The 57671-nt window shown below is 66.2% G+C and carries 51 protein-coding genes and 1 pseudogene; 27 read left to right on the plus strand and 25 right to left on the minus strand.

Going from position 1 to position 57671, the window contains the following annotated elements; all coding sequences use genetic code 11:
- Positions 1 to 75: 75 nt before the first annotated feature.
- From D472_RS0115940 to D472_RS28440, 6 genes are all read left to right on the plus strand, one after another.
- The gene (locus tag D472_RS0115940) at positions 76 to 1527 is read left to right on the plus strand and encodes a DUF2398 family protein (protein ID WP_017605474.1); all 1452 of its coding nucleotides are present in this window, start codon (positions 76 to 78) and stop codon (positions 1525 to 1527) included.
- Positions 1524 to 5723 (plus strand): TIGR02680 family protein, encoded by a 4200-nt coding sequence (locus D472_RS0115945; protein WP_017605475.1) that lies wholly within the window; start codon positions 1524 to 1526, stop codon positions 5721 to 5723. The genes D472_RS0115940 and D472_RS0115945 overlap by 4 nt, the downstream gene beginning before the upstream one ends.
- The gene (locus D472_RS0115950) at positions 5720 to 7003 is read left to right on the plus strand and encodes a TIGR02679 family protein (RefSeq protein ID WP_017605476.1); all 1284 of its coding nucleotides are present in this window, start codon (positions 5720 to 5722) and stop codon (positions 7001 to 7003) included. The genes D472_RS0115945 and D472_RS0115950 overlap by 4 nt, the downstream gene beginning before the upstream one ends.
- Positions 7004 to 7030: 27 nt before the next feature.
- A complete protein-coding gene (locus D472_RS0115955; protein ID WP_017605477.1) occupies positions 7031 to 7996 on the plus strand; it encodes a bile acid:sodium symporter family protein in 966 nt (321 codons plus the stop codon).
- A 27-nt stretch (positions 7997 to 8023) separates the two neighbouring features.
- Positions 8024 to 8239, plus strand: coding sequence for a hypothetical protein (locus D472_RS27170; RefSeq protein ID WP_051046008.1), 216 nt, complete (start codon positions 8024 to 8026; stop codon positions 8237 to 8239).
- 118 nt (positions 8240 to 8357) lie between these two features.
- Positions 8358 to 8510 (plus strand): hypothetical protein, encoded by a 153-nt coding sequence (locus D472_RS28440; protein WP_161625112.1) that lies wholly within the window; start codon positions 8358 to 8360, stop codon positions 8508 to 8510.
- Positions 8511 to 8916: 406 nt separating this feature from the next.
- Here the strand turns inward: D472_RS28440 and D472_RS0115970 are convergent, their stop codons facing one another.
- Complete coding sequence (locus tag D472_RS0115970; protein ID WP_017605480.1) at positions 8917 to 9549, minus strand: restriction endonuclease; 633 nt, start codon at positions 9547 to 9549, stop codon at positions 8917 to 8919.
- Positions 9550 to 9692: 143 nt separating this feature from the next.
- On the opposite strand from D472_RS0115970, the gene D472_RS0115975 reads away from it, so the two are divergent.
- Positions 9693 to 10322 (plus strand): class I SAM-dependent DNA methyltransferase, encoded by a 630-nt coding sequence (locus D472_RS0115975; RefSeq protein ID WP_017605481.1) that lies wholly within the window; start codon positions 9693 to 9695, stop codon positions 10320 to 10322.
- 485 nt (positions 10323 to 10807) lie between these two features.
- Positions 10808 to 11584: a DUF4253 domain-containing protein gene (locus tag D472_RS0115980; protein WP_026117747.1), complete on the plus strand. Its 777-nt coding sequence runs from the start codon at positions 10808 to 10810 to the stop codon at positions 11582 to 11584.
- A gap of 253 nt (positions 11585 to 11837) precedes the next feature.
- On the opposite strand, the gene D472_RS0115985 is transcribed toward D472_RS0115980, so the two are convergent.
- From D472_RS0115985 to D472_RS0116010, 6 genes are all read right to left on the minus strand, one after another.
- A complete protein-coding gene (locus D472_RS0115985; RefSeq protein ID WP_017605483.1) occupies positions 11838 to 14117 on the minus strand; it encodes a DUF262 domain-containing protein in 2280 nt (759 codons plus the stop codon).
- 36 nt (positions 14118 to 14153) lie between these two features.
- Entirely contained in the window at positions 14154 to 16259 is a 2106-nt protein-coding gene (locus D472_RS0115990; protein WP_017605484.1) for a UvrD-helicase domain-containing protein, read from the minus strand.
- 141 nt (positions 16260 to 16400) lie between these two features.
- The gene (locus D472_RS0115995; protein WP_017605485.1) at positions 16401 to 17372 is read right to left on the minus strand and encodes a serine/threonine-protein kinase; all 972 of its coding nucleotides are present in this window, start codon (positions 17370 to 17372) and stop codon (positions 16401 to 16403) included.
- Between the two features lie 533 nt (positions 17373 to 17905).
- The gene (locus tag D472_RS0116000; RefSeq protein ID WP_017605486.1) at positions 17906 to 18592 is read right to left on the minus strand and encodes a hypothetical protein; all 687 of its coding nucleotides are present in this window, start codon (positions 18590 to 18592) and stop codon (positions 17906 to 17908) included.
- Positions 18593 to 18647: 55 nt separating this feature from the next.
- Entirely contained in the window at positions 18648 to 19556 is a 909-nt protein-coding gene (locus D472_RS0116005; RefSeq protein ID WP_017605487.1) for a 5'-methylthioadenosine/S-adenosylhomocysteine nucleosidase family protein, read from the minus strand.
- The gene (locus D472_RS0116010) at positions 19553 to 21289 is read right to left on the minus strand and encodes a hypothetical protein (RefSeq protein ID WP_033303993.1); all 1737 of its coding nucleotides are present in this window, start codon (positions 21287 to 21289) and stop codon (positions 19553 to 19555) included. The genes D472_RS0116005 and D472_RS0116010 overlap by 4 nt, the downstream gene beginning before the upstream one ends.
- A gap of 85 nt (positions 21290 to 21374) precedes the next feature.
- On the opposite strand from D472_RS0116010, the gene D472_RS0116015 reads away from it, so the two are divergent.
- Positions 21375 to 22088, plus strand: coding sequence for an NUDIX hydrolase (locus tag D472_RS0116015; protein ID WP_026117748.1), 714 nt, complete (start codon positions 21375 to 21377; stop codon positions 22086 to 22088).
- 141 nt (positions 22089 to 22229) lie between these two features.
- On the opposite strand, the gene D472_RS0116020 is transcribed toward D472_RS0116015, so the two are convergent.
- Complete coding sequence (locus D472_RS0116020; protein WP_033304003.1) at positions 22230 to 23879, minus strand: HsdM family class I SAM-dependent methyltransferase; 1650 nt, start codon at positions 23877 to 23879, stop codon at positions 22230 to 22232.
- 522 nt (positions 23880 to 24401) lie between these two features.
- Between D472_RS0116020 and D472_RS25705 the strand changes: the two genes are divergently transcribed.
- Together D472_RS25705 and D472_RS0116030 are read left to right on the plus strand one after the other, a co-directional pair.
- Complete coding sequence (locus tag D472_RS25705; RefSeq protein WP_017605491.1) at positions 24402 to 28034, plus strand: protein kinase domain-containing protein; 3633 nt, start codon at positions 24402 to 24404, stop codon at positions 28032 to 28034.
- Positions 27919 to 30906: an Eco57I restriction-modification methylase domain-containing protein gene (locus D472_RS0116030; protein WP_152447969.1), complete on the plus strand. Its 2988-nt coding sequence runs from the start codon at positions 27919 to 27921 to the stop codon at positions 30904 to 30906. Before D472_RS25705 ends, D472_RS0116030 begins: the two co-directional genes overlap by 116 nt.
- 64 nt (positions 30907 to 30970) lie before the next feature.
- On the opposite strand, the gene D472_RS27680 is transcribed toward D472_RS0116030, so the two are convergent.
- Positions 30971 to 31177: a DUF397 domain-containing protein gene (locus D472_RS27680; RefSeq protein ID WP_083903495.1), complete on the minus strand. Its 207-nt coding sequence runs from the start codon at positions 31175 to 31177 to the stop codon at positions 30971 to 30973.
- Positions 31178 to 31180: 3 nt separating this feature from the next.
- Positions 31181 to 32038 (minus strand): Scr1 family TA system antitoxin-like transcriptional regulator, encoded by an 858-nt coding sequence (locus D472_RS0116035; RefSeq protein WP_017605493.1) that lies wholly within the window; start codon positions 32036 to 32038, stop codon positions 31181 to 31183.
- A 120-nt stretch (positions 32039 to 32158) separates the two neighbouring features.
- Between D472_RS0116035 and D472_RS0116040 the strand changes: the two genes are divergently transcribed.
- The 3 genes from D472_RS0116040 (at position 32159) to D472_RS28445 (ending at position 34309) form a co-directional block, all read left to right on the plus strand.
- A complete protein-coding gene (locus D472_RS0116040) occupies positions 32159 to 33031 on the plus strand; it encodes a DUF5753 domain-containing protein (RefSeq protein ID WP_239642986.1) in 873 nt (290 codons plus the stop codon).
- A 124-nt stretch (positions 33032 to 33155) separates the two neighbouring features.
- A complete protein-coding gene (locus D472_RS0116045) occupies positions 33156 to 33752 on the plus strand; it encodes an ATP-binding protein (RefSeq protein ID WP_083903496.1) in 597 nt (198 codons plus the stop codon).
- Positions 33749 to 34309, plus strand: coding sequence for a hypothetical protein (locus D472_RS28445; RefSeq protein ID WP_026117749.1), 561 nt, complete (start codon positions 33749 to 33751; stop codon positions 34307 to 34309). The genes D472_RS0116045 and D472_RS28445 overlap by 4 nt, the downstream gene beginning before the upstream one ends.
- A gap of 77 nt (positions 34310 to 34386) precedes the next feature.
- On the opposite strand, the gene D472_RS0116055 is transcribed toward D472_RS28445, so the two are convergent.
- The 7 genes from D472_RS0116055 to D472_RS0116085 form a co-directional block, all read right to left on the minus strand.
- Entirely contained in the window at positions 34387 to 34950 is a 564-nt protein-coding gene (locus D472_RS0116055) for a GNAT family N-acetyltransferase (protein ID WP_017605496.1), read from the minus strand.
- Positions 34943 to 35569, minus strand: a complete 627-nt coding sequence (locus tag D472_RS25710) for a lasso peptide biosynthesis B2 protein (RefSeq protein ID WP_017605497.1) — start codon at positions 35567 to 35569, stop codon at positions 34943 to 34945. Before D472_RS25710 ends, D472_RS0116055 begins: the two co-directional genes overlap by 8 nt.
- A complete protein-coding gene (locus D472_RS0116065) occupies positions 35566 to 37281 on the minus strand; it encodes an albusnodin/ikarugamycin family macrolactam cyclase (RefSeq protein ID WP_204366514.1) in 1716 nt (571 codons plus the stop codon). The genes D472_RS25710 and D472_RS0116065 overlap by 4 nt, the downstream gene beginning before the upstream one ends.
- Positions 37274 to 37387, minus strand: a complete 114-nt coding sequence (locus tag D472_RS28210) for an albusnodin family lasso peptide (protein WP_017605499.1) — start codon at positions 37385 to 37387, stop codon at positions 37274 to 37276. The genes D472_RS0116065 and D472_RS28210 overlap by 8 nt, the downstream gene beginning before the upstream one ends.
- A gap of 161 nt (positions 37388 to 37548) precedes the next feature.
- On the minus strand, positions 37549 to 38388 hold the full coding sequence (locus tag D472_RS0116075; RefSeq protein ID WP_017605500.1) for a helix-turn-helix domain-containing protein: 840 nt from the start codon (positions 38386 to 38388) through the stop codon (positions 37549 to 37551).
- On the minus strand, positions 38389 to 38943 hold the full coding sequence (locus tag D472_RS0116080; RefSeq protein ID WP_017605501.1) for a DUF6879 family protein: 555 nt from the start codon (positions 38941 to 38943) through the stop codon (positions 38389 to 38391).
- Positions 38943 to 39143, minus strand: coding sequence for a hypothetical protein (locus D472_RS0116085; protein ID WP_017605502.1), 201 nt, complete (start codon positions 39141 to 39143; stop codon positions 38943 to 38945). Before D472_RS0116085 ends, D472_RS0116080 begins: the two co-directional genes overlap by 1 nt.
- Before the next feature lie 120 nt (positions 39144 to 39263).
- On the opposite strand from D472_RS0116085, the gene D472_RS28695 reads away from it, so the two are divergent.
- Positions 39264 to 39437, plus strand: coding sequence for a hypothetical protein (locus D472_RS28695; protein ID WP_017605503.1), 174 nt, complete (start codon positions 39264 to 39266; stop codon positions 39435 to 39437).
- A 70-nt stretch (positions 39438 to 39507) separates the two neighbouring features.
- Here D472_RS28695 and D472_RS0116095 read toward each other — a convergent pair whose 3' ends face one another.
- Complete coding sequence (locus D472_RS0116095) at positions 39508 to 39864, minus strand: GNAT family N-acetyltransferase (RefSeq protein WP_051046010.1); 357 nt, start codon at positions 39862 to 39864, stop codon at positions 39508 to 39510.
- Positions 39865 to 40135: 271 nt separating this feature from the next.
- On the opposite strand from D472_RS0116095, the gene D472_RS27685 reads away from it, so the two are divergent.
- The 9 genes and pseudogenes from D472_RS27685 to D472_RS29410 form a co-directional block, all read left to right on the plus strand.
- Positions 40136 to 40522 (plus strand): ectoine synthase, encoded by a 387-nt coding sequence (locus tag D472_RS27685; protein ID WP_083903498.1) that lies wholly within the window; start codon positions 40136 to 40138, stop codon positions 40520 to 40522.
- On the plus strand, positions 40522 to 42093 hold the full coding sequence (locus tag D472_RS28860) for a class I adenylate-forming enzyme family protein (RefSeq protein ID WP_204366515.1): 1572 nt from the start codon (positions 40522 to 40524) through the stop codon (positions 42091 to 42093). Before D472_RS27685 ends, D472_RS28860 begins: the two co-directional genes overlap by 1 nt.
- An 11-nt stretch (positions 42094 to 42104) precedes the next feature.
- Positions 42105 to 43106, plus strand: coding sequence for a hypothetical protein (locus D472_RS28865; RefSeq protein ID WP_033304012.1), 1002 nt, complete (start codon positions 42105 to 42107; stop codon positions 43104 to 43106).
- Between the two features lie 11 nt (positions 43107 to 43117).
- Positions 43118 to 44263, plus strand: a complete 1146-nt coding sequence (locus tag D472_RS0116105; RefSeq protein ID WP_017605507.1) for an acyl-CoA dehydrogenase family protein — start codon at positions 43118 to 43120, stop codon at positions 44261 to 44263.
- A gap of 1 nt (position 44264) precedes the next feature.
- Positions 44265 to 45497: an MFS transporter gene (locus D472_RS0116110; protein ID WP_017605508.1), complete on the plus strand. Its 1233-nt coding sequence runs from the start codon at positions 44265 to 44267 to the stop codon at positions 45495 to 45497.
- Between the two features lie 703 nt (positions 45498 to 46200).
- Positions 46201 to 46881, plus strand: a complete 681-nt coding sequence (locus tag D472_RS0116120; protein WP_017605509.1) for a type II toxin-antitoxin system antitoxin SocA domain-containing protein — start codon at positions 46201 to 46203, stop codon at positions 46879 to 46881.
- A complete protein-coding gene (locus tag D472_RS28450) occupies positions 46878 to 47054 on the plus strand; it encodes a hypothetical protein (protein WP_017605510.1) in 177 nt (58 codons plus the stop codon). The genes D472_RS0116120 and D472_RS28450 overlap by 4 nt, the downstream gene beginning before the upstream one ends.
- Positions 47055 to 47096: 42 nt before the next feature.
- The gene (locus D472_RS28455; protein ID WP_161625113.1) at positions 47097 to 47246 is read left to right on the plus strand and encodes a hypothetical protein; all 150 of its coding nucleotides are present in this window, start codon (positions 47097 to 47099) and stop codon (positions 47244 to 47246) included.
- 125 nt (positions 47247 to 47371) lie between these two features.
- Positions 47372 to 47461: pseudogene (locus D472_RS29410) on the plus strand (DUF6879 family protein); the annotation flags it as partial.
- Between the two features lie 380 nt (positions 47462 to 47841).
- Here D472_RS29410 and D472_RS26825 read toward each other — a convergent pair.
- The 3 genes from D472_RS26825 to D472_RS0116145 form a co-directional block, all read right to left on the minus strand.
- Positions 47842 to 48306, minus strand: coding sequence for a hypothetical protein (locus D472_RS26825; protein WP_017605512.1), 465 nt, complete (start codon positions 48304 to 48306; stop codon positions 47842 to 47844).
- A gap of 339 nt (positions 48307 to 48645) precedes the next feature.
- Positions 48646 to 49485, minus strand: a complete 840-nt coding sequence (locus tag D472_RS0116140) for an NmrA family NAD(P)-binding protein (RefSeq protein WP_017605513.1) — start codon at positions 49483 to 49485, stop codon at positions 48646 to 48648.
- A complete protein-coding gene (locus D472_RS0116145; RefSeq protein WP_449406500.1) occupies positions 49482 to 50111 on the minus strand; it encodes a nuclear transport factor 2 family protein in 630 nt (209 codons plus the stop codon). The genes D472_RS0116140 and D472_RS0116145 overlap by 4 nt, the downstream gene beginning before the upstream one ends.
- Here D472_RS0116145 and D472_RS0116150 point away from each other — a divergent pair.
- The 3 genes from D472_RS0116150 to D472_RS28215 all read left to right on the plus strand — a co-directional run bounded on the left by D472_RS0116150 (position 49996) and on the right by D472_RS28215 (position 52558).
- Complete coding sequence (locus D472_RS0116150) at positions 49996 to 50604, plus strand: TetR/AcrR family transcriptional regulator (protein WP_017605515.1); 609 nt, start codon at positions 49996 to 49998, stop codon at positions 50602 to 50604. The genes D472_RS0116145 and D472_RS0116150 overlap by 116 nt on opposite strands.
- Positions 50605 to 50865: 261 nt before the next feature.
- Positions 50866 to 52188, plus strand: coding sequence for an IS701 family transposase (locus tag D472_RS0116155; RefSeq protein WP_033303996.1), 1323 nt, complete (start codon positions 50866 to 50868; stop codon positions 52186 to 52188).
- Positions 52189 to 52351: 163 nt separating this feature from the next.
- Positions 52352 to 52558 carry a hypothetical protein gene (locus D472_RS28215; RefSeq protein ID WP_152447970.1) on the plus strand — a complete coding sequence of 69 codons (207 nt, stop codon included), beginning with the start codon at positions 52352 to 52354 and terminating at the stop codon, positions 52556 to 52558.
- A gap of 3 nt (positions 52559 to 52561) precedes the next feature.
- Here the strand turns inward: D472_RS28215 and D472_RS27175 are convergent, their stop codons facing one another.
- The 4 genes from D472_RS27175 to D472_RS28460 all read right to left on the minus strand — a co-directional run bounded on the left by D472_RS27175 (position 52562) and on the right by D472_RS28460 (position 57626).
- Positions 52562 to 53278: a hypothetical protein gene (locus D472_RS27175; protein ID WP_017605517.1), complete on the minus strand. Its 717-nt coding sequence runs from the start codon at positions 53276 to 53278 to the stop codon at positions 52562 to 52564.
- Positions 53279 to 53806: 528 nt separating this feature from the next.
- On the minus strand, positions 53807 to 55018 hold the full coding sequence (locus D472_RS0116165; protein WP_017605518.1) for an outer membrane protein assembly factor BamB family protein: 1212 nt from the start codon (positions 55016 to 55018) through the stop codon (positions 53807 to 53809).
- Positions 55019 to 55109: 91 nt separating this feature from the next.
- Positions 55110 to 57377 (minus strand): TPR repeat region-containing protein, encoded by a 2268-nt coding sequence (locus D472_RS0116170; RefSeq protein ID WP_017605519.1) that lies wholly within the window; start codon positions 57375 to 57377, stop codon positions 55110 to 55112.
- Between the two features lie 75 nt (positions 57378 to 57452).
- Positions 57453 to 57626, minus strand: coding sequence for a hypothetical protein (locus tag D472_RS28460; protein ID WP_017605520.1), 174 nt, complete (start codon positions 57624 to 57626; stop codon positions 57453 to 57455).
- Positions 57627 to 57671 lie beyond the last annotated feature (45 nt).

Raw genomic sequence — 57671 nt, forward strand, 5'->3', positions numbered from 1 at the left:
GGGCGACCTCCACCTGCCCGGGTTCCGCGTCGAGATCGCCGCTCGCGGCACCCACCGGACCGGAAAGAAGAAGTGATGGCCAAAGCCACTCGCCCACGGGTCCCCGACGTGGACCTGGGCACCTACCAACAGGCCGTACGCCGGGTGTTGACCTGCGACGTCATCACCGCCTCCCGGCCCCGCCCCGGCGTGCTCGACCAGGTCCTGTTCTGGGCCGACCAGATGGCCCAGGACCTGCGCGCCCTGTTCGGCTACCGGCTCATCGCCACCACCGATCACGTGCGCCTGGTGCGCGAACTCGACCTGCTCGACCCCACCCAGCGTCAGGTGTTCGCGCGTAAGGGCCGCTCCTTCGACCGGCGACGCCTGGCCTACCTGTGCCTGGTCCTGGCGTCCTTCCAACGCTCCCGGGTCGAGATCAGCCTCGGCGACCTGGTACGCCGCTTCACCCCCTTGGCCAACCGGATCCAAGGGCTGGGCTACGAGCCCACCGACTCCTCCCACAAGGCCGCCCTGGTGGACGTGGCGCACTGGCTGCTGGAGCGGGGCGCCCTGCACCTGTCCGACGGGTCGGTGGAGGCCTGGGCGCGCGGGGGCGAACACGCCGACGCCCTGTTCGACATCGATCACGAGATCTGCGAGATCCTCTTTCGGCCCAGCCGCCCGGTCCAGCACCTGCACAGCTCCGCCGGGCTCCTCAACGATCCGCCCGGACCGGACACCGCACCCGAACGGGTGGCCCAGCGCGCCCGCCGCCTGCTGGTGGAGTACCCGGTGGTCTACTACGCCGACGTCGAACCCGAGGTCGCGGCCCTGCTGCGCACCAAGGGCCTGGTCCAGGAGGTGGCCCGCCTGACCGGCCTCGAAGTGGAACGCCGGGCCGAAGGGGTGCTGCTGGCCGACCCGGCCGGGAACTTCACCGACCGCGCCTTCCCCGGTAGGGGAGGAGCGGTGACCCGCACCGCCGGACTGCTCCTGGCCCAGATCGCCAACCACTTCGAGGAGTCCTGGGCGGCCCTGACCCACCTGCCCGCCCCGGGCCCGCTGCACGAGCAGGCCGACCTGGTGGCACGAGTGGACGCCGCGCTGCCCCGGGAAGGGGTCGTGGCGGAACTGGCCTGGCAACGCCCTGAACACGCACCGCACCCGGCCGAACCGGCCACGGTGCCCCTGGTGGAGCGCGAGCGGCTGGAGGGGATGGTCGCCGACCTGTTCGAAGAATTCGGCTCCGCGTCCTTCACCGCCGCCTGGCAGAACGACCCGCACGGCCTGCTCGACGCCGCGTTGGACCTGCTCGGTGACCTGTCGCTGGTCCGCCCCGTCCCCGGCGGGGTCCTGGTCACCCCCGCCGCACTGCGCTACCGCAACATCCAAGGAGCGCTACCCGAACGCCCCGACACCGGTCTGCTGCCCTTCGGCCCGCTCACATCGAATCCCGCCCCGAACTTCGAACAGCCCCCTGATCCGGCACCGGAAACCGACGCCCAGAGCACCTTCGACCCAGGAACCGAGGACGTAGCGCCATGACCCGCAGGAGCGACCGTTTCCGACCCAACCGGGCGGGGATCGTCAACATCTGGGACTACCGGGACGAAGAGTTCGTCTTCGCCGACGGACGTCTGGTGCTGCGCGGACACAACGGCTCGGGCAAGACCAAGGCGCTGGAGGTGCTGTTCCCCTTCGTCCTGGACGGTTACACCGACGCCCGCAGGCTGGACCCGTTCAGCGGCCAGAACCGCACCATGAAGTCCAACCTGCTCTACCGGGGCGAGGAGTCCGCCTACGGTTTCGTGTGGATGGAGTTCGCCCGCCAACGCGACCAGGACGAACCCGAGGGCACCGAGACCGTCACGCTCGTCATCGGTCTGCGCGCCCACCGTCACCGCGACGGCGTCACCCCCTCCTTCTTCGTCACCGATCAGCGCCTGGGCGTGGACTTCGGGCTGCTGTCCGAAGACAACCGGCCCCTCACCGAACGCCAACTCAAGGCCGTCCTCGGTGAGGACGCCCACCACAACAGCGCCACCGACTACCGCAAGGCCGTGGACGCCCGCCTGTTCGGTCTGGGTGATCGCTACGTCCAACTCCTGGACCTGCTGCTGGCCCTGCGCCGTCCCCTCCTGGCCAAGGACCTGGACCCGGAGAAGGTCTCGCACACCCTCACCGGCGGCCTGAGTCCCCTGGACGAGACCCTCGTGGACCAGGCCGCCCGCGACTTCGCCAACCTCGCCGCCGTCCAGAGCAGCTTCGCCGCCGCCACCGCCTCCCACGAGGCCGCCCGCACCTTCGGCACCGTCTACTCCGACTACCTCACCGTCAACGCCCGCCACCGCGTGTCCCGGGTCCACGCCTCCATCGAAGGGGCCACCACCCACGCGCGCGAGATCACCACCGCCGTCAAGGACCTCGAACAGGCCCTCACCGATCGCGACCAGGCACGTGCCCGAGCAAAGGAGGCGGCCCAGACCAAGGACCGGCTCACCGCCGAACACGACGCCCTCCAACGGCACGAGACCTTCCGCGACCAACAGACCCTCCGACTCAGGCGAAGCGCCAACGAAGAACGCGCCCGCGGCATCCTCACCCGGACAGAACGGGTGGACCGACAACGGGAGGAGATCGGCCGGCTCAACGGTGAAGCCACCCGCGTCGCCGACCGGGTCGAGCGTGGACTCACCCACGCCGAGGAGCTGCGCACCGGACTCATCGAGGCGGCCGAACGTTCCGGCATCGGCCACGACGCCGAAGGCGACGTCGACACCGGCACCGAGTTGATCGAAACCGCCAAGGCCCGGGCCGGTGCCCGCCTCGACGACGTCCGCGCCGTCCGCGAACGTCTGCGCGACCAAGGCGAGGCCGAAGCGGAGCGCACCCGCGCCGAACTCACCGTGACCCGGGCCGAAAAGACCCTCGACGAGCACGAACGCGCCTGCCTCACCGCGCAGGAGGAGCTGTCCGAGCTTCGCCACGCCACGGCCCAGGCCCTGCGGAACTGGTCCGAGCGCTGGGAGGTCATCGGACCCGAAGGTGCCCAAAGCCTGCACGAGGCACTGAAGACCTACGGTGAACCCGGCACCCCCACCCTCGCCCAGGTCTTCGACGAACACGTGCACCAACGACGCCTGGAAGCGGCCGGCCACGTCCAGGGCCTGGGAACCGAACGCGAGGACCTCGGTCGAAGGCTGTTCGAGGCCCGCCGCGAACGCGACCACGTGGCCGCCGAACGCGACGACGACCCACCGGCCGACCCGCTGCGCCCGGCACCCCGCGCCGATCGCCCCGGTGCGCCCCTGTGGCGGCTGGTCCGCTTCCGCGATGACCTCCCCACCGAGCGGGCCGCCGCTCTCGAAGGCGCCCTGCACGGTGCCGGGCTGCTCACCGCCTGGATCCACCCCGACCCCGACCTCACCCGCGAGGCCCTCGCCCAGAGCGAGGCCGACGCCTACCTGCTGCCCGAGGCGGTGCCGTCCAACGGACCCACCCTGGCCGACGTCCTGGTCCCCGAAACCCAGGAACACGTGCCCACCGACACCATCTCCACCCTGCTGTCCAGCATCCCCCTCAGCACGGAAGCCGGCACCCAGGCCCCCTGGGGGGTGGACGAGCGGGCCCGCTTCCGGTTGGGCCCCCTGGTCGGTGCCCACCCCAAACCCGTCGCCGAGTTCATCGGTGCCACCAACCGCGCCCAACGCCGCCGCGAACGCCTGCGGACCTGGGACGAGCGCATCGGTGAGCTCTCCACCCGGTGCTCCGAGCTCGACGAACGACTCACCCGGGCCCAAGAACGACTCAAGGACTTCGACCGGGCCCGTCAGGACCTGCCTCGGGCCACCGACGTGGCCAAGGCCGTGCGCACCCTCGAACACCACTCCACCCTGCTGGCCGCGGCGCGCGGTGCCCGAGCCGAGGCCAAGCGAGAGCTCGACGCCGCCATCGCCCAGGTCGACGCGCAGCGCCGACGGGTCCGCGCGGTGGCGGCCGAACGCACCATGCCCACCCGGGCCGAGGACGTCGACGCCATCGCCACGGCCGTCGAAGCCTTCCTCCGAACGGCGCACACCCTGCACACCACCCGCGCCGACATCGCCGAGTACACCCGTGACCTCGACGAACGTCGGGATACCATCGAGCGGTTGACCCAAGCCCTGGAACGGGACCGCGCCGAACTCGAACACGAGCACTCACAGCACACCCGTGAGGCCGCGGAACTGGCCACCCTGGAAGAGGCCATCGACGCACCCGCCCGTGAACTTCTCGAGCGCATGGAAAGGGTCGAAAGCGAACTCCGAACGGTGCGGCGACGCGTCGACGAAGCCGAGCAGGAGGCGGAACGGGCCCAGATCCTGGCCGTGCGCTCCGAGACCCTGCGCGACAGTGGCGGCCGCGCACTCACCCAGGCCCTGAACACCCTCCTGGAACACGCCTGGGCCTTGGCCGAACTCGCCCGGCCCGACGTACGCATGATCTTGGGGGTGGACTCCACCGCCACCTGGCCGGCGCCCGCCCAGTGGCCCGATGCCGAAGAAGCCTCCCAAGGACTCCTCACCGGGCGGATCGACACGGTCGGCGACGCCCTGCCCACGAGCGCGGTGGAACTCATGGAGGCCATGGCCGCCGAGGTCGGTTCCACCGAGGTTTCCGAGGGCGAGCTCAAAAGCGCGAGCACCCGCCTCTCCCAGGCCCTGCGCACCTTCCAAGAAGCGCTCGGCGGTGACGCCGAGGGCTACCGCGTCGACCACGAGGTCGGTGCCGGCGGCCTGGTCACCGTGCACGTCAACGACGAGAACGGCCGCACCCCCGTGGCCGTCTTCACCCGTGCCGTGGCCGAACGCGTCCAGGAACAGGGCGCGCTTCTACGTGAAGAGGAACGCGGGGTCCTGGAGGACGAACTGCTCGGCGGCATCGCCCAACAGATCCACGAACGCATCCGTACCGCCAAACAGCTCGTGCGGGCCATGGACCGCGACACCCGCGCCCGCCCCATGTCCTCCGGAACCCGGGTGGGCATCCGCTGGTCCCGCTCGGAAGCGCTCACCGAGCACCAGGCCAGGGCCACCGAGCTGACACGCCACGACAGCGCCGGACTGGGCCCCCGCGGCCTGGGGGAGTTGCGCACCCTCCTGCGGCAGATGATCCGCGACCACCACGCCGCCCACCCCCGCGCCGGCCACAAACAGGTGCTGTCCGCCGTGCTGGACTACCGCACCTGGTACCGGTTCGAACTACGCCTGGCCGTGCCGGGCAAGGACGAGGTCACCCTCACCAAGAACAAGCACGAACAGATGTCCGGCGGTGAGAAGTCCGCCGCCATCCACCTGCCGCTGTTCGCCGCCGCCAACGCCCTGTACACCTCGGCCCTTGCCACCTGCCCGCGCGTGGTCGCCCTCGACGAGGCGTTCGCCGGCATCGACGACCGCTACAAGCCCGAACTCATGGGCCTGACCGTCACCTTCGACCTCGACATGTTCATGACCGGCCACGACCTGTGGGTGCACTACGACAGCGTCCCCATGGCCGCGCACTACGACATGCACCACGACAAGGCGAAAAGCATCGTCTCGGCCATGCTCATGCTCTGGGACGGCGAACAGACCCTGGACGCCGACGCCGGGTTCGCCGGCAACGAGGAGCTGGCCGCCGAACTGCTCGGGATCACCCCCACCCGGCGGGTCCCCCGTTCCACCGCCGGAACCCTCCTGGCCGAAGTGGAGGGCACCGGTTGAACCTGGACCGCTTCCGTGGCCCCCACTACGCCGCGCTACTGAGCAAGGCCCGCACCGAGCTGGAAAACCGCGACGGTCAGCCCCAGGGCACCTTCACCCTCAAAGGCCTGACCGAACAAGAGGTCGCGCACGTCCAAGGTCTTTTGGGCAGTGTTCCAACGAGCAGGCCCGATCGAGTGAAGGTCGACTTGGCCAGGCTCGACACCGTCCTGCGCAACGGCTACGGGATCGGCCTGTTCGAACTCTTGGAGACCCTGGGGCCCGCACTACGGCTCAAGAGCCGGGTCCAAGAAGAGGAACGACGACTACGGGCCCAGGTCCTCGCCCCGGCCCTGGCCAGTCCGCTGTACCGAACCGACTGGTTCCGTGCCTGGCTCGACGATCGCCGAACTCGAAGCGCCATCACCCAACGGGTCAACAGAGCCGACACCGACGGCCTCGGGCACGCCGTTCGAGTCCTGGAGGCCATCGAAGCCCACGACACCGACAGCGCGCCCCTGCTCTTGCCGCACCTGGCCGTCCAGGTCACCGGGGACACCAAGGCCCTCGACCACGGGCGTCCCCTGGCCACGCTCGTCCAGTCGGCCCTGGCCGAGCGATCGGGCCGCGAACGCCCCGAGGGGGCCGAGGAACGCCGTGCCCTGTGGGAGGAACACGACGTGGTCCAGGACGACCTGGCCAGCCGTGTGCTGGTCCTCAACCTGCCCGCGCACGGCGACGTGCTCGGGGCGTGGATGAGGGAGGCGGCCGAACATGGTGTCCCACTCCAGGTGACCCTCCACCAGCTGGTGCGCTTCCCACCCAGGCCCATCGCGCGCGTGATCCACGTGTGCGAGAACCCGGCGGTACTCCGCCAAGCGGCCGAAGACCTGGGACCACGGGCGGCTCCGCTGCTGTGCACCGAGGGTTGGCCCTCGGCCGCCTTCCACCGGCTCGCCACGGCCGCCCGTACCGCCGGGGCCCATCTGCGCTACCACGGTGACTTCGACTGGCCCGGCATGGCGATGACCCTGCGGATGACGGAGCGCTACGGGGCCCGGCCATGGCGCATGAGCGCCGCCGACTACCTGGCGCACCCTTGCGCGGAACGGCATCGGCTCGAAGGGAACGCGCGCCCCACCCCCTGGGATCCGGACCTGGCCACGGCCATGCGAGAACGCGGCCACGCCGTCTTCGAGGAGTCGCTCATGCGGACGCTGCTGGAGGACCTTCGCGTCCAGCCACCTCATCGAGCACCGACCACCGGCCACGGGAACAACGTCGTGGTTCGTCCGGAGTAAGCCCCCCGACCCGGGAAGGGAAACACGTTGAAGGTCATCGAACGGATCGCCGGATTCGTCGGCAGGTGGTTCGCGCCGCTGGTGCTGGCGGGGGCAGCGGTGGGCCTGGCCATGCCGGCCCAGGCATCCCTGATCACCCCGTACGTGTCCCTGCTGCTCGGCGTCATCATGTTCGGCATGGGGCTGACCCTGCGCCCGGTGGACTTCGCGATCGTCGCCAAGCACCCCGGGGCCGTCCTGCTCGGGGTGGCCGCCCAGTACACGATCATGCCGCTGCTGGGCTGGGGCATCGCCCACCTGCTGAACCTGCCGCCGCTGCTGGTGGTGGGCATGGTCCTGGTGGGCGCCGCACCAGGAGGCACCGCCTCCAACGTCATCGTCTACCTGGCTCGCGGCGACGTCGCCCTGTCCGTGGCGATGACGTCGATCTCCACCATGCTCGCGCCGCTGGCCACCCCGCTCCTGGTCCTGGCACTGGCCGGGTCGACACTGAACGTCTCGGTGGCCGACATGTTCGTGTCCATCCTCCAGGTCGTCCTGCTCCCGGTGTTGGCCGGACTGTCGCTGCGCACCTTCGCCGACCGCGCCGTCGGCAAGGTCCTGCCGGTGCTGCCCCTGGTGTCGGTCACCGGCATCGTGCTGGTCGTGGCCGGGATCGTGGGCGCCAACGCCCAGGCCGTGCTCGGTGTCGGTCTCGTGCTGGGAGTGGCCGTCATCGTGCACAACGCCCTCGGCCTGGCCCTGGGCTACCTCATCGGTGTGCTCGGCCGCCTGCCCGACACCTCCCGTCGCACCCTGAGCGTGGAGGTCGGGATGCAGAACTCCGGGTTGGCCGCGAGTCTGGGCGCCACCCACTTCGAGCCGCTCGCCGCCCTGCCCGGTGCCCTGTTCTCCGTCTGGCACAACATGTCCGGTGCGCTCGTGGCCACCTACTGGGCCCGCCAGGCCCCCAGGAACGTAGCGGACACCGAGGGCGAACCCGAACACACCTGAACAGGACTTGCCCCCTGGGCACCGACCATGGCAGGCTCTGGCCCCGACATCCCCCGAGAAGGACGGAAGAACACACCCGTGGCCGCCAAGAAGAAGAAAAAGCGCAAGCCCGGAAAGAGCACCGAGATCCACCGTGGTCCCACCCGTGACCCCGGAGCCACCGGCAACGTGGGCTGCTACTTCATCTTCGCGGCGATGCTCGTCATCGCCCTGATCATCGTGCTGCTGGAGGTCTTGGGCTGAAAGTCCCGGCGGCCACCCTGCTCGTCCGGAGGCACACCCGCTTCCCCTGGCCTCAAGCCGGCAACGCCCCTTCCTGGAAGCGGCCGTGCGAACACACGTGGCCCGTCACCGCGGGCGCATGACCGAGCGACATCGCCTGGCCGCCCCATGTTCGGAGTTCCTCCTGATCGCCCTGTCGTCCCTCTCGGGGTGCCTTCGTCGAACGATGCGTCATCTGCGCCATCGGCCCGCCGCCACCGAAGGTCACCGTCTCCTCGCCCTGCCCGGGTAGGCGCCCCGGCCCGCTCCACCCCCGTATCGGGTGGCCTTCGCGCTGCCGGTACCGCTGAGAGGCGACCTGCTTGGACCCCGAGCGACCGCTGACCCCCGTCAACGAGTGACGGGGGTGCCAACACGGGAATCTGCCGGAGACACTCGGGGCTCCATGGACCGGACCGGCCCCGTGGGGTTCGGGGCCCATGAGGCCCCCATCCAACAGGGGCCCCATGCGTCCCCTCTCCCGGGTCGCAAGCAAGACCGGGAGGATCGGGAACTGTCTCAGAATCGCAAGCAGCGCCCGAATCTGGTATCCCAAGGGTTTGGGGCGGGAAGCTTCCACGATCCCAGAACACGCCCCGACCTGCGTGAACTTCGTGGAATCCGCCGGAAACGACTCTTCGTCGAAAGCGGGCTCCCACTCACCTTCGAGGCGGTTGCGGCACCCGCACACCGCTCATCCATCGCGCCAGACCCTCCCGGTCCACCAGGACCATGTGGCCCTCGCCCTGGTCCACGGCGGCCTCGGTGAAGCCGGAGGAGGAGACGAAGATCCCCTCATAACCCTCGTATCCGCTGTGCAGCACTCCGATGAAGGCGCGCACGTCGTTGGGTGGTACCGGGTTGTTCCACCTCTTGCACTGCACCACGACCTCTCGACCATCGGGAGCACGTCCCAGGACGTCGGCCCCGCCGTCGTCGGCCCCGCCCACCACGGTCACCGCCGTGTAGCCGTGCACCCGCATCAGCATGGCGACGTGCTCCTCGAACTCCACGCCCGTCATCGCGTCGACCTCGGACAGGTCCACCCGCTCCAGCGCTTCGCGCTCTCGGGCCACCCGCCATCGATAACGGCCCCACCACACCAGGGCCGCCACCGTCAGCGCACCCAGAAGCCACAACATCGGGCGCGCCGCGCTCTGGGCCACCCACGCGCCGAGCATCAGCGCCACGACCAGTCCCAGGACCAGCCCGTAGCGGTGGCGCCACACGATCCGCCACTCTCGGGGGGTGCGCTCGGCCTTGGTCTCGTCGTCCGGGGAGATGTCGGTCATGGCAGGGATCTTCCCCGTGTGGGGCGAACGTCACCACCCATGGAAGGTCGTCCCTGTGGCCCTCGCCACCCACCCTGGCGACCCGGGCCTATATGGTCCCAACGAGGGTCGATGTCCGTTTTCAAGGTGAGGGAGGCCGATCCATGAGCGAGCACCGCAGGATCTTGGACCGTGTGTACGCCCTACGAAGCCCCGAAGAGGTCGAGGGCACCTACGACGAGTGGGCCGCGACCTACGAGCACGACACCACCGAGGGGATGGGCTACGCCGCCCCCGCCCACGCCGCCGAGCGCCTGAGCCGGCTGCTCGATGGCCGCCCTCGGGCCGAGATCCTCGACGCCGGATGCGGCACCGGCCTGGTCGGCGCCGCCCTGGCCGAGCACGGATTCCAGGTCATCGACGGCCTGGACCTGTCCACGGCGATGCTGGAGGAGGCCCGGGCCAAGGGCGTCTACCGTGACCTGGGCAAGGCCGACCTGACCCGGCGCCTGCCCGCCGGGGACGACTCCTACGACGCGGTCATCTGCGTAGGCACCATGACCTCGGGCCACGTGGGCCCCGAGGCCTTCGACGAACTGGTGCGCGTGGCCCGCCCGGGCGCACCCCTGGTGGTCACCGTGCTGGACCGGATCTGGGAACCCTCCGGATACAAGGCCAAGGTCCAGGCACTCCAAGGGGCCAAAGCGGTGCGCCTGGAGGAGAGCACCCCACAGAGCGTCTACCACCTCAAGGAGAACATCACCTGCAACCTGGTGGTGCTGAGGGTCCTGTGAGCAACGAGAAGACCCGGCCCCGCGTGTTTCCCGGAGCCGGGTCTTGGCGCCTGGACGTGTTTGGAGAGGTATTCGTGTTCTGATACGCACGCGGTCGGACTTCGAGAACCGCTGGGAATCCATGGGAAACCACGACTCCGGCACGCGAACGTCATCGTGCGCTCCGGTACCGAGAGTCAACGAAGACGCGGCGGCGGACGCGCGTCCGGCCTTTCAGCCGCCATCGATCCTTTGGGCGCAGCCCACTTCGGCCGCGCGTCGATGTCGGATGGGCGCTCGTGTGGTGCCGGTTCGTCGCTGCCGCCACCGCGCGAGACCAGCACCCAGGGATCCTTGCGGGGGGCGGCTTCGGTGTTGCTCGGCGTCCAGACGTAGAAGCCTCGATCCTCGCCCTCGTTCCCGACGGAGTGAGGCCGCCAGGTGGAGCCGGGTGTTTCCTCCCGCCTACCGGAAACCGTCGGAGGGGATCTCTACGGTCGATGACCATGGACCTTCGAGAAACATCGTCCCTCCGGCTTCCCGCCGGCCACATGGTCTCCTCCGAAGAAGAGGAACCCGTCCTGTGGCTGAGTGAAGCCCCGGCCTCGCCCGGCCTGTGGTCCCGGATGCTCGCCGAGCATCTTCGTTCCGGCCTGTGGCCCTTGTTGCTGGAGGGACACCACCACGAACCCCACCGCCCCTGGGAGTCCCAGGAGCTGTCCCCCTCCTGTTTCTCCCACCTCACCGAGCACGACCCGGAGGAACTACTCACCACCTGGTGGAACTACTACGCCCATGTCGAGGACGGTGTGGCCCCATCGAACCCCCTGGAGACCGCGCCCTTCGAACTCTGGCCGGGACGCGCGCCCGCTCGGGAGGTCCGGCCAGGAGCAGCCGAAGAGACGGCTTCCGAGTGCGCCGAACTCCTCATGGAGCACAGAGCCGGTTCCAGGCTGGGATTGGTCCGGGCCGGATCGGGGGCCGAGGCGATGACCGCGTCCGGATGGATGGGTCCGCTCAACCACGACAACGACACCGCCGTGTTCGCCTGCGTGGTGGCCGACTGGGAACGCCGCTTCGGCGCGCGTGTCCTGGGCATGGGGTTCGCCACCCTGACCCTGAGTGTGGCCGCCCCACCCGCCGACCTCGATCAGGCCCTGCGTGTGGCGGGCGGACACTTCGCGTTCTGCCCGGACAACGTCTTGCAAAATCCTCCCTACCGGCTGCAGGACTACGCGGAGCTCCTGATCGACCGGCCTGTCTGGGACTTCTGGTGGGACTGATCGGGCTCGGGTCCCCGTCCGAGTGCAGGCCGTGGCCTCCGCGCACGCATGGGCGCGGGAGCAACCTCTCCCCGCTCGGTCCGGCAAGGGCGTCCCCGCACAAAGGGGACCCGGTCAAGACGAGACGGGACCCTTCGCCTGCGTCGCCTGGCCACCGGGCGCCCCTCGCGCGGTGCGGTGTTCATGGAGTTGGCCGACCGGCTCGCCCGGGCCGCTGAGCGGATCTTCGCCGTCGGTGACCCGGTCTCGGAACCTAGTCGTCGAGCATGCGGTACCCGAACTGTTCCAAGCGGGTGCGGGCCCGGCCCAGCTCCTCCTGGGTGAACAGAGGCGCGTACTCCGGCCTCAGCACCAGCGCCTCCACGGTCAGGTCCAACCGGCCCCGCTCCCACAGGTTCGCGAACCCGTCCGAGACGGCGGGGGCGTTCAGCAGCTTGCGCGCCGTGCCCAACGGACCCAGCTCGGAGATCATGCCCAGGAAGAACGAGGCGGTGTAGTCGGCCTCCGACTTGGCCCGCTCGTACACGTTCAACATCGCCTTCCCGAAGTCGGCGGTCCGGGGATCGTCACCGGAATCCTCCTGCGGTTCCTGGACCTGCCTCTCTTGGTTGTCCGGTTCCCCGGCGGCCGCCTGCCGCAGGCGGTTGACGAACCCCAGCAACGAGTCCACCGAGGTGAACACCTCATAGCCCAGCTCCTGGAGCCGGGGCAGGTCGGCCTGATCGGGGTCCAACTCCAACACCACCGGCTTGCCCAGACCGTGCTGGAGACCGTCGGGCCAGAACGCCTCGGCCTCCGCGATCACCCGTCCGCGCTCCGGATCGTTGATCTCGGCGTCCAGCTCCGGCTTGGCGTACCCCTGACGCAGCAGCTCGTCCACCATCTCCTGGACCTGCACCGAACGGGCGTCGTCGGGTTCGGCGGACAGCACCGTGACCGGCCTCAGCGGCTCCTCCGTGGTGGGGCGTGAACCGGTGGCCAGCTCCTCCAGGAAGCTCTGCGCGGCCTGTGCCAACAGCTCCCGACGCGCGGCCAGGAAGTCCAGGTAGTTCTCCACCTTCCACAGGTCCGGGTCGGTCGGAATCCACTGGGAGGCCAACACCCCGGGATGACGCTCCTCGACCTCGGGGAAGTACTCCTCGGGCCTACGGTCGGATACCTCCAAGTTGCTCTGCTGGGTGAGGAAGCAGAAGTTGGCGATCGCGTTGACGTGTCCGCGATCGTAGGAGTCACGCAGCACGCCCTTGGGGAAGACGTGGTGCAGTTGCAGGGAGGACAACCGACCCAGGGATTCGGCCTTCAACTCCAGTCCGCTGCCGAAGTCCCGAGCGCCTTGGACCCGGGTCAGCATGTACAGCAACGGGTAGAACCGTGATCCTCGGGTGGAGCCCTCGAAGTCGTCGGGCAACACTTCCAGCTTGCCGCCCCTCCAGCGGGACAGACGGCGGATGGCGCCCTCGATCCCGGACTCGGCGACCCCGTCGTAGTCCAACTGCAGGAAGGTCTCCGTGGAACCGGCGTACCGCCCCCACAGGGCGCTGTGCACGTACCAGTACAGGACCCGGTCCCGATGGGCCGCATCGTCGAATCGGCCACCGTTGAGTTCCAACAGCCGGGCGACCACCGGGAACGAGTAGCGACTCATCAGCACTCGGTCGTGATCCAGGCCGAGGCGTCCGGAGACCGCGTCCAGGAAGGTGCCCACGTGATCGACGGAGGCCTTCAACGCCCGCTGGAACTCCGGCACGTCCACGTTGTCCAGCGCCGAGAACAACGCACGACCCGTCGCCACGGCGGTGGCGTTGCGCAGCAGCCAATCCAGGGTGAAGTGGAAACCCGATTCCGACCAACGGTTGAGGCTGGCACGCATCGTGGAGCGGGCCTCCGGCCAGTGCGCGCACAACTTGGCCAAGGCCAGGTCGCCCTTGGACAGCTTGGTGCCACCGGAGTTGACCCGGTTGAAGATCTCCACGACCGCGTCGGTCGTCCAGTTCGCCCCGGTGATCACCTCCTGGGGGAAGTCCTTGTCACCGATCTGGTACAGCCGGTTGAGCCGGGTCAGGTAGGTGTTGGCCAGATCGGGATCGTCGGCGAAGCGTGCCAGGTAGGGGACCGGACCCTGCCGGAACAGTTCGGTGACGTCCACCCAGTGAGGGTTGTCGTTCATCTTCAAGGGGCGGTGGAACTCGAACGCCTCGGTGTCCACGTTGAACTGCAGCCCGGTGAAGGCGGACGCGTCACCTTCGAAGAAGGCCGGGGCGCGCCCCCGCATCACCCCGTACAGGGAGGTGATGCGTTGCTGGCCGTCCAACAACAGCAGGTGGGTGCCACCGCCTCCCGCGGAGCCCCCTCGCACGGCGGTCTCGGCGGCGGAGGTCTCCCACAACAGCAGGCTTCCCACCGGGTGCCCCAGGTACATGGACCGCATCAGGCCGCGTACCTGGTCCCGATTCCAGACGTAACCTCGCTGGAATTCCGGCAGCAACACGGTTCCGGTGTCGATCTGGTCGAGGAGCGTGGACAGTTTCGCCATGGGTCCGTCCTTCTCGTCAGGGGTCGTCGTCGAGAATCAGGTCAAGATCGCGTCGATGAACGGACTGGGCCGGCCGTGCCAACTCACTGCGAGTCGTTCACGGGCGCGAGTGCACGCCACGAAGAGCAGGCTGCGTTCGCGTAGCAGGTCGCGCGCGTGCGCGCCGGGGTCCTCCTCCTTGGGTGTCACGCTCTTGGGCGCGGGCAATTGGCCCTCACCCGCTCCCACCACCGCCAGGCAGCGGAATTCCAGGCCCTTCATTCGGTGCATGGTGCCGACCGAGACCGCGTCCGTGGCCGCTTGCCCCTTGGCCAAGGGGACCGCAGGGATACCGGCTCGCTCCAGCTCCGCCACCACGTGTTCCACCGACCGGTTGGACCTGGCCGCCACACCGATCTCTCCGGAGAGCACACCGGCCTCGTGCCACTCCCCGATGGTGCGCACCAGGTGCTCCATTTCCGCCTTGGCACTGGTCAGTCCGGTGAGCACCGGATCGGAACCGCGCATCTCCGAGCGGCAGTCCGTCACCGAGTCCAGACCCCCGTCCATGTCGTCCACCGCCTCGCCCCGCATCAGCCCCAGGCTCCAGCCCAGAATCTGCGCGGTGGTGCGGTAGTTGATCCGCAACCTGGTGGAGCGGCCCCGGATGTTCACACCGACCTCGGCCAGGCTCACTCGGGGTCCATAGATGCGCTGATGGGTGTCACCGGCGATGAACAGGTCGTCGGGGCCCTCGGCCACGGCGGCGCGCAACAGTCGCCACTGTCCCGGATGCAGGTCCTGGGCCTCGTCCACCACCACGTGATCGAAGGGGCGATCCTCGCGCGCGGCCAACAGTCGAGCGGCCTCCTCCACGATCGTCTCGTAGGTCCACAGACCCTGTTCCCGCAAAAGATCTTGGAAACCGGAGATGGCCTGCCACACCTGGGCCCGCTGCAGGGCCGTCAGGCCACGACCGCGTCCATCACGCTTGGCGGACAGGTACTCGGGAGCGGACTCCACCTGGCGGGCCAGGATCACCTGTCGCCACTCCTCTGTCAGGAAAGCGGGGGACAGGTCCAGCTCCAGCTCTTCGATGACCCGCTCCCACAACCGGCGTTCGTGTGGGGGCTGGAGCAGGGCGGGCTGACCGTGCTCCTCCCGGAAGATTCGGTGGGACGAACGGTCCACGTGTTCCACCCGAATCCGGGAGAGCACTTCCTCGGCGTCGCCGGCCCCGTCGTGTTCGGCGAGCAGGCGCAGGTTCGCCTCCAACGATTCGGCCAGGGTGGAGGTGAAGGTGGTCAGCAGGACCCGTCCCCCCGCCCGGGCCAGGCGGTGGGCCCGGTGCAGCGCCACCACGGTCTTCCCGGTGCCCGGACCCCCGCTCACCCGGGCCGGGCCCCGGTAGGAGGCCTCCACCACCGATCGTTGTACCGGATGCAGGTAGATCCGCCACAGGTCGAAGGGATGCTCCAGCGCCGCCATCAGCTCCTGGGGACCCTCCACCAGGAGCACCCGGTCGGAGCTGCGCTCCACCGCGGCGTCCAGGTCCTGGGGGTCCACCCCCTCCACGATGGCCGAGCCCAGTTCGGCCCACACCTCCTCGGGGGACAGCCCGCTGGCCAATCCGAACAGCACGTCCCATTGCACCGGCGGTAGCAGACCGCGCGCGGCCTCCAGTTGGAAGGTGCCGGTCAACGTTCGCACCAGCGGCAAGGTGTGCTCGTCGATGCCCAGCCGTTCCAGGTCGGCGTCGTTGACGTGGTCGAACAGCAGCTCGGTCGCGTTCTGTGCGATCCGCTTCATGTGCGGCAGGCTGGCGTCCAAGGCGGCCACGTCCCGGATCTCGATACCACCGGTGGCCAGGTTCACCGTCGCCTTGCGGCGTTTGGCCCATTCGTAGGCGTCATCGTGGGGGAGTACCTGAAGCAGGACGTAGGTGTCACCGTTGTCCGGGGCCAGAACGACCCCGCGGTAGAACTGGTCGATCCGAATGGTGCGGAAACGGTCGTCGCGGGCGCCGGTGATCTTCTCCAAGTGCAGGCCGGCATGGGTGGCCTGCTCGAACTTGGCGAACACCTCGCCCACCCGTGCGCGCACGGGTTTCTCGAGGTCGGCGAACTCCTTGAGCAGGTCCAGATGGAGGGCGAGTCGGGCCACGGGGTCGTCCTAGCGGTTCAGGGGGTGCACAACGACGGAATCAACGGCGGCCGGGGGTTTCGAGGTGGGGCCGAGGACGATTCCAAACTAACGCCTGCCCGGAACGGACAGCGGGGACACGCTGCCCGGGTTGTCCACTCGTTACAGGTTCGGCTGCTGCGTGCGTTCCTTGGAGAAGACCCGGGACAGAGCCGCTCCGTACATGCGTTGCGGGCTGGGCAGCGAGGGCGGATGCAAGATCCCCGGGATGGGTTCCAGGTCCTCGGTGAATCCGATCAACCGCTCGTACACCTCCACGGCGCCGACCGGCCGGTCCTCGGGGCGTTTTTCCAATAGAGCGCCCACCACCTCGGCCAGCTCCACCGGCACGTCCGGGCGCAGTTTCCGCACCCCGCTCGGTTCCTCCCCGACCTGCTTGGAGGCCACCGCGAACGACGTCGGCGCGGTGAACACCCGCTGCCCGGTGAGCATCTCGTACAGGGTGCATCCCAGCGAGTACAGGTCGCTGAGCGTAGTGGTGGTCCCCGCCAACAACTGCTCCGGTGCCATGTACGCGGGCGTCCCCGGCGTGTGTCCGTCCCTGGTGATCTGCGACATGTCGGAGCGCCCCAGCGCCACGGCCAGTCCGAAGTCCAAGACCTTGACCGTGCCGTCGGGTTCCAGCATCAGGTTTGCGGGCTTGAGGTCCCGGTGCACCAGCGAGGCACGATGGGCCACCGCCAACACCGCACAGGCCTGGGCGGCGACCCCGCTGGCCCACCCCACCGACATCCGCTCCTGTTCGGCGAGCAGGTCGGACACGCTCACCCCGTGGACCCGTTGCATCACCAGGTAGGGGTGTTCCTCGTCCTCCGCGCTCATGTCGAACACCGTCGGTACCCCGGGATGTTGCAACTCGGCGGTGACGCGGGCCTCTCGAACGAACCTTCGCACCAGTTCGGCGCGCTCGTCGGCGTCGGCGTCGGAGGGGAAACGGATGAACTTGACCGCCACCTCCCGGCCCAGCCGGACGTCACGGCCCTCCCAGACCTCACCCATCCCACCACGGGCCAACGGCGTGGGGTTGAGCCTGTAACGTCCGTCCAACAGGCGTCCGCCGCGCGTTTCGGCCATACGTTCCGCTGCTCCCTCACCCGCTGTCTTTTTCGGCCCTGACGCTACCCCACCCCCGTCGAGGCGGCGATCTGGTGACCCAGGGGTCCGGAAACGGGACGGAATCGTGGACTCTGACCTGTCCATCGAGGGGTGCCTCCCGGGCGTGGACGCCGGGGCTCGCGGCACACCACGGACCGGCTGTCCACTGTGGGAGCAAGGGCTTGGCCGGCTGTGAGTCCGTTATCGACGAGGTGAGAGGTAGGGTCTACGACCTCGGCTCGTCCAGGGAGCGCTACACCGCAGTGGCGGTGCTTGGGCCCCGCCGACGTACGCAGGGACGACTGCCGGGAGCCTGAGGAGTTGAACCTGACACGGCAGTCGTCGGACATCCTGCGCAGAGACGGTTTCGAGTTGGTATTCACCTCTGGAGTCGATGACCGACGCCCCGCAGAGCCGTGGACCTTTCTCCTGACGGTGTCTCCTCCTCTGAAGAACCGCTGCGGGATCTTTCACCCTTCAGACGCCGAAAAGCCGGGGACCGGAGTCATGAGTCACGTTTCTTGCGCAGAGCCAGGGGGTGTGCCGCTGGATGCGGGAAAGCTTCCGGCCCAGACGGAGTCGAAGAGGTCGAGTACGGAGTCGTACAGCACTCCGGGTGCGCGTACATAAAGGCAGGGGGAATGCCGGCCATGCGCGTGCCTGCCGTAGAGGGTGAGGTAGGCGGCGCGGTCCGTGGCTACGATGCGGAAGGCGTTGGGAAGGTCGAACAACCTCAGTTCGATCCCGGAACGTTGCCGGGTGACCTCAGCCAGATAGTCGGTGTTCGCCCGTACCTGTGCTTTGAGTAGTCCTTGGCCGAAGCCCGGGTCGGCCCGTCCGAGGTCCTTCTCTCGGCGGGCCAACCAGACGCCGGGTTGGGCTTCGTGGTCGGGTAACAGGACCTGTACCGGAACAGACCGGCCGGCACCGTCTGTCCACAAAGGTGAGAACACGTCCCGGGTGAGAGCGTTTCCTCTGCCAGCCATGATCCGTACCCACCTGGCTCGGGTCAGGTCGTGTGCCATGTCCTGCTCGGCGGAGCGCTGTTCACGGTACAGGCGTACGATTCCGGTCCCGGTGAGTCTGGCCAGGATGCCTGCCAGCCACCACCGTGGTCGAGAGGAACGGACCCACCCCGCTGCCACGAGGGTCGCGGTGGCGAGCAGAGAGCTGAGCACACCGAGGAGGAAGGTTGTCATGGAAACTCCATCGTCATGGGGTGGGTCCGTTTCCCGGTCATGGTGCTGACCGGGATCAGCACAGGTAGGGCAGCAACTTCCGGACGGTGTGGGCCGCGTTGTGGGCGGCAAGGTCATGGCTGTCGTCGTTCTTTTCCTGGTCGGCGTTGTCGGAGATGCCACGCACCACGACCCAGCCCGGGTTTCCTTCACCGCGTACCGAGTTCTCCTGCCAGAACTGGCTGAGTCCACCGGACTCCATGTCCACGGCCAGGATCTTGTCGTTGTAGTACGACAGGAATTCACGGATCTCGCCGTCAGGGGTGGCGATGACAGCCTCGCCGGAGCCGATGAGCCCAGGGAACACTTCAAAGGTCCGTTTTCTATGGCCCTCGGCCTGTCCCCGGATCATCGCCGGTTCCCCGTGGTCGGTGAAGAAGGCGTTCACCGAGTGGATCACCCGTGCTGGTGCTTGGCGCTCCTCTCCTCTGCGCTGAATTTCGCCCCCCACCTTGATCTTGCGCGCTTCGTAGTAGACGACTCGGGTGGAGACGATGACGTTGCCGATCCTGGCGTATTCGGGGTGAAGACCACCTCCTATCCCGACCAGGATCCACAGGCGCGGGTCGAAGTGGTGACGCAGGTGGTCCAGAGCGGACATCACCGAGCGTTGGCCAGGGCTGTGGGTCTGTGTGGCGGCCACGGTGACGGTGCCGCTCTCGGTCACAACCTCCCCGGTGGCGAAGAACAGACCGTCGGGGTGCTTGTCGGTGACCAGTCCGAGTTGTTCGATGACGGCATGCATCTCCTTGGACAGGATCGTGACGACGCCGACATCGCAGCGCTGCTTCTCTACGGCTCCGGGAGCAGGCACCGATGAAGGGCCCGGGACCGGGGCCGTGGTGCTGATGGACTGGGCGCCGTGCCCGATGGCGCTGTTGCTGATCTGCGTGTTCTCACCTAGGTGGAAGTTTCCGTGTGTCACTGGTGTCCTCCATGGTCAGAGGGAGCGGAGACGCCTTTGTTGTGGTCTGCGCTGGTGTTGGTTGAATACGCGCCGTGCCCCACGGCGCTGCCCAAGATGGTGGTGTTGCTGCCGATGTTGAAACTGTTCTGTACCAACTTCTTCGCGCGTTTGTCGAACTCGGAATTGTCGACGTTGTTCTCATGCAGGAAGTCGCTTATCGCACCGAGCATGCGCTCTTCTACGGTCTTTACGTGGCTGAGGACCTGAGCCTGATCGAACTGGACCTGTCGCCATTCCTGAGCATGTTCTTCTCGGGCACTGACCTTGCTGCCGATCTCGATGTTCCTTCTGGGGCGTAGAGTTCGGTCCGAACCCAGGAGAAGAGATTTGGTCAGGTAATAGGGGTAGAGGGGGAGTCGTAGGCAGTCGGATATTTCCTGGGGGAGACGGAGAAGCGCTTGCGCCCCTGCGGCCAGAACTGCCCTCTTCCCGTTCTGTCCGTACTCCTTGACGCGTTGGAACTCACGTGGGTTACGGGTAAGGGCACAGGCGACGCAGAAGAGGGTGAGTGTGCGCCCTTGGAGTTTGACGTGCAAGAACACGGTGGTGACGAGTTCAGAGCCGTGGCTGGGTACGCTCACTTCGATGAAGTGCAGCGCGCTGTCGTCCTCCCCGTTGATGAGTGCGCGCATACGATCCGGTTCGATTCCGGCAGGGCTGAGTAGGGTCCTATCCTTCGATAGGTCGCTTTCCGCCGCGTAGACACGGTTTCTAACCTCAACGGGGAGTCGTACGTTCGGTTCGTCTGTTCGGAGTTCGTTGACCTTTTGGTGAAGTCGCTCCACCAGCTCGTGGGCGCGAAACGGAGGGATGGCGTGCTCTCGTTTGTGTAGTGGTTCATTCTCATTCTCCGTCGGACGCAGCAACTGCACGTTCATGGGCGGATCCCATTGGTATACCGCCTCTCCTGCTCCGATGAACGGTGACTCTTCACCGAACAAGGGAAACGAGGCGAGCTCGTCTGTCGGCTCGCTGCTGTGCTGTGGCCGCCGGTAGACGACACAGTCGTGATATTGCTGTTCGTCGATTTTTTGCTCGCGGCGGGAGAGCTTGTGAGGCCGTAGTCGAGACGCCTTCTGAATGTGGTTGACACATAGTTGGCGCACGGTGGCGCTGAGGAACGTGATGGCTGCTATCACGCCCAACAGGTACAGGCCGAGTTGCCCTTGGGATGGGGAAGCGCCGATAAAGAGGAGCATGAATGCCATGGCGGCGAGGGCGCACACTCCGGTGTGCTTGAGCTGTCTGGTCTCTTTCTTCCAGCGCCACCCCTCCAGGGAGAAACGGCGTTTCACCTTACGTTTGCGATTTCTGAGCGGAGGTTCGTTCTCGTTGGCGATCTTTGTCGAGAGGTGCAGTGCGTGCCGGAGGAGTACGAGAAGAACGAGGCCGCAGGCGACCACGGCTGATGTTGCGCTGAGTCCCCATATCAGCGGGGTGAGTAAGGCAAAGACGATGGCGATCCGGGGAACGGCTCCCAAGTGAGTGGCTCGCCAGGCGTGATGCATGACGGGGACGAGGTCGAAGCCATAGGAGGGCGCCACTCGCTGAAAGGACGCGGTGGCGATTTCCCCGATGACCATGTCACGGAACTTCTCGTCGGCGTAGACGCCCGCGCACAGGTGGCGCGTGGCGTCGCTCGGGGGTCGCGGAGGGCTTTTCTGACGTGGAGCTGCATGGAGGGTGCTCATGCCGTCCCTTGCGTCGACTGAGTTAAGGTCATGGTGACCATAAGAAGGAATCTTGTTTAAGTCAAGTTGACCTTTAGGGGGAGTCGTGGGCGATCGTTTGAAGGGGTCCGTGGGGGTCGAGCTGTCCCTGGTGACCGTGGACCTGGCCATCTTCACCATCAGGAACGACAATCTGATGGTTTTGCTGGTGGAGAGGGGTGCCGAGCCCTTCCTGGGCCGCTCGGCCCTGCCTGGAGGGAGGGTACGGACGAACGAGACCCTTGACGAAGGAGCCCACAGGGAGTTGTGGGAGGAGACCTCCATTGAAGGTGCACGACTGCATCTGGAACAACTCGGTGCCTATGGGGACCCGGGGCGCGACCCCCGCGGCCGGGTGGTCACGATCGCTTACCTGGCATTGGGGCCGGACCTGCCCACTCCGGTGGGCGGCACCGACGCCGCACACGCCTACTGGGCTCCGGTGGCCGGTTTGCTCCGCACACCAGGATCTTTGGCCTTCGACCACGCGCGCATCCTCGATGACGCCCTCGAACGGACACGGAGTTCGCTTGAGTACGCCACCGTGGCGACGGCTTTCTGCCCTGAGGTCTTCACACTGAGCGAACTGCGCGGCGTCTACGAGGCGGTGTGGGGCCATGAGTTGGATCCCAGCAACTTCCGCCGCAAGATCATCAAGACGGAGGGTTTCGTCGAGCCCACGGGAGAACAGCGCCCCCAGCCCACCGGTCGCCCGGCCGCCCTTTATCGCAAAGGATCGGCGCAACGGCTCAGCCCGCCGTTCCTCCGTTCAGCCTTTTGAGGCGAACCGACCATGGCCTGCAGGGACAGGCCGCGCTCGACGCCACGACTGGAAACGTCTGCTGATGTGCCTTCTCCGGTGTCGTCCTCGATAATGACATCGGAGAAGGGGGCCCAGACAGCTTTGAGCGGTTTTCAAACGTCAGCGTCTTTGGGTATCTCCTCCCGGCACCAACACCCCCGAGGTCAACCCTTCCCGGGTCAACGCCGCCGCCTGCTCCGCCAGCACCGCCAACTCCCGCGCCCGCTCCTCGAACTCGGCCACCGCCCGAAACGCCGCCCCGTAACGCCGCTGCTCCTCGGCTTCCAGCTTCGGCACCCGCGCCGCCCGCGCGTCCGTTCGGTACGTCCCACTCGCACTGGTGGACCGCCGGGTGTTCGAGGCCGCGGTGAGGAAACCGGCCAGGAAGTCACTGTCCAACCGCTCGTCCACCGCGCGCGGGCGCTCCCCTTCCAGCCGCACCAACCCCGCGTCCACCAGGTCCCCGATCCGAACCCGCTGCTCGGGCCAGGTCACCGGGCCCTCGTCCACCAGCGGCAACGCCTCCGCCAGCTCCCCGAGCACCCGCTCCAGCTCGGCCCGCGCCCGCGCCAGCGCCTGCGGCAACTCCTCCAGGTCCGGGGCCAGGTACCGCCCCGGTGACAGGTCCACCTCCTCACCGAGCAGCTCGATCAGCTCCACCTCGGCCCCGGGACGCTCCGGCCGTTGCCATTCCCCGTCCGGGTCCATCCCGCTCAGGTCCCACATCCGCACCGTCGTGGCCGCGTCGCCCGGCCCCGCCGGTCTCCGCAGCACCCACAGGTGGACCGGCTGGGCGTGCGAGGAGGCCAACCCGGCAGGCAACGCGAACACGTCGGTCAGCAGCCCCCGGCGCACCAGTTCGGCGCGAATGCGCCGCCCGGTCCTTCGGTAGGCGCACGAGGTGGACAGCACCACCACCGCCCGCCCACCCGGCGCCGTGTGCGCGTAGGCGTGCTGCAACCAGGCCAGTTCCCCCTCCGCCTTGGGCGGTAGCGCCAACTCCCACCGGGGATCCATCAACAGCTCCTCGCGCCCCCAGTCGGTGGTGGCCGGCGGTGGGTCGCACACCACCAGCTCGGCGCGCTCCTCGGCCCACCGGTTTTGACGCAACGAGTCCCCGCTCGCGAACTCGGCGTCGAGCCCTTCGAGCCGGGCCCGAGCGGCCGCCAGTCGCACCGCGTCGACGTCGGTGTCCTGCCCCCGACGTCGTGCGTCCTTGGCCCCCAGCGCCAACAGCAGCGCTCCGGTTCCACACGCCGGATCGAACACACTGGCGGCCCCGGTATCGGTCAAAGCCGTCACCGCTCGAATCAGTCGGCTGGTGGAGGTGGTGATGGCCCCCGCGCGTTCGCTGGAGTCGAGGAAGCGCTCCGCCAACGCTCGCGCGACCAGGGCCGGGGAGGTCTGGGCGGCCAACGCATCGGCCTGTTCGATGGCGGCCGCGCTCAAGGAGCCCGGGCCGTTCCCTTCCAGGTATTCGGCCAGGTCGGCCAGCCCGGTCAGCATGCTGCTCGGGTACTCACCGCGCAGGGTGTTCCACAATCGCACCTCGGGGGTCTCCTGGGCGCCCTTGTTCTGGCTCTCCAACCAGGCCCGCACCGCTCCCAAGGGGAAGAGCGGGCTGGATGAGGTGCCGCCGCTGGGTGCGGGGAAGTCCTCGTGCCTGCGGCGCCAGTTGGACACGGCGGCGCGGGTGACCCCGGCCAGGCGGGCGATGTCGGCCGCGGTGATCTGCTGCTCGTCGGTATTGACCTGGGCGCGGGGATTCATGGAGGTCACAGTACACGGGCGGGGGTGAGGTGCCCAGATGCCTCCCGTTGGCCGCGCTAACACTCGGTGAGCATGAAAGCGATCCCGCCCTCGAACACCCTGCCCGCGATCCCCGACGGCCCTGGGTCGCCCCGAGGGCCCGGCGCAGAACTTACCGGGGCGCGGGTCCGCGCTGCGGTTCTGGGCACGCTCCACATCACGAATCGGTGGGCATTGCCATCTATCACTGTGCCCGGTGCGTCTCTAGGAGTAGAGAGGGACGTGAAGGCCCTTCCGCCTCGGCCCCTGACGAGAGTCTCCGATGTGAAGTTCTCGACGTTCACGGGTTGTGGGAACGCGATTCGCTATGTATGTTTGCGATGTAAACAGTGCACATGGTGAAGTGTGAAGGTTCCCGTGTATGCGGCGCGACCGTGCCGGCCACCCCCAAGAGAACGGGGGAGGGGCGCCTTCCCAGGGCGCACCCGACAGAGGGCACGAACATGGGCGCACACGCGGTTCGGGGAGTGTGAGGGCATAGTCATGCAACGGCAGATCGTGGCGGATCGGTTCCGTCTCAAGGGGATCATCGACCGCGGCAACATGGGCGAGGTCCACCGAGCCGAGGACACCCGTCCCGCCCCGGGGCCCGACCCCACCGGCGACGCCTCCACCACCGAGGTCGCCCTCAAACTCATCCTGCGCCGCCGCTCCGGCGCCCCCGTCGACCCCGAGGACAAGTCGGTCAAGCGCTTCCTGCGCGAAGTCAAGATCATGGAGTCCCTCACCCACCCGCGTATCCCCGCCGTGATCGACGGCGGCGTCGACACCACCGACGGCGATCACCTGCCCTACCTGGCCATGGAGCTCCTCGACGGCCACACCCTGCGCGACCTCACCGACGATCGCCCCCAACTGCCCGTCCCCTGGGTCGCGGCCATCGGTGCCCAGATCGCCGACGCCCTCTACACCGCCCACGCCGAAGGCGTCATCCACCGCGACCTCAAGCCCGCCAACGTCATGATCACCCGTGGGGGCCTGGTCAAGGTCTTGGACTTCGGCATGGGCCTGATCGTCGACGACCCGAACCTCACCAAGCTCACCAGCACCGACACCACCGTCGGCACCGCCCGCTACATGGCCCCCGAACAGTTCGAGGGCGCCAAGGTCACCCGCGCCGCCGATCTCTACGCCCTGGGGTGCGTCCTCTACGAACTCCTCACCGGGGCCCCGCCCTTCGACGGCGTCACCAACTTCGACCTCGGCTACAAGCACAACAACCACGAAGTCCCGCCCCTGGGTTTGTTGCGCGCCGACATCCCCGCCGCGCTCAACCGCCTCATCGAGCAACTGTTGAAGAAGAAGCCCCAGGACCGCCCCGCCAACGCCGCCGAGGTCCGCCAGGCCCTGCTGTCCCTGGTCACCGACGAGGGCGAGGTCGACGGCTGGGCCGACTTCGACCCTCGCGCGCACCTGCCCGTGATCGAACCGGCGTCCCTGCTGGAGGACACCGCCGGAAGCCGCACCCACGGCGCACCCCTGGGCGTGATGGACGTGTTCTCCCTCCACGACCAGCTCATCTCCGAATACCGCGCCTTCACCGAGGGGGGCGTGGTCATTCGCGACGAACGTATCGCCGAACACCTGCGCGGCGACCTGGACGACAAGTCCCAGTGGCCCGACCCCTGGTTGTCCCTCAACCCCTTCTTCGATTCCGGCGGCACCGTCTCCGAACTCATCAGCGAAGGCCTGCTGCATCCCGAGACCGCCCGCGTCTTCCAGGCCGGCAAGAAGGAGGGCAGCACCGTCTGTGACGGCAAGCCCCTCACCTTCCACCGCCACCAGCGCGAGGCCATCGAGGCGGCCCGCACCGGTGAGTCGTACGTGCTCACCACCGGCACCGGCTCCGGCAAGTCGCTGTCCTACATCGTTCCCATCGTCGACCGCGTCCTGCGCGAACGCGACCGTGACAAGGCCGAGGGACACAGTCGCAAGGGCGTGCGCGCCATCATCGTCTACCCGATGAACGCCTTGGCCAACAGCCAGGTCGAGGAGCTGCGCAAGTTCCTGGTCAACGGCTACGGATCGGGCCGCGAACCGGTCACCTTCGCCCGCTACACCGGCCAGGAGAGCGACGAAAAGCGTCAGGAGATCCGCGACGACCCGCCGGACATCCTGCTCACCAACTACGTGATGCTCGAACTCATGCTCACCCGCCCGGTCGAGCGCCTGGCCCTGATCAAGATGGCCGGCGGCCTGGAGTTCCTCGTCTTCGATGAGCTGCACACCTACCGGGGCCGTCAGGGCGCCGACGTCGCCATGCTCATCCGCCGCGTCCGCCAGGCGTGCGACGCCCCGAACGTGCAGTGTGTGGGCACCTCCGCCACCATGTCCTCCGAAGGCACCGCCCAGGACCAGCGCAACACCGTCGCCCGCGTGGCCACCAAGATCTTCGGCACCCCCGTGCGCCCGGACAACATCATCACCGAGACCCTGGTGCGCGCCACCGCTGACGGCGAGGTCACCGTCCCGGCCGAGCGCCTACGCGATCAGGACGCCCCCCGCTCCTACAGCGACCTGTACCGCGACCCCCTGGCCCGCTGGATCGAATCCACCTTCGGGTTGACCACCGACGAGGGCGGCCGACTCGTCCGGCAACGACCCACCACGGTGGAGGCGGCCGCCAGGGAACTGGCCCGCGACACCGGCGTGCCCCTCCAGCAGTGCGTCCAGGCGATCCGCCGCACCCTGGAGGCCGGGGCCGAGGCCTTCCACCCCGGCAACCGGCGCCCGCTCTTCGCTTTCCGTCTGCACCAGTTCCTGTCCAAGGGCGACACCGTCCACGCCACCCTCGAAGAACCCGAGACCCGTTACCTCACCCGCGACTACCAGCTGGAACGTCCCGACCACGACGGCCACGTCCTGCTGCCACTGGCCTTTTGCCGCGACTGCGGTCAGGAGTACCTGACCGTCTGGCGGGTGGAGAAACCCACCGGGACCGTTTACCAGGCCCGTCGGGACACCATCGCCGGCTCCGACCAGGCCGTAGAGGGTTACCTGTTCATCTCCTCCGACCACCCCTGGCCCCAGACCCTGGACGAGGTCCTCAAGGACCAGCGCCTGCCCGAGTCCTGGGTGGAGCAGGACGAGGACCACCTGCCCACCGTGCGCAAGAACCGCCGGGGCCAGGTGCCACAGCCGGTCACCGTCGACGTCACCGGTGTCGAGGGCCAGGGCGAACTGAACGCCGCCTTCGTTCCCGCCCCCTTCCGTTTTTGTCTGCACTGCGGGGTCAGCTACGAGACCAAACGCGGCAACAACGACTTCGCCCAACTGGCCAGCTTGGGCCAGGAGGGCCGCTCCTCGGCCACGTCCCTGGTCTCGGGCACCATCGTGCGCGCCCTCAAGTCGCTGCCCGCCGAAGCCCTGCCCAAGGAGGCCCGCAAGCTCCTCACCTTCGTCGACAACCGCCAGGACGCCTCGCTCCAGGCCGGACACTTCAACGACTTCGTCCAGGTCACCGAGTTGCGCGGCGGCCTGTACCAGGCCTTGGTGGAGGCCGGCGACGAAGGCCTCAGTCACGAGTCCCTGGCCTCCAGCGTCGCCCACGCCCTGAGTCTGGACCCCTCCGAGTACACCAAGTCCGGCAACGTGGCCCCGCGCCTGGCCCAACTGGCCGCCAGCACCCTGCGCGAGGTCATCGCCTTCCGCCTCTACCTGGACCTGGAACGCGGCTGGCGCGTGACCATGCCCAACCTCGAACAGACCGGCCTGCTGCGCGTGGACTACGCCGATCTGGACTGGGTGGCCACCAACGAGGACCTGTGGACCAAGGCCGCCCCCGAACTACGCGCAGCCGACCCCGACCTGCGCGAACGCGTTCTACGCGCGCTCATGGACGAAATGCGCCGCGCCCTGGCCATCGACACCCCTTACTTCCGCGACGAGGCCTTCGACTCGCTCCAGACCGCCAGCGAGACCCGCCTGGCCGACGCCTGGGTGCTGTCCAAGAACGACCGCCCCCGCGCCACCATCGCCTACCCTCGCCCCGCCAAGGGCGGTGCCCGCGCTCGGTGGCCTGTTCACCGACACCGAGGCCGACGCGCCCTTGACCGGGCTGGAGCTGTCCAACGACGCCCTGCTCGGTGCGGTGCGGCACTTGGCCCAGGTTCGTGACACCGCGTCCAAGCGTTGGCGTTCGGTGGACTACCGCAACCTGGACGCCGAAGAGCTCGGATCGATCTACGAGTCGCTGCTGGAGCTGGTGCCCAAGCACAGCGCGGCCGAGCGCACCTTCGAACTGGTGGAGCTGGCGGGCAACGACCGCAAGACCACGGGCTCGTACTACACGCCCTCGTCGCTGATCGAGACCCTGCTGAACTCCTCGCTCGACCCGGTGATCGATGAGGCGGTCAAGCGCGGATCGGTCGCGGCCAGTGCGGCGGGCCGGCCCGATGAGTCGGAAGCCGTCGTCGCCGAGCTGTTGAAGCTGAACGTCTGCGACCCGGCCTGTGGGTCCGGGCACTTCCTGGTGGCGGCGGCCAGAAGGATCGCCAAGAAGGTCGCGGCGGTACGGGAAGGCAACCCGGAACCGACCGTGGACGCGGTGCGCGGCGCGATGCACGAGGTGGTGGCGCACTGTATTTATGGGGTGGACCTCAACCCCATGGCGGTGGAGCTGGCCAAGGTGTCGCTGTGGTTGGAGGCGTTGGAGCCCGGCAAGCCGCTCAACTTCCTGGACGCCCACGTCAAGCACGGGAATGCCTTGATCGGTGCGACCCCGAAGCTGCTCCGGGGCGGTATCCCGGATGAGGCGTTCAAGCCGATCGAGGGCGATGACAAGAAGTACGCGCGCTTCCTGGCCAAGACCAACAAGGAGGAGCGCGGCGGTCAGATCGGCCTCTTCGACATCGATGACGAAGCGGTGAAGGTCGACAACACCGTCTACGCACGTCAGTTGGAGCAGATCACCGGGATCACCGCTGATTCGCTGGACCAGGTGCGTCGTCAAGAGGCGGCCTATCGGGAGTGGGCCGACTCGGACGAGTACGTGCGCGACAAGCGGGTCGCCGACGCCTGGTGCGCCGCGTTCATGTGGCGCAAGACCCCGGACGCTCCCAGGGCTGTGACTCAGGAGGTCTTCCGTAACCTGTCCAAGGCCAAGGAGGGTTACGGGGCGCCGTTCACCACGGTGGAGGAGATCGATGCGCTCAGTGAGCAGTACCGGTTCTTCCACTGGCACCTGGAGTTTCCGGACGTGTTCGCTTCGGCCGGTGGTGCGAAGGCGGATGAGGGGACAGGGTGGTCCGGTGGGTTCGACTGCGTGGTCGGAAACCCGCCGTGGGAGCGGATCAAGCTTCAGGAACAGGAGTTCTTCGCCCAGCGTGATCAGGAGATCGCCAAGGCTCCGAATGCGGCTGAGCGGAAGAAGCTCATCAAGGAGCTGAAGGAGAATGCGGACCGCTCCGCTCTGTACCAGGAGTTCGAAGACGCCAAGCGCAAGGCGGAAGGCGAAAGCCAGTTCCTGCGACTGGGGGGACGCTACCCGCTCACTGGACGCGGTGACATCAACACCTACGCGGTCTTTTCCGAGCTGGATCGGACCCTGACGGGGCCGCGAGGTCGGATGGGCGTCATCGTTCCGACCGGTATCGCGACTGATGCCACCACCCAGCACTTCTTCAAGGCCCTGGTGCAGAGCGCTTCCATCGCGGCCCTCTACGACTTCGAGAACGCTGCTCCTTTGTTCCCAGGGGTGCACCGCTCATTCAAGTTCTGCATCCTTTCCCTCTCCGGGAATGACCTGCGCGAGTCGGAAGCGTCCTTCGCGTTCTTCCTGCATGATCCGGCAGAACTGGATGACGCGGACAAGGCGTTCACCATGACCCCGGAGGAGATCACCCTCCTCAACCCCAATACGGGTACCTGCCCGGTGTTCCGCTCTCGTCGTGACGCGGAGATCACCCTGGACATCTACCGTCGCGTTCCTGTCCTGGTGAAGGAAGGCGATCCGGAGGGGAACCCTTGGGGAGTGTCGTTCATGACGATGTTCCACATGTCCAACGACTCACACCTGTTCCACACTCGTGAGCAGCTGGAGAAGGACGGTTGGTCCCTCGAAGGGAACGTCTTCACCCGAGGTGACAAGCGCATGTTGCCGCTGTACGAGGCGAAGATGCTCCACCACTACGACCACCGGTGGGCTACGTACACCGAGAGTGGGGATGTTCGAGACCTCACCCTTGAGGAGAAGCAGGAGCCGAACGCCGTAGCCATGCCACGTTACTGGGTATCGGAGGAGTCAACCGCTACGGGCGAGTTCGATAAGAATGGTGACCCGATCATGGCGCCTGGTGTACAGGCCAAGCTGGAATCTGTGGGATGGGGTCGTGGTTGGCTTCTCGGGTGGCGTGACATCTGCCGAGCAACTGATGAGCGGACCGCAATCATTGGGGCTTTTCCGAGGTCTGCTGTAGGTAATAACTTGCCAATTTCGATCATGGATCCTGAGCTTGCTGACGTCGGCGTTGGTCTTATTGGATCTCTTTCATCCTTCATTTTCGATTTTTGTGCTCGACTGAAAGTTGGAGGAACGCACCTCAACTTCTTTATTTCGCACCAGCTTCCCGTCCTTGGTCCTGGGAAAATTTCAGTTTTCCTCGATTTTATTCGACCTCGTGTGGTTGAACTTGGTTATGCATCGAATGACATTAAGGAGTTTTCGCTAGACCTGGGGGACAAGAGTGAGTCTTTCCGTTGGGATGAGGAGCGGCGCGCGGTGATGCGGGCGGAGCTAGACGCTCTGTTCTTCCACCTGTACGGGATCAACCGTGATGACGTGGACTACATCATGGAGACGTTCCCGATCGTGAAGCGGAAGGATGTTGCCGAGTACGGCACCTACCGCACCAAAGAGCGCATCCTGGAGATCTACGACCGGATGGCTGAGGCTGGTGTCTCTCAGGACACACCGCTCGTTGATGGCGAGAATTTCGTCTCCGAGCTGACCCCGCCTCCTGGCCACGGCCCCCGCCACGCTCCCGCTTGATCTGTACCCACAGCGAGGCCCCGTCTGTTCGGTGACAGGCGGGGCCAGTTGCGTTCAGGAGCGCTCAGCGCTTGCTGTTTCGTGCGGGGGTGAGGAAGGCTCGCCACTCGTCAGCACCGAAGAAAAGCGCCCCGAGTTCTCGATTTTGAGTGTCTCGGATCGCTGCACTAGTCCCAAGGTCGGCGATCTCCACGCAGGCGGCTTCGCTCTGTGAGTAGCTCGATTTGCGAAAGTTCACGTGGTCGAGAGATGGAAGTTGAGAGGTCTGCATCTTCTAGTCCTTGTCGTGACTGTGTTCATCGGTGACGCTGCGAAGGAGCTTCAACGTCGGTTTGCCTTCGTCAAGCGCGGAAGCGCGGAGCCGGTTGAACGTCCCTGAGTAGTGTTCGATGTTCTCCTCGCTCGACATGAACATGTGAGAGGACGGGCCTTGGAGGTAGACGGTCACCAAGCCGTGGTGGTCAACGCGCAGAATCGAAAAGGAGGCGAGGGTCAGGGCCGCGTGTGCCCCAGCGCTGTAGGGCAGTACTTGAAGGGTGACGTTGGGGAGCGTGGAGAGCTCTGTGAGGTGGTCGAGCTGATCGGCCATGAGTTTTCCACTGCCGATGCGTTGCCTCAATGCTGCTTCGGCGATGATCATCCAAACCTCGGGCGAAGGCTCCCTGGTCAGGATCTCCTGGCGAGTCAGACGCACCTGGACTTCACGGTCGACATCGCTGTTAGGTCGCATCGTCGCTTCGATGACCGCTCGTGCGTACTCCTCGGTCTGCGCCAGGCCAGGGATGAGCTGGGACTGGTACATCTCGATCGCTGTCGCCTGTGCCTCGATGTTCGCGTAGGAGCGGTAACTGCGCTCAAGGTCGTAAGGCTGCCACCGGTCAGGCTCGCGGGCTTGCTTGCGTAGAGCCAAGAGCCGTTCGAGTTCTTCGGGAACTTCGTAGAGGTCGAGTAGACGTTCGATCGCTGCGGCACCCGGGACCGCACCACCGTCTCCCGGTGTTTCCCACCGAGACAAGCTGCTTGCGGCGGTTCTCATGGCCTTGACGACGTCCCCGAACTTCCGGTCGCCTCGAAGTCTGCGTAGCTCCTGCGCGAGTTGCCACTGTGCAAGCGTCGGGTTGTCTGCTGCCATCTCTTGATGATGCCCTTCTTCGTAGGTCGGGACAAACTTCGCTACTTCCAGAAGCTACTTGCAAATGCTCATGGCTTTCAGTTTACTGGTAGTGAAGCTCCGAACACACCAGGAGGGGTTATGACAGGTAGGGCACAGGTGAGCGTGGCTCGAATAGAGGGAACCGGGGGCATGGACTGGGAGAGCTATGGGGGAGGGGTGTGGTCCACGCGGAAAGAACGCGGGCTCTCCCTCTCCCTCCTCGCTGATCTGGCGCTGACCACGCCCGAACTCCTCCAGGAAGTTGAGTCAGGAGGCTGCGATCCCGGTCTCCGTGTCGCTCGGGACCTGGACCGGGCTCTGAACGCCGGCGGTGAACTCTGGAACGCCTGGGCCTCGGCGCATCTGGCCGCGCTCTTTCGCTCCGAGCGGCCGCCCACCCTCACCGGCGCTCTCGCCGAGGCCTTCCAGGTCCGGGCCTACGCGCCCCTCGTACTCCCGGATCCCTACCTCACCGACTCCTACGCCGCCGCGCTGCACCGGCTCGAAGCGCCGATGAACCTTCCGCTCTCCACCGACGCCCGCCCCCAAGCACTCGGTCGGTTCCATCCCACCGCCGCCACCACGTCCCACTGTCTGGTGGTCGACGAAACCGCCCTGACCCGGTACCTCGCACCCGCCGAAATTCTGCGCGCCCAGCTCCTGCACCTGCACCACCTGGCCCAGCAGGACCACGTCACCGTGCACCTCATCCCCGCCACTACTGGCCCCCACCCCGGGTTGCGCGGCGCCTTCTGGACGCTGTGCTACTCCCCGGCCCGCACCATCGTCTACACCCCGCACCCCTGCGGCACCGGCCACTTCCACCGCGAATCGGCCACGGTCAAGGCCCACACCGACCTCTACTCCACTCTCCAAGGGGTCGCCCTACCGGCCGAGGACTCCCTGCACCGCATCGCCGAACTGGCCGCGCGGCTGACCCCCAGTCCCTGCCAAGCCTTGTCCGACCACTGACCGACCACTGACCGAACAACCCACCCCGGCACGAAAGAGCTCTGGCGGGTGCGCCAACACCCCCAGAGCAGGCCGATCGAAGTCCCAGCAGTCCCGCTTAAAGAACCAAAGGAGTCTGACCGACATGTCCATTGTGCCTCAGCAGCGCCCGCCCGTGCACGTGCACCTCGCCCCCAACCCTGCCCCCAACCCTGCCCCGAACCCCATCCCCACCCTGGGATTCGCGGGCCGCCGCTGGCCCTGCCTGCTCTACCCGGGCGACCTGGCCCACCTGGCCACCATGCGCCAGGACCTGCACCGCGACCTCGCGCGCCTGGTCGGCCTGCATCCCGGCACCGCCGCCGACATCGTCCTGTGCGCCAGCGAACTCTTCGCAAACGCCATCGATCACTCCCGCTCCGGTGAACCCGGCGGCAACGTCATCCGCACCCTGACCATGCCCACCGCCGACATCCTGCGCGTGGGCATCATCGACGACGGTCACCGCACCGGCCCCGCCCCGGGCACCTTTCCCACCGAACCGGCGATCCCCACCGACCGCACCCTCACCGAATGGGAGGAGGCCGAACGCGGCCGGGGCCTGCTGTTGGTCGACAACCTCTCCCAGCGTTGGGGCAGCCGTAAGGTCCTGGACTTCCCCTTCTGCGAGGGCTTGGGTACCTTCCTGTGGGCCGAGTTCGCCTTCACCGGCCCCCGCGCGCCCTTCGGGGAGTACGTATGAGCCCCGGACCGGTCACGGGCGAACTGCGCGCGGTGTTGGACGCGCCCCGAGGCCGGCGCTTCTCCCGCCCTGGCACCGCCGCCCGGCTCATGGCCACACCGCCCGGTGGTTTCGGGAACGGCGGCTCCGGGATCGGTGACGCCGAGTCCAGCACCCCCGCGCCCAGCACCTCCGCGTTCAGGGCCCGTGAACGGCGCCTGCTGGCCCAGATGGCCGACAACCCCCGAGTGGCCCACCGCCAAGCCCACGGGGTCCTGCCGGCCTGGGTCTACGAACACGCCACCCGCCTGGCCGAACGCGACGGCAGGCCCCTGCCCGAGCGGCCCGCTGACGCGCCACCGATCCCGCGACCCCGGCCCGCCCCGGACGATGGCCCACCGCCCCCGCGCCCCCGACCGGCGCGCCCGCCCCTGCCCAAGCGTCCGCGCAGCCACCGCAAACCCCGGCCCCGCCGCCGCTCCCGCCCCTGGTGGCACCTGCTCGGCTACACCCTGGCCACCCTCACCGGAGCCCTGGCCGGAGCGCTGGCCCACCACCTCACCCCAGGTTTGTTCTGAGCACCATTTCGGCCCATACACCGCGACGGCCGTGTCAGCCCCCGTAGGGCCGACACGGCCGTCGCCTTCCTTCCGTGTCAGTTCTGCGTGCTCAGGACGGCCGAGGGCCCGGGAAAGTCGTCGGGGATGGCGTCCATCATGAGTTCGTCCACCGGTGTGCCCTGCCAAAAACCCGCCTGGCGCAGACGTCCCGCGTGGCGGAACCCCGCCTTTTCGTAGGCGGCCACACCGGCGGCATTGGGTTCCAGTACCTTCAGCCACACCATGCGCAGTGCCGCCAGGTGAAACGCCCAGTCCAGGGTCAGGCGTGCGGCCTCGGTGGCGTGACCCTTGCCGCGTTCGTTCGGGGCCAGGACCATGACGAACTCTGCGGTGTGCACGAACCGGTTGATCTCCAGGGTGGTCATACCGACCGGTTCTGAGTCCTGGAGCCGTACCACCTCGAACTGCGGGTAGTTCATGTTGCCGCGTTGACGTTCCCAACCGGCCTCGCGGGTCTCCCAGGACTGGGGGACCTGGTTGCCGTAGCCCAAAAGGGTCCCGGGGTCGTTCTCCCAGGCGTGGTAGGCGCGCAGCATCTCCCGCCGGGGCATGGCCAACGCCAGGGTCTGACCGGTCAGCAGCAGGTGCGGTTCACTCACAGGGTTTCTCCAAGGTGGGGCCCGGCACAACAGCGGGGCCATCGGTGGTGTGAATCGGGGTGTAGGTATCGATGTCGGGGCCTTCGCCCACGGGGCGCCCGTCGCTGTCGGCGATCCAGGCGTGTAGTCGGACGGGGTCGGTGGCCAGACCATGGCGCCATTCGGCGCGTCGGCCGGTCAAAGTGAGAAGGAGTGAGGTGGCGACCGACTGTTCCAGACACGCCCAACGGCCGGGCAGGTAAGCGGAAACAGACCTGACGGCATCCAGCGCCTTGTGAACACGATCGATCGGAGCAGGAGGCAGTCGGCGCCCCAGACAGGCCAGTGCCACCAGGCGGCTCAGTCGCCCACGCCGAGGGCCCAAGAGCAGCGCCACCGCGATCACGGCCAGCACCGGCAGGCAGAGCAACCGCCCAAGCAACCCCCTCCCGGTCGAGGGCGGCAGCACCGCGGCCGTCTCACCCGTCCCCCACGAGAGCGGCTGTTCCGCCAGCCTGATGGTCGGCCCTGGGTACCGGGCCTCAGGTGAACGGGTGTGCAGCTCGGTACGCCCGGTGCGGTAGTCGATGAGCACCCAGGCGTGCCCGGTGTCGACCACGACCGTGGGCGGACCGTTCATACGGTGGCCCCTTCCGTCACGGACCAGCGAGGCGTTGGAGCCTCCTGCACAGCCCTCCACCACAGGTGTGCACCCATGGTGGTGAGCAGATGGCCCCAAGGCACACGAGCCCCCAGAGCCGCCGCGTGCACCGTTGAACGCAACCTCACGGTGTCGACCAGTCCAGCCTCCGCCAAGGGCCCGTCGCACATGTCCAACACCCGATCCAGGTGGACACGCACGGCTCGGTGGTAGTCACGTACGAACGAACCCTTCGTCGTGCGTTCTCGTACCGGGGCGGGGAGCAGCTCCCCGACGGCGTCCACCAACGCGGGCTTGTACCGGTGGGCCGAGAATCGTTCCTCTGCGGGCAAAGAGACGACGGCGTCGAGCACGGCACCGTCGAAGTACGGGTTGTGCTGTTCGACGCCGATACGGTCAGCCAACTGGATATCCGAGGCCGCTGACCGAGCCACACCGTTGACCAGGGCGATCAAGGCCTCATCGGCATCGGCGGGCCTGGGGCGCTCGGGCATGGGAGACAAGAGCCACGGTGGAGCGCTCGGTGTGGAACGGGCCAGTGAGCCCACATCATGGGAGAGCGCGGCCCGAACGTAGGGCCAGGGGGCTCGTCGGCGTAGGCGGGCCCAGGCACAGGCGTCGTTCCACAGTCTCACCCACCGGCGATTTCGGGCCAGAGTGACCAGATGGGTGGGCGGTGGGAGGAAGAGGTTGTCACCCCCGTCCCCGGTGAAGTGGCACCCAGGCCCATCGGCCTGCCCGATGGAACGCAGCTGCCCGGCGAAAGCGGCTCGGCTCACCGCTGAGGGAGGTGGTTCGTCGGTGGGCGGGAGGGTGCCGGTGTCCGGGCTGAAGGGAAGGTGCCGCTCGGTGACCTCGAAGCGTTTCCGGGTCAGCCCGGGAACGTTCAAGGCCCGTACGTGGTCCAGGTCCCCGCCTTCGGAGAGCCCTGTGGGATGGGCGGTCACCCCGCTGACGGGACCGAACCGGGCCGCGATGACGGCGAGGGTGGTCGAGTCGACCCCGGAGAGGTCGGTCGACACGTGGTGCCCGCCTGTTCGTGAGCGCACCCCCTCCACCAGGGCTGCGCGGATACGGTCCAAGGCCTCCTCACGTGGCCGGGCCGTGGGACGCCACCACTGGCTCATGGTCATGGAACCGGGGCTCAAGAGCAGTCGATGGCCGGGCGGGACCGGGTGAACCTTCGCCCAGGCACTACGGTCCGAGGGGGCGGCGTGCTTGTCACCCAGATACGCCGCCAGCCACTCCCGGTCGATGTCGTAGCCGTGCAAAGCCGCCAGGGCGCGTGAGCTGGACCCCCACACGATGCGCCCGTCACCGGTACGGGTGGTGTACACCGGGCACGCGCCCGAGGCATCGGTGATGACTTCCGCCTTGCTCGGGACGGAACGGATCACGGTGAAGGAGCCGGCCCAGGCCCCGATGACCACGGTGGGGTCGGGGGCGTGTGCTGCTTCGGCCAGTTGGGTGTGTTCGGCGGAGCAGGCACCGATGATGGCCAGCCGGACACCGCCGTCCGCGTAGGTACGTATGCGTTGCTCGACCCAGGGGCCCACTGTCCACAACGGTGGGGTGGACCATAGGAGGGCCGCGCCCGCCGGAACGGGGTGTTTTCCGTTCGACGGGGCGCAGCCACCGAACCAGCGCATCTGGTTCCTGGATCGATCGGCTGATCCGTAATGGTCAGTCATAGGGGGACTGCTTGCTCTCGACACTCTGGTCGTCGCTGCCCTGGGTCAGAACGGTCGCGTCCCCGAGATCGATGACGACCGGTGCCTCGTCACGTGCTTCTTCCATGGGTTTCCCTTCCGTGGACGTGGGACCACCGTAGGGAGGAAACGATCCCTTCCACGAAGGAGATTCCCGCTTATTCTCACATGTGTGCGTACTGAAAAGTGGTGAAGAATAAACGCGAATAACGTGAACATGAAATCCGCGACCTTGGTGGAGTCCGTGCGTTACTCGGGGATGTCTTCCGCCGCGCGCCTGATCATCTCTCTGGCCTGGCCCTGGAAGCGCGCCCCCGACGAAGCCATGGTGAAGACGTGCGCGTACTGCTGGACTTCGCTCTGATGTGTCAGGGTGAGTTCGGCGGAAACGGTCTCGACCACCACGGAATCGTCGTCATGGATCCAGAAACCGTGCAGCGGGAGATAAGGAGGAGAAAGGTCGAAAGGGATGATTCCCAAAGAAACCGTGGAAAGCGTGGAAACGGTGATGAGCCTGTCGAGCTGTGCCGCCATCGTTTCCCGGTCGCCCCGTCTGTGCCGCACGGCGGCCTCACTGATGAGGAAGCGAAACCTCTTGCCCCGTCGATAGAGAACCTCCTGACGGCGCATCCGCTGTTCGACCGCTTCCTCGATGTCACAGGAGACACCGTTCTTACGGTTGGCCGCCTCCAGCACGGCCCGCGCGTATCCGGGGGTCTGGAGAAGACCCGGCACGATCATCGGCTCATAGGCCCGGAAGAGCCGGACACGCTCTTCCTCCACCGCCATGCGTGACTGGATACCACCCAGCCCACCACGCAACTGGTCCTTCCAATCCACCCACATCGACTCCAGGTCGTTCAACTTGTCGATGAGTTCGCCGGCCACCTGAACATGACCGCACGCACGGGTCCACGTGGTGATCTCGGACGCGGTGGGAGGTTGCCGGCCCGTCTCGATCTTGGAAACCTTGGGTTGGCTCCACGACAACAGCTCCGCGAGTTGCACGCCGGTCAGCCCGGCCGACCGGCGTACTTCGCGGAGCCTTCTACCCAGATCGCGCCGGGCCCGTTCGATGCTGTGGGACACCTAGCTATTGAATCTCGCGTGGTGCTCGGGGGCGAATTCGCTGTGCGGGATCGCGTATCGCCAGGCGATGTCGCGCCAGTGGCGGTAGCGGGTGAGTTCGTCGGGATCGTCGATGCGTTCGAGTTCGCGAGGCACGTCGTGGTCATCGAAGTGCAGGACACACGCCCAGGTGTCGTCGAACAGCCAGAAGTCGAGGTCGGGCAGTTTCTGCACCGAGGGGTGGTGACGGGGGAGCCAGCGGATGTCCTCGCCCGCCTCGATGTTGAAGCGGGTGACGGCGTGCTCCCAGGCGATGTAGTCGCTCAGGGGTTCGGAGACGACGCGGACCCGCTGCCATTTCTTGCCTTGTGAGGTGGTGGCGGTGACGTTGCGGTGCCAGGGGGAGGTGAGCGCGTGGTCCTCCTGGCGGCCCAGATCGCCGGTGTGGAGGAATCGGCGGATCGTCTCGGCCTCCTCGGCGATGTTGTAGCGGTCGCGAACCTCCAACTTCCAGGCGCTGCGCTCGAAGTCGATGAACTGTTGGGAGAACTCCTCCTCACTCAGCAAACGGCCCATCAGGCGCCCTCGTCGGCGTAGCGCAGGAGTTCGCGGGGGACCTCGACCAAGGTCTCATTCTCCGCCAGGTCGCGAACGTCTGCGAGTGCTTCGGTATCGGTGACCTTGTAGCCCTGAACCACGATGGTTCCCCGGTCGGTTCGGTAGAGGGTCGGGCATTTGCCGCCCTCGCTGTCGGTGCCCAGGAACGTCAGACGCATGAACCCGCCTTGCGTATAGTCGAGAATATTCTTCCTTGTTGAGCATGGCATGGCTCTGAGTGACGGGCATGGTGTTCTTCGTGTCCGGATGTGGCCAGTTGCGACAGGCCCGTGGTTCGCATGGACATACTCCCGCGCCCTCGCCCGCAGCGCCCACCGCTGCCCAAGCGTCCGCGCAGCCACCGCGAACCCCGCCGCCGTCGCCGCTTCCGCCCCTGGTGGCACCTGCTCGGCTACACCCTGGCCACCGCCGCCGGTGCCCTGGCCCACCACCTGGACCCAGTTCTGTCCTGACCTCCACCGCCTCACACTCCACGACGGCCGCGCCGGCCTCACCCCGGCGTGGCCGTCACTCCTTCCCGAGTCAGTCTTCTGTGCCCACGATCACCGAGGGCCAGGGGAAGTCCTCCGGTAGTGCGTCCATGACCACTTCGCCGCAGCGCCGTCCCTTCCAGATCCCGGCGCTGCGCATGGTGCCCACCTCCCGGAAACCTGCCTTGGCGTAGGCGTTGCGGCCGGCGGTATTGGGCTCCAGCACCTTGAGCCAGACCATGTCCAGCCCGATGAGGTGGAAGGCGTAGTCCAACGTCAACCGTGTGGCGGTGGTGCCCACACCCGTTCCCCTGGCCTCGGGCGCGATGACCAGGATGAACTCGGCGGTTGCGGTTTGCAGCTCGCTTCCCTGACCACTGGATCGGCGCGCAGCGAGCATAGGGATCATCGAGCCATTTCCTCGCCACCGAGCATCCTCCAAAAAATTGGTAGACAAGACGCCCTGAAGCGCGTGATCAATAATTTACATTAATTAACACAAGGAAGCGGCTCGGGTGGCTTCGGTTCCAATATATTCACAGCGCCCTTGATCTCGGTTGCGTCCTCACCTCGCCTTTCTCATATTCCGAGATCGAGACTTCCTTCAAGTGGTGGTCTTGTGTAAGGTCTCCCCTGGGGGAATTGCCATCACTCTACTTCTGATAGTTTGAGAGTTATCAATGATAGTCCGTTCACATTCAGATGTCATCGGATCTGACTTCGATGTCGAATGGGGAAATGGTAGAAGTCTGAGATTGCTGACAGTCGAAGACGGTCTAGGATTCACCGTTTGTCACACGGTGGTTCGAAAAGGGACCACCTCCCGTCTTGAATATCGATCACACGAAGAGGCCTGTTATTGCCTGTCCGGAAGCGGCCGTATCGAGAACGGAAAGGGAATCTCGCGCAGATTAGAGCCTGGAACAATTTATGCCCTCAATAAGGGGGAGCATCATTTTCTGAGTGCCGACTCTCAAGAAGACCTGGTTCTCATTAGTGTATTTTCTCCTCCTCTTAAGGGAACAGAACAACACAAACTCAGTGAGTTTGAGGCGTCGAGCTACTGATGACCCAGTCCAAGGACGGTATCCGGTTCCATCATTACTTTGAGCGCAACGCTCTGCGGAAACCACACAAGACGGCCCTTACTCTGGGTGGCAGAAAAACCAGTTACCTTGAGCTCGACGCATTGGCGGAAGAACTTCGAACCGCGCTGATACGACATGGAGCCCAACCCGACGACCGGGTGGTCATTTATTCGAAGATGTCCGAAGGTTCGGTCGCGGCCGTCCTGGCGACTCTCAAGGCCGCGTGCATCGTCGTCACCACACACCCCACCTTCGGCACTGAAAAGCTGATCCACCAGGTCGAAGACTCCGGTGCGCGTTTCCTCTTCACTGACGACGTCGAGGTCGTGGAGGAGGTGCTCGGATCCACCGGGTTGAGCGCGGTATTCCCGTTGGGAGGACCGCACACGGAAGCCGAGGGGTGGCGTGTACGCCGAGAAGACGATGAGAAGCGAACCACCGACTTCGATCTGATCTCAGGTGCGAAGCCGGCCGCGCTCTTCTATACCTCGGGCTCCACTTCCAATCCCAAGGGTGTGGTCATCAGCCACTCCGCCATGGTGGCCGCCTTCGACGCGGTCACCGGTCACCAGGAGAACACGGACGATGACGTCATCTTGACCTTTACTCCCATCGGATCGGATTTCGGGTTCTACAACGTCATGATGCCGCTCGCCTTCGGGGGGCGGGTCGTGGCGGAAGCAGACACACCGAATACCCCGGAACAGCTCATCGACCTGGTCAATGATGAGGGTGTGACCGGAATTCACGCCTTTCCTCCCCTTCTCGCGCTCCTCTGTCAGGAGGGGGCTCCACACAACCCTTCGGTGCCCGGTCTCAGGTACTTGTCCAGCACCGGACAGCGTCTCGTACCTGAGCACCTCCTACGCCTTCGACGCTCCTTCCCCGATGTTCGGATTCACTCCATGTACGGCCTGAGCGAGTGCAAACGGGTGAGCTATCTGCCCCAGGAGCAGATTCTCCGCCGTCCCTCGTCCGTGGGACTGCCCCTGCCACAGGTACGCGCCCACATCGTCGACGAGAACGAGGATCCCATCCACACACCCGACACCGTGGGCGAGTTGGTGCTGGCCGGCGACCTCCTCATGGAGGGCTACTGGAACGACCCCGAACTGAGTGCTCGAACGCTCAGGCGAGACGTCCTGAACGAGTCCGTCGCCCTCTTCACCGGCGACCTGTTCCGTAGGGACAACGAAGGCTTCCTCTACTGGGTTCGCCGACGCGACGAGGTCTTCACACGGTCGGGCTTCCAGGTCGATCCGCAGGAGATCGAAGCGCACCTGCGCACCCATCCAAGCGTGGTGGACTGTGCCGTTGTCCCCCTCTCTTGCGACGCCGAAGGGCACCTTCCGCTGGCGTTCGTCGTGCCGAGTCCAGGAAGACATCTCGACGAGCAGACGGTCATCGACCACTGCCGTGGCGCCCTGGACTGGCACATGGTCCCGTCCCGAGTGCTCGTCCGAGCGGCGCTGCCGCTGACCGACTCGGGCAAGACCGACAAGAGATCTCTCTTGCCCCCTCCAACACCCGACACGACGAACGGGCCATGATGTCTCACTCCGTGGATGAAAGCGACCCCGCGTACGACTATGTCAACTACGTCAACGCTTCCTCCATGTCGGCGCTGGTCGATGAGTTCGATGATCTGGCCACCGGCCGTGCCCAAAGACCACGTCGACGTGTCCACTCCACCATCCGAAACCGGATCGATGACCACGCGGTCCTGGAACACCTGGACCACATGGTGAAGAACTCGGGCCCGCTCTTTCAGCACTTCCTCGCGAGCGTGCCAGGCATCCTGGAGGAAATGTCCAGGGTCGGCGCCGCTCTGAACCGCCTGGCCCGGTCCCGTGCCCCGAGGGAAAAGCGTGCTCTGACCTTCTATGAGGGCGACGCCTTCGACGGAACCAACGGGCGTGCACTGGTCGAGGCCGCTCAGGGCGCCGTGGTGAGCCTGACATCGTCACCCAACAAGGCGAATGAGCCCTGGTTCTACCGCTTCGCCGACCCTCGTCTCTCCCAGTACTTCCCGGAGTCCTTGTTCCTCTTGTCCTCGGAGGAGCTGAAAAGCGATCATTATTTCGGGTCCTTCAGCGAGGGGTTCGACTTCTTCTACGAGACGGCCGCGTTCCAGTTCTACGGAACTGATCGGAAGGCGCAGGTGGGCCATGTCGCCGAGCTTTTAAGGGCGGATGGGATCGCCTTCTTCCTGGAGAAATTCGACCATGAGGACTCAACCGAGTACGAGGTGCGTGAGGACGTCAAGGACCGGCTCCACAAGTCCCTGTACTTCTCCTCGGAGGAGATCGAGTGGAAACGCGAGGCCATGCTCGCACGCATGTCTGAAGGGCAGGTGACCCTCGCCGAGATGTCGGAGGCTCTGCACACACATTTCGGCCATGTCCACTTGCTCTGGAATGGTGGAAATTTCTGCGAAGTCGTGGCCTCCGACAGCAAGGAACGGCTAAGTGAGTTCCTCGAAGTCCTAGGCCCACCTCTCATCCCCGATGAATTCTGCCGGGAATCTGTGATGCGTCCCCTTGGCCAGAGCCGCTACACGTGAAAGGTCTTCCCATGCCCCCCTCACCCCTCCTGGAACCATCCGTGATGGCCCGGGTCGACAGGCTCACGGACCGATGGCGCGCGCGTGCCGCTCATACCGAGAAGGCACGCACACCCTCGACCGAAACGGTACGGGAGCTGTTCGACTCCGGTCTTCTCCACCTGGCGATCCCCAAGCTCTACGGTGGCAGCGGGCACGGCTGGCCGACCCTCACCGAAGCGGCACGCCGCGCTGCCCGCGTGTGCCCCTCCACAGGGTGGCTCATCGGTGTGGTCGGCGGCCACGGAGCAGTGGCCGCACGACTGCCGTCATCGGCCGCGAAGGTACTCTTCGACACCGGCCCGAACCAGTTGTTCGCCACCGCTTCTGTCACGTCGAACGGTCGCATCACTCGGGAGGATGACGGTTACCGGATCACCGGTGAGTGGCGGTTCTGTTCCGCGGTCGACCACGCCAGTTGGATCATGATCAATGGCGTTCGCCAGGACTCACCCGAGTCCGGGCACCACCTGTTTCCGGTACCCGCCGACCAGGCGTGCGTCCTTGACACCTGGCATGTGACAGGCATGTCCGGCACGGGCTCCAAGAGCGTCTTGTTGGACGACGTGTTCGTCTCCGACGACCTCGTCGGTGGAGTCGAGGAGTGTTTCGAAGGGCGAACGGAGGGGAGTCGGGGCCCACGGGACTACCTCGTGGAAGTGCCCTTCACCGACTACGTGAACAGCACGATCGTGGGACCGATCCTCGGCTGTGCCGAAGGCGCCTTCGACGCGTATCTGGAGTGGGCCGAGTCAGGCGGCAGAGCGGAGCGGGCCCGCGTGCAACTGACTCTGGCGGAAAGCTCCGCCGAACTGGAGTGCGCTCGGCACCTGCACGACTCCCTGGGCGCCCTGCTGCATACGGCGGGGATCGATCGACGCCCACTGAGCCAGAGGGAGGTCGCGGGTCTTCGACGTGACCGCGCCTACCTCACCCGGCTCTGCGCACACGCCGTTCGGCGCCTGGTGGAGTCGCTCGGCACCGCGGCCCACGTCGAGGGTGGGGTGCTCTCTCGACACTGGCGGGACCTCCAGATGATGGCGGCCCATCGCGACGTGAACTGGGACGACAACCACGCCGTGTTCGCCATGGCTTCGACCGATCGGATACCGGTCTGACATGCGCGCCTACCTGTCCTTCCTGGCCACCAACCGGCGCCCGCTGCTGGGCTGCTTCGCCCTCTTCCTGTTCTCCGCCTTCGGCCAGACCTTCTTCGTCTCCCTCTTCTCCGCCGACATCCGCCAGGACCTCGACCTCACCCACGGCCAGTTCAGTTCCCTGTTCATGCTCGCGACCCTGGCCGGCGCCCTGACGATGACCCAACTGGGCAAGGTGGTGGACCGTCACCGCGCCGGGCGGATCGTTCCCGCGCTCACGCTGATGCTGGCGTCGGGCGCCGCGATCATGGCGCTGGCCACACAGGTGTGGATCCTCTTCCTGGCCCTGTTCATCCTGCGGCTGTTCGGGCAGGGCATGATGACCCACACCTCCTTCACCCTCACCGGGCGGTGGTTCGACCGGGAACGTGGACGCGCCACTTCGGTGGCCACCCTGGGGTTGAACGTCGGTGAGGCCGTCCTGCCGCTCGCGATCGTCGCCCTCTTGGCCGTCGCCGGATGGCGGGAGGCGTGGTGGATCGTGGCCGCGCTGCTTCTGGTGTTGGCGTGGCCGATGTCCGTTCTCATGGGTCGGAGGCGCACGCCGACCGACGCGGGCGATGGCCGACCGGTGACTGTGGTCCGAGGCTGGACACGACGTCAGACCTTGCGCGACCCCTACTTCTACCTGCTGCTCGCCGCCATGGCCGCGCCGGCCCTGGTCGGTAACACCGTGTTCTTCCACCAGGCGTACCTGACCGAACTGCGTGGGTGGTCACCGGCCCTGTTCGCCTCGGCCCTGTCGGTGTACGCGGTCACGACCGTGGTGTTCAACCTGGTGGGAGGCGTCCTCGTCGACCGCCTCACCGCACTGCGGCTCGTCCCCTTGTACCTGGTTCCCCTCGGCCTGGGACTGCTCGTCCTGGCGACGGTGGAAGGGTCGTGGAGCGTCGTGCTGTTCATGCTGTTGTACGGGATCACGAACGGGTTGTCCCTGAGCCTGTTCGGGGCGGTGTGGCCGGAGGTGTACGGGGTGGAGCACCTGGGCTCCATCCGGTCGATCATCGTGGCGGTCCTGGTGTTGGGCTCCGCCGCGGGTCCCGGTGTCACCGGGCTACTGATCGACGCCGAGGTCGGTTATCCGGCCCTGATCATGGCCCTGGGCACCTACTGTCTGCTGGCCTCGGCCGCCGCGGCGTGGTTCGTCTCGCGCATCCGGACTCGCCTGCGGGACGAGCGGATCGAGGTGGTGTGAGCCGACCGAGCACCGTGGCCTGAGAAACCCGGAACCTGGGCGCCGCTCCGTCTCTTCATCGACCTCGCGTGCGGCGTTCTCCTGGGGCGACCCGTCCTCCATCACGTCGTCGAAGGGGATTTCATGGCCCCGGGTCCCCGTCATGAGGCGATGCCGCCACAGAGACAGGACGTTGCCCTGCCCGCCTGAATCGGCCCGGGTGCCTCCGACAGGATCGATCGGAAGCCCCCGGGGGCGCGTGTTCCTTGGCCCAAAAGGGGCGGTTCGGAGTCGTTCGGGGACTTCGCAAGTGAGGTTCTTGCCTCTGGACGCTACCGCTGCCAGATGGGGGAGCCCGTATGACCGAGAACGTCAGGCGGAGCGCGCGGGCTCTCCTGTTCGAGGGAGATGGATGCCTGGTGTTGATCAAACGCACCAAAACCGGTCAAGAGCCCTACTGGGTCACCGTGGGTGGGGGGAGTGGAACCGGAGGACGTCCACATCGAGGCGACGCTGCGCCGTGAGGTCCTCCGCCGCTCATGTGGTGTTCCATTTGAGTCTGAGCGGAGGGCCCGATCGCCTCCTTCTGCCCCACAGCACTTTGGTTCAGGAAACTGCCGAATAACCCACCACACTCAGGGGCCGGCTGCCATCATGGAAATGCCTTCCGCATGGCACCCGCAGCATTCAACAGGCCGCCCCCTACGCTTGAAAGAGATTCGGCATGACGATCTCCTCGTGTGAGGCGGAGGTGACGCACGGCATGATCTTCAGCCAGCCCGAAGACCCGCTGCTGCGCTCCGTGCTCTCCCTGTTCCGGGTCGCGCGGGACCAAGGGCGTGTCCTCAACCGCACCAAGATCGCCAAGCTGCTCTACCTCGCAGACCTTTCCGCGGTAGAAGGTGGGGGTGTCGCGTTCAGCGGCGCGACCTGGCGGTGGGAGAACTACGGCCCCTTCGACCCCGCTCAATACCGGGTCGAGGACGCCTTGGTCGCCTCCGGGATCATCGAACGGACACAGGACCCCCAGAGTCCGTGCGGGGAGGTACGACTCCGCCTGATCGAAGATGTCGACGCGTCCTTGGGGCCCGAATCCCTCGCGGTGCTCGGCAAGGTCGTCGCCGAACACGGTGGCCGCTCCGCCGCTCAACTAAGAGACTTGACCTACGAGACCGCTCCCATGGTGCAGGCGCAGACCGACGGCGAACGCGGGGTGCTCCTCGACTTGAACCGGGCCAGACGGCGTAAACATTACGCCGCACTCAAAGAGCGCTACCGGGCACGAGCGGCCGACAGAGGCCCCGTGGAATCCGACCCCGGCGGGGGGAAAGACCTTCTCGCGGAAATGGCCGAACTCGCCGAAGCCCGCCGCCGCGCGAACACGAAGGCGCTGGGTGAGGAGTGAAGCCCGCGATCAAACGCGGCGGGATCTACTGGGTTCCCGACCGCCTTCTCGCCCTGCCCCCTGACTACGACCGAGACCCGCATCCCCGACGTGCCGTCGTGGTGATCAGCGGCGAGGCCGAACATGAGAACGAGGATTGGCCGATCGTTCTGGTGGCGCCCTGTTCGAGCTAGTCCACCCGTAAAACCCGGTACTGCGTCAAACTCGGCCAGGGCGTGGCCAACGTGCAGAAGAAGTGCTGGGTCCGCGTAGTGGCCGTGCAGCCGATGGCCAAGGACGACCTCGGCGACTACGTCGGTCAGCTTCCCGCGCACCTGTTGGAGGACATCTACTTCAACTTCGCCGAATACACCGGCCAGGTCTGAGCGGGATAGGGCGCCGGCAGGTCGAATCCGAGGAGCCAGTGAGTCGTACGCCAAGGGCCGTACTCGGCGAAGGAGCAGTGCCGCCGTAGTCCTCTGGTGAGTACTTCGGCCTTGGGTAGGTCGCCATCGAATGGTTCAAGCCCTGGTTGAAGATGATGCGCGCCGAACTCGCCACCGGAAAACGCATGGAACGGGTTCGCCTCATCGATGATCCGGCTTGAACGTAGCGGTCTTTGTCGATCGGGGACGGTTGCCGCCGATCCGTCGCGCCGACAACGGCGACTGGGCGATGCCGGGCGCTCCCCTTCTCGTTGTGAACACCCGTGCTCTCCCTTGGGTGGAACGAGCCGGTAGCGCTCGGTTTCGGGTGGGCGAGAACTCGTGATCGGTTCGCCGGGTTCGTCCCTCGCCGCGTGCTCGACCCGGACCTTGTGCTGGAATCCGGCGCCGGTCAGCAACACCACCGGCCGAGGGAATGACGCGTCGCCATCGACGGCGGTGAGGTGGTCCACCGGGAAGGTGGACCACCCCACCGCCGTCCCGGCCCAAGGCCTGGGGCGGACGCTCGACAGGAGGTGAGCCGAACGGCTCGACCTCAGGGCCCACCGAAGGGAACCGTGCGGATCCGCCACTCGCCATCGTCCATCAACCAGAACAGGAGATCGTCGGCGGTCTGGCCGGCGACCTCTTGCGCATACTCGAGGTGGACGGTGGCGATCGGGACCTTCCCTTCGGAGTCGGTGCCCATCTCGACCTCACGGATCTGTGCGACGTCGGCACCGTTGAACCGCTCGGCGTAGATGGGGAACGCCGGTTGGCATTCGGTCTCCATCCCGCCCTCGCCCGAGTTCATGGTGCTGAGGGTCACCGCGGAGTGCGCGTCCTCGTCGATCACCGCGCACCCGGTCTCCCCGTCCCCGTCGCGTAGTGCCTCGAGGAAGTCCTCGGCGGCCGCGCGGGCCTGTTCGGTGTCCTCCTCCGTTCGTTCTGCTCCGCTGACCTCTTCCCGGTGTTCACCGGATCCTTCTCCGGTGCCCTCTCCGGAGATATCGGGGGTCATCACCACAGGCGGTGAGCGCGACAAACAGGGCGAACGTGAAAGGAAGCAGGGTGAGTCGTCGTATCAAGGGGACGCATTCTGTTTCGGGGATGGTCGATCGTAGGCTACACCGGCCGTTTTGGGTGAGCTTCGAACGATCGGTCCGTCAACGATGCGCGAAGCTTTTGACCAGCACACCCGAAGCGAACGAGGAACGTACATGAGCGAGGAGACCGCTGCGTGGATCTGGCTTCGCGGGGAGCTCGCCGGGCCGGAGCTCGGCCGAAGTCCTGCGTGCGGTGCCGGCGACGAAACCGCGATCGAGCGGCGAGCACGCAATGAAGCCGGGGCCGAGCTGCTTCATTCCATCTCTTGTTCGAGGTGAACGCGGAAGCTGCGCGCGGGTCGACCCGTGAGGTGCTGGACGGTGTCGGTGATGCGGTCCTCCGCCCCCTCGGCGATGGCACGGTCCATGCCGGCCAGTATCGAGGCGAACTCCAGCGGCACGTGCGCCGTGAGGCGGTCGCGCATCTGTTCGTAGGACAGGCGGTGGTGGTCCACGGGTCGGCCGGTGACCTGGGTGATGGTGGTGGCGATGTCGTCGTAGCTGAGCGCCTCCGGCCCGGTGAGGACGAGATCGGTGTTGGGGGCATGTTCATCGGTCAGAGCGTGGACAGCGACGGCCGCGATGTCCTCAACGTCGACGAAGCCGACCCGGCCACTTTCGGCCGCGGTCCAAATGGTGCCTTCTTCACGGATGCTCACGGCATGCGCGTGCGTGCCGGTGAAGTTCTGCATGAACCACGAGGGCCGCAGCACCGCCCACTGTTCGAACAGATCGGGCAGGGCCTGGTGCACTGTTCCCACCGCCGGGCCGCCCTCGGGGATGGCCGAGGAACTGAGGAGTACCGCACGGTGCACGCCGGCGGTGTGGGCTTGCCGGAGGAACGGCAACATGACCGCAGCCGGGTCGGCGTCGCCTATGGGCGGTACCAGGTAGACACGGTCGGCTCCGTCGAGGGCGGTGGCGTGGGTGGCGGGTTCGTACCAGTCGAATGCGACCGGCTCCGCGCCGGGGACGTCGACGGCGCGACGGCTGGCGGCTTTGGCGCGGTGGCCCAGGGCCGACAACCGCGCCGTGGTGCGGCTGCCGGTGGTGCCGGTGGCGCCGATGACCAAGGTGGTGCCGGAGGTCGTCATCGGTTGCTCCTGATGAAGTCGGTACCGGGTTCGAGGACGGCGAGTGGGTTCCAGTAGTCGCGGTAGGAGGTGATGTGTCCGTCCCGGACCGTTACGACGGCGATGTAGGTCATGTCGAAGGGGCGGCCGGACTCCACCAGGCGGCCGACGCCGCGCATTTCGACCACGATGGTCTCAGGATCGGTGGTCTGGTGGATCAGCAGCTCGGGGAAGTCATGTAGATCGATGTGATCGGGGTAGTGGCGCATGTACGCGGCGATGGCCTCCCTGTTCTCCAGATGCTTCGGCCGGCCCTCGGGGGCGAAGGGAAACTCCATGGAGCCGTCCTCGTCCCACAAGGCGACCCACGCCGGGATGTCCTTGTCCAGTAACAGCCGCAGGCTATGGCGGGAGAGGGCCGCCGNGGAGAAGTCGATGCGGGCATGGGTATCCTCCAACTCGTAGAATGTGGACCCTGGGTCCGCTTTGACGATACGGACCCTGGGTCCGCTTTGCAAACGGAGGTGCAGCATGCCCGAGCGCAAACCCCGCAAGGACGCCGCCCGTAACCGGCGGGCCATCCTGGCCGCCGCCGACGCCCTCTTCGCTCGCAGCGAAAACCCGGAAAGCATCACCTTGGCCTCCATCGCGGCGGCGGCCGGCGTCGGTAAGGGCACGCTCTTCCGGTCCTTCGGGGACCGATACGGACTGCTGCGCGCGCTCTACGAAGCGCGCTTGGAACCGGTCAGGAAGGCCGTTGAAACCGGACCTTCGCCCTTGGGCCCCGCGACTCCGCCACGGCAGCGCGTACCTGCCCTGCTCGACGCCCTCCTGTGCTTCAAGATCGACAACCGCAGCCTCATGCTGGCCCTGGAGGAAAACGGGAGCAGCAGCCCCTACCAGACGGAGCACTACGAGCGTTGGCACGGCCTGCTGGAGACCATGCTGAGGCAGATCCCCGGCCTGACCGACAGCGGCTTCACCGCCCACGCCCTGCTCGCGGCCACCCGAGCCGATCTCGTCGAGCATCTGGTCGGGCATGAGCGCATGACGCGTGAAGGGATGCGGGCGCAATTGGCGAACTTCACTGCCAGAGTCTTGAATTCCGAGCCCGTGCGGGGCCTGACGAACGAGAGCTGATCAAGGGACGAGGAGCCGACAACCGATCGTCGTTCGCTGAGCCGGCATTCTCCAATGGACCTTCGTTTTCTGAAGACTTCGACGGGCGGATAGAAGACCACCCCAGAGCCTTCAAGAGCCCTTTCACAAGCCAGGTACTACAGTTGCACTTCCGAGTTGCCCTGGTCCGGGTGTTCCGTACCGTCTCGTACTTCCCTGAGGGATTCGAGTCGCTGATCTGGCTGTTTCCCACGCACGCGAACGGCCGCCGCCCGATCATCGATGGTTGTGAAGACAAAGAACGCCCAGGCGGCGGCCGCGGCCACCAGCGTAGCCGCCCAGCGCTGGCCGCACCTGCTGAACCAGACGATCGACACCGTCCTGGCCCCGCACCCGGCCCGCCCCGAAACCCGCGCCACCGCCCGCCAGGTGATCAGCGCCCTGCTGCCCCCGCTGACCCGCAAGAACTGCTGGACCCTGGCCGAGCACGCCGGGCACCCTTCCCCCTACCGGACCCAGCACCTACTGGCCCGCGCCGGCCTGGATGAGAACGCCCTGACCGCCGCGCTACGCGGCTACGTGATCGAACAGCTCGGCACCCACGACGTCGTCCTGGTGGTCGACGAGACCGGCCACATCAAGCAGGGCATCAACACCGTAGGGGTCGCCCGTCAATACACGGGAACCACAGGCCAGGTCGAGAACTGCCAGGTCGCGGTCTACCTCGCCTACACCACACCCGCTGGGCACGCCCTGGTCGATCACCGCCTCTACCCGCCCCTGTCCTGGACCGATGACCTCGCCCGGCTTCACAAGGCCGGGGTCCCCGACACCGCCGGCTTCGCGACCAAGCCGGAGTTGGCCGGCCAGATGATCGCCGCCGCTCTGGAACACGTGCCCCACGCCTGGGTGGCCGGTGACGAGGTGTACGGGCGCAACCCTGACCTGCGCGCCTACCTGGAGCAGCGCGGGATGGGGTACGTGATGGAGATGTCTGCCACCGATCGCCTGACCACCCCGCGCGGCCCCTTGGCGGTCAAGGAACTGGCCGTGTTGGTCCCCCACCAGGGGTGGCAGAAGCGCTCCGCTGGGGCCGGGTCCAAGGGCGAGCGGTTCTACGACTGGGCGCTCATCGACGATGTCGTTGATGAGCGCGGGGTGCGGTGGGTACTGATCCGTCGCAACCGCACCACCGGTGAGCCGGCGTTCTTCCACTGCTTTGCTCCCGCCCCGGTGTCGTTGTCGCGTCTGGTCGCGGTGGCCGGTCGGCGTTGGAGGGTGGAGGAGTCCTTCCAACAAGGCAAAGGGCTGGCTGGGCTGGACGAGCACCAGGTGCGCACGTGGACGTCCTGGCACCGGTGGAGCCTGTTGGTCATGGTCGCCTACGCGTTCGTGGCCGTGTGCCGCTTGCGGGAGCTGTGTGCGCATCCACCTGTGGCGGGTTTGGTGGCGTTGACCTGCAACGAGATCGCCCGACTGATGCATGCCCTGTTCACCGTCGAGCACGGGAGGGAGCACGCGTTGGCCTGGTCGGTGTTCAGACGCTCCCACCAAGTGCGGGCGATGGGCTGTCACTGGCGCAGACGAGCAGCTTCCCAACCATGACAAAACGGAAGTGCAACTGTAGTACCGGCCCGTGATGGCTGCTCTGGTCGCACCGCTGCGACCAGCCAAAACACGCAAACTTAGCGGCATTGCAGGTGGCCGTGGGCGGAACATCGAACTGTTCAGGGACCCGACGGAGTCTGACGAGGACCTCTATGAGTGGGTGCCCCTGACCAAAGCTCGTGGTCTGATCACTGAATGGCGGACGCAGAGCTCGGGCGCTCTCGTCGCCTTCCTCCACCTGCTCGCCATTCGCGCGGGGCCGAGGTTGCAGAGCGAGGCCATGCGGGCATGTTGGCGCACCCGACCAGAACACCCGGACGACTCGGTGTCGCGTTACGCCTACCATGCGTCGGTGCGCTGCTCTTAGGGTTCATTCCCCTGAGCCGCAGGAGACGTATCCCTGGATGCTCGCGACGTACTCCTCCCGGGTGTCGAACGCTTCCCAGTAGGAATCAACGTAGAGATCCGAGAACTCGTACCCCTTCATCTCGCCGCACCAGTCCACCGTGTTGGCTTCCAGGACATGCAGCATCGCCTCGCGGACCTCGCTCTCCCTCGGCCCGGAACCTCCGGTGTCCCACTCGTCCAGGTCAGCCACCACGCGATAGCCTTCACCGGTTTCCACGAGGACACCGGACTCCAGAAGCACCCCCAAGCCATCGAAAGGTTCGAGGCTGTTGGCCTCCTCGACCTCCCTGCGCTCCTCGTAGTAATCCTCGATGTTCTCCATGACGGATCCGTTCTCGTCTCTGGCGAACATCTCCTGGATGACATGGGCGGCAATGGCGTCCTTCACCCAGAGCTCTGTCACCCGTTCACCTGAAGCCCCGGAGATGGGGGAGTCGCCTCCACTCGATGAACCTTGGGGAGAAGTACACGCGGAGACAAGCACAAGAACAGCAGCGGAGACGGCGACCAGCGCCAGCGGAGTCTTCTTCACGGAAGACCAACCCTCCTTTCGAAACCAGAAGCAGAAAACGCCGGTCATGAGCCCGGCGCGTTCGCCGGGGCTGTTCAGAGGCTCGATCCATGACTCGTCGGGCAGGGGTTCCCTGAGCTTGAGCGGGAACCGGGCTCCGGCCCGCATGATCTCCTCGGTGCCGTCGACCCGACCCGTTCGGACAGGCCGTAGTCGCAGAACCGGCGATCGAAGACCGTTGTCTGCCCGGCTCCGAGCCCATTGGCCACCTTCAGGATCAGGGCCTGCTCGGAGTCGCCGTAGGCACCCACGGCGGCCCCGAGCAGGCTGCGGGCCTTGATCTCGCAGGCAGTGACGAACCGAGCCGGGAGGACCTACGAGGGCCGGCACAAGTCTTCCGTGAGGCGCGGTCGCGCCACTCGTCGGCGGTGCTGGAGGGCAGCACGTAGGTCAGGGTGGTGGTGAGCTCGGTCCTGTTCGCGCAGGCATAAAGGGCCAGGGCTGCGGCATGGCCGATGATGCGCTTCCTATCGCTATGCGCTGTCAAGGGGAGGTCCCAAGGTGTAGTGACCTTCGCCAGAAAGATGCTTCTGTCCCTTTCTGCGAATTCGGTCTCAAAACTCGAATCCTCGCATTCTAGGGGCCCCTTTTCTTGCTTTCCCTTCAATTCTTCCAAAGCCCTCTGAATACACGAAGTCAACGAAGTGCCACCACGTGCTCCACTGAATCGATGTCCGCCGCATGGTCCACGGGGACGTAGACGAGCACCGCCCCTGGGACGGAAAGCAGCCTGCCGGGATCGATGCGGCTCGCCGTACCTGTGGTGGTCGCGGTGATGACGTCGTCCCTGCCCCCGTCCCAAGGGGTCACCACGGCGTTGACCGCGTCCTCGGGTGAACCACGCTCCATGTCGACACTGATCAACTGCTCAGGCAGACCGATAGCGGTCTCGGGGGTGTCGCCGGCCCACCGATCCTCGGAGAGCGTGACCGATGCGGCCACCTCGCCGTCGAACGTTCGGAGTTCGTGGGTCGGGTCCTCGGCCCAGGGGTCGGGGCCCGCGAGGTAGGTGTCCTCGCCGACCGCAAGGACCGGTTTCGGCGACTCGGCGATGAGTGTGCCGTCGACGGGGTCGATGATCAGCCATCCTTCCTCTCCCGGAAGGTCGGCTGCCAGGGTGCCTTGGAGCATCAACGCGCTTACCAGTCCCCTGCCCTCGGAGTCCGCGGACTCCTGCCGCCACAAATCCCGCCCGTCGTTCGGGCTCAGTGCGACCAGGGCGTTGACGGTGTCGGACTCTGGGGCACGGAGCGCCTCCTGCGACGTGTTCTCTGAACAGTGGAGCAGTAGGACGATCGCCTCACTGTGGAGCAGCCTGGAGACCAGCCGGGAGGGACCGCCTCCGGAACAGGTCTTCGGGGTTTCCTGCCGCCAGAGGGTCTTCCCGGATTCCAGGTCACTCACCGTGAAGAGAGCCTCCGTCGCTTCACCTCGATGGTGGAGCAGGCGTGTGTGGTCCAGGAGGTGGGCCTCACCGTCCCAGTCGATGTCCTCTGCCACCACCGCCCCGGTCGAGGTGTCCAACAGGACGGCCGGTTCGTCCGAGGCCGCCACCAGGGCGTGCTCTCCGGAAGGGGAGAAGGAGGTGGAGAGTGCTGTGGCCTCGGGAAGCCGGTATCTCCACAGTTCGTTTCCCGTGTCGCCCTGGAGACCGACCAGTCCGTCCTCCAGTTCGATCACGGCTCCCCGGCTCTGGGCGTGTACGGCCAAGGCGGTCTCTTCCTCATCAGGCCGCCATTCCCAGCCGATCTCGCTCATGGAGGTGACCGCCTCCGGTACCGGTACCTCGTCGTCAGCGACCTCGTGGATCGTGCGAGCTCTCTCCTGGGGGGAGGAACAGGCTGACACGATGAGTGTCGTACAAACAGCGGCTGTCGCCAGGCCTCTCAGGCTCATCTTCTCGTGCTTTTCTGTTGCGTCAGTCGTTTGGGGTGTCTCGCTAGGTCCTCGAATCCAGGGCTTCTCGGCCTGCCGAGCTGAAACGACTGAAGTCGCTGATGACACTGGATCCCAGTTCATTCTCGGCGCCAGGCCACTTCATGTCCCTGAGTTCGCTGTAAATGCTGTCGAGGGCGTCTTGGTACGCGTCCGAATCGAAGGACGTTCCGCCCCCCTCCGAAATCCAGTGGTGGGGATCGAGACTGATCTCACCAGTGTCTGGGTCACGCAGGAAGTCGACATCCTCGCCGAATGTGTGTTCGCCGCTGTTCTCCACCGCGATCGCGGCATGGAGTGTGGCGCGGTTATCCAGAGCGATGGGGGAGAAGTCGGAGCTGGTGTCCCTCGCCGCGTCGATGTGGTCCATGGACATCACCTCCTTGAATCCTTGCTTCATGATCTCGCTGGCCGTGCTAATGCCGGGTACGGGGATTTCATTGAATACGGCTGCGACCATGTCAGTGGCGTTGTTGGTTACCTGGTTCTTGTAGTCAATGGCGCCGTTCGTGGCGTCGAAGCGATTCTGATGTTCTTTTTCAATGGCCTTGTCGATCAGTGCATCGAAGATTCCGGAATCTCTGGCCTCCGAGACGTCGGGCGGGTACTCATTAAAGTACGTGGAGGCTGCCTCCTCCGTTCTGAAGAACGAAGCAGCCTCCAAGCGGGCTGCAGCGTCTTCGCTTCCTACGATGTACTCTGCGAAGACCAGTCGTGTCATCGGGTCTAAGATGAGTTTTCCATCGCCCAGGTACTCGTCGTCCACGTCGTAGATGCTGGGGTCATCGTTCTCTCCGACCGCATCTTCGTCGAAGTTGAAACCAACACTGTTTTCCATTACTTCGATATTATTGAGGAAAAGATCCGCGAAGGAATCGGCGATCTCAGGGTTCAAGTGCGTGAAAGAAACGTTTTCCCACGTGACATCTTTTTCTTCGTCCTCGACACTGTGTCCGGTCTCATTGAGTCTCTCATGCATTTCGGGGTCGGTGATGGTCTCCAAGAGTGCAAGGAAAGCCTCGGACCCCTGATCGACCTTGTCCGGATCGTCGCTGTTCTGGAATTCTTCGATCCACTCGGTGAGACCGCGTGCCGCCTCCCCGTCGTCTCCCCACTCGTGGGTGTAGAGCTGGCCGATGATGCGGTCCGTGACGTTGTCCGCGGTCTCCTCGGTCCAGGGAAGGTCTCCTTCGACCCCTTCGGGGTACTCCCCGGTGAGAACAGCGTAGTTGGCGTCCTCGTTGCGCGTCGCGACATCGAGGAGTCCGGACATGGAGCCGTCGCTGTTTCCTAGAGCATCGATTCGTATGAGCGATGTCGAGATGGTGTCCATCATGCGGGTCGAGAACTCGGCGCCTCCTTCGAAGTCCTCGTGGGAGTTCGAGAGAAGGTCGTCAAGATAACCCGCCCGCTCCATCCAGTCCGTATGGATATGGGAGTAGCCGCCACCGCTCCTGACACCGCTGAAGTCCGGGCCGTCGACAATAGACCTGACGGACGCGGGCAGGTCCTCGTACCCACCGCCCAACCTCTCGTCGGACAAGGCCAGTAGACCGTCCCCGAGGACGCCGAGGGCGTGTTCACGTTCCTCGTCGGTCAGATGATCGCCGTCCATCTTGGCGGGGATACCGATCACACCCATGTGCTCGAGGCTCGGGTCCTCCTCAAGTGCGTCGTAGAACGCCCGGAGGAAATCCATTTCCTCGTTGCCGTAACCCGTGCCGCCCTGCTGGGCCTGCATCGCGTTGCTGGTGATCATGCTCATCATGAGCATGAGTTCGTGGTAGCGGGAGTCGATGGGTTGGTTCCCGGACCAGTAACCCTCCAGCTCCTCGGCCCACTCCTCGGCGTTCTCCTCCGTCAGCTCCCCGCGGTCGACCAGCATCGTGTAGTGATTCGGGTCGAGGTTGTAGAAGGCCCAGGAGTTGATCCCGGCGTCGATGAGTGCCTGGACGTTCTCCTTCGTGGGTCCCTGCCGCAGCTTTTCGCCGATGTCATCGGCGTTGTCCTCGAACTTCTGGTAGTTCGTGCGTTCGCGTTCCTTGAGATCCTCCACCTTCGCCGCGACCTCGTCGTAGATGGAACGGCACTTGTTCTCGTCGCCGAACCAGCCGAGCCCTTCCCGTTCCGGGTAGGTCGCGGTGATGGTCTGGCCCTGGTACTTGTCTGGGATCTCGGCTCGCTTCGTCCTCAGGAACTCCCACCACTCGGACATCTGTGACGAGCGTTCTTCCTTGAAGTCCTCCACGTACTGTGCCCACAGCTCGATCATGGAGGAGGCGTAGACGATCGCCGTTCCGGCGTCCCGCCACAGCTGGAGCTCCTCGGCGGACAGATCCCGAATGTTCTAGGCCATGAGGTCGGTGAACTGGTTGGCCGTGTGGTTGAAGTCGGCGTCGAGGTCGTCCGCCCTGCCCAGGAGGCGGGACTGGAGGGTGTCCAACTCCTCTGCCCGGGTTCTGATCGTGTCGGGATTCGCGGACGTGGAACGGGCCAGGAAGGAGAGGTCGAAGTATGCCATCGGGTGCTTTGCTGCCAGGGGGTGGTCGGGGGAAGAGGTTCGGGG

Source organism: Nocardiopsis alkaliphila YIM 80379 (genome assembly GCF_000341005.1).
In the GTDB taxonomy this organism is placed as follows: domain Bacteria; phylum Actinomycetota; class Actinomycetes; order Streptosporangiales; family Streptosporangiaceae; genus Nocardiopsis; species Nocardiopsis alkaliphila.

Bases quoted from the DNA above. Each gene is read 5' to 3' on its own strand.
- D472_RS0115940 (WP_017605474.1), top strand. From the start codon at position 76: ATGGCCAAAGCCACTCGCCCACGGGTCCCCGACGTGGACCTGGGCACC.
- D472_RS0115945 (WP_017605475.1), top strand. From the start codon at position 1,524: ATGACCCGCAGGAGCGACCGTTTCCGACCCAACCGGGCGGGGATCGTC.
- D472_RS27170 (WP_051046008.1), top strand. From the start codon at position 8,024: ATGGCAGGCTCTGGCCCCGACATCCCCCGAGAAGGACGGAAGAACACA.
- D472_RS28440 (WP_161625112.1), top strand. From the start codon at position 8,358: ATGACCGAGCGACATCGCCTGGCCGCCCCATGTTCGGAGTTCCTCCTG.
- D472_RS0115970 (WP_017605480.1), bottom strand. From the start codon at position 9,549: ATGACCGACATCTCCCCGGACGACGAGACCAAGGCCGAGCGCACCCCC.
- D472_RS0115975 (WP_017605481.1), top strand. From the start codon at position 9,693: ATGAGCGAGCACCGCAGGATCTTGGACCGTGTGTACGCCCTACGAAGC.
- D472_RS0115980 (WP_026117747.1), top strand. From the start codon at position 10,808: ATGGACCTTCGAGAAACATCGTCCCTCCGGCTTCCCGCCGGCCACATG.
- D472_RS0115985 (WP_017605483.1), bottom strand. From the start codon at position 14,117: ATGGCGAAACTGTCCACGCTCCTCGACCAGATCGACACCGGAACCGTG.
- D472_RS0115995 (WP_017605485.1), bottom strand. From the start codon at position 17,372: ATGGCCGAAACGCGCGGCGGACGCCTGTTGGACGGACGTTACAGGCTC.
- D472_RS0116000 (WP_017605486.1), bottom strand. From the start codon at position 18,592: ATGACAACCTTCCTCCTCGGTGTGCTCAGCTCTCTGCTCGCCACCGCG.
- D472_RS0116010 (WP_033303993.1), bottom strand. From the start codon at position 21,289: ATGAGCACCCTCCATGCAGCTCCACGTCAGAAAAGCCCTCCGCGACCC.
- D472_RS0116020 (WP_033304003.1), bottom strand. From the start codon at position 23,879: ATGAATCCCCGCGCCCAGGTCAATACCGACGAGCAGCAGATCACCGCG.
- D472_RS25705 (WP_017605491.1), top strand. From the start codon at position 24,402: ATGCAACGGCAGATCGTGGCGGATCGGTTCCGTCTCAAGGGGATCATC.
- D472_RS27680 (WP_083903495.1), bottom strand. From the start codon at position 31,177: ATGCAGACCTCTCAACTTCCATCTCTCGACCACGTGAACTTTCGCAAA.
- D472_RS0116035 (WP_017605493.1), bottom strand. From the start codon at position 32,038: ATGGCAGCAGACAACCCGACGCTTGCACAGTGGCAACTCGCGCAGGAG.
- D472_RS0116040 (WP_239642986.1), top strand. From the start codon at position 32,159: ATGACAGGTAGGGCACAGGTGAGCGTGGCTCGAATAGAGGGAACCGGG.
- D472_RS0116045 (WP_083903496.1), top strand. From the start codon at position 33,156: ATGTCCATTGTGCCTCAGCAGCGCCCGCCCGTGCACGTGCACCTCGCC.
- D472_RS28445 (WP_026117749.1), top strand. From the start codon at position 33,749: ATGAGCCCCGGACCGGTCACGGGCGAACTGCGCGCGGTGTTGGACGCG.
- D472_RS25710 (WP_017605497.1), bottom strand. From the start codon at position 35,569: ATGAACGGTCCGCCCACGGTCGTGGTCGACACCGGGCACGCCTGGGTG.
- D472_RS0116065 (WP_204366514.1), bottom strand. From the start codon at position 37,281: ATGACTGACCATTACGGATCAGCCGATCGATCCAGGAACCAGATGCGC.
- D472_RS28210 (WP_017605499.1), bottom strand. From the start codon at position 37,387: ATGGAAGAAGCACGTGACGAGGCACCGGTCGTCATCGATCTCGGGGAC.
- D472_RS0116080 (WP_017605501.1), bottom strand. From the start codon at position 38,943: ATGGGCCGTTTGCTGAGTGAGGAGGAGTTCTCCCAACAGTTCATCGAC.
- D472_RS0116085 (WP_017605502.1), bottom strand. From the start codon at position 39,143: ATGCGTCTGACGTTCCTGGGCACCGACAGCGAGGGCGGCAAATGCCCG.
- D472_RS28695 (WP_017605503.1), top strand. From the start codon at position 39,264: ATGGACATACTCCCGCGCCCTCGCCCGCAGCGCCCACCGCTGCCCAAG.
- D472_RS0116095 (WP_051046010.1), bottom strand. From the start codon at position 39,864: ATGATCCCTATGCTCGCTGCGCGCCGATCCAGTGGTCAGGGAAGCGAG.
- D472_RS27685 (WP_083903498.1), top strand. From the start codon at position 40,136: ATGATAGTCCGTTCACATTCAGATGTCATCGGATCTGACTTCGATGTC.
- D472_RS28860 (WP_204366515.1), top strand. From the start codon at position 40,522: ATGACCCAGTCCAAGGACGGTATCCGGTTCCATCATTACTTTGAGCGC.
- D472_RS0116105 (WP_017605507.1), top strand. From the start codon at position 43,118: ATGCCCCCCTCACCCCTCCTGGAACCATCCGTGATGGCCCGGGTCGAC.
- D472_RS0116110 (WP_017605508.1), top strand. From the start codon at position 44,265: ATGCGCGCCTACCTGTCCTTCCTGGCCACCAACCGGCGCCCGCTGCTG.
- D472_RS0116120 (WP_017605509.1), top strand. From the start codon at position 46,201: ATGACGATCTCCTCGTGTGAGGCGGAGGTGACGCACGGCATGATCTTC.
- D472_RS26825 (WP_017605512.1), bottom strand. From the start codon at position 48,306: ATGACCCCCGATATCTCCGGAGAGGGCACCGGAGAAGGATCCGGTGAA.
- D472_RS0116140 (WP_017605513.1), bottom strand. From the start codon at position 49,485: ATGACGACCTCCGGCACCACCTTGGTCATCGGCGCCACCGGCACCACC.
- D472_RS0116150 (WP_017605515.1), top strand. From the start codon at position 49,996: ATGCCCGAGCGCAAACCCCGCAAGGACGCCGCCCGTAACCGGCGGGCC.
- D472_RS0116155 (WP_033303996.1), top strand. From the start codon at position 50,866: ATGGTTGTGAAGACAAAGAACGCCCAGGCGGCGGCCGCGGCCACCAGC.
- D472_RS27175 (WP_017605517.1), bottom strand. From the start codon at position 53,278: ATGCGGGCCGGAGCCCGGTTCCCGCTCAAGCTCAGGGAACCCCTGCCC.
- D472_RS0116170 (WP_017605519.1), bottom strand. From the start codon at position 57,377: ATGATCGAGCTGTGGGCACAGTACGTGGAGGACTTCAAGGAAGAACGC.
- D472_RS28460 (WP_017605520.1), bottom strand. From the start codon at position 57,626: ATGGCATACTTCGACCTCTCCTTCCTGGCCCGTTCCACGTCCGCGAAT.